A 55953-nucleotide genomic window follows, 5' to 3' on the forward strand; every position below is an offset into this window, starting at 1 on the left:
CGATGTCGGCGGTCGCCGCCTCGAGCGCGTCAGCCGCCAGTTCCTTGCCCTTGTCGACCAGCTTCTCGCTGCCGCTCAGGACCGCGGAGCCGCCGATATAGGCCGAGCGCGAGCCCATCGAGCCGACACCGCCGACGCGATCTGAATCGCCCATGGCGATCTCGATCTTGGATGGATCGATGCCGAGGAGTTCCGAGGCGAGCTGGGTGAAGCTGGTCTGCAGCCCCTGCCCCATGCCCTGGGTGCCCATCCAGATCACGACCTTGCCGTCTTCCTTCACCTCGTAATGCGCCATCTCGTTCATGACGTTGGCCGAGGTCCATTCGACATAGGAGGCAAGACCGCGGCCATAAAGCTTGCCGCGCTTCTCGGCTTCCGCCTTGCGCGCCGCGAAGCCGTCCCAGTCGGCCGCCTCGAGCGTCTTGGTAAGGAAGAGGTTGAAGTCGCCGGAATCGTACTTCTCGCCCATCGCCGTGGTGTAGGGCATCTGCGAGGGCTTCACGAAGTTGCGCCGACGCAGTTCGGCCGGATCCATGCCGATCTGGCGCGCCGCCGTATCCATCAGCCGCTCGAGGTTGAGGATGCACTCGGGCCGGCCCGCGCCGCGATAGGCGCCGATCGTGGCGGTGTTGGTGATGACGCAGGTGATCCGGAGATCGATCATCGGGATGTCGTAGGTGCCGGTCGTCACCTTCGGGCCGACGAACAACGGGATGACCACGCCGCCGCGCGACGGGTAGGCGCCGATATTGGCGAAGGCCTCCATGCGCAGCGCCAGGATCCTGCCGTCCTTGTCGAAGGCCATGGCTCCCTTGTGGAACTGGTCGCGGCCGGCGGTCGTCGCAGCGAATTCCTCGCTGCGCTCGGCGCGCCAGCGCACCGGACGCTTCAGCACCTTGGCGGCCCAGACGGCCACCGCCTCGTCCGGCTGGATGCCGACCTTCATGCCGAAGCCGCCGCCGATGTCGCGCACGACGACGCGGACCTTGTCCTTGGGCATCTTCAGGATGACGTCGCACAGCGTGTCGCGCGTGACCGACGGGTTCTGGCTGCCGATATGGACGATCAGCCGGTCGTTCTCCCACTCCGCCATCACCGCGCGCGGCTCCATGGCGTTCACGATCAGCCGCTGGTGCACGATGTCGAGCGACACGACGTGGGCAGCGCTCTTGAAGACTTCCTCGGCCTTGGCGTGGTCGCCGAACTTGTTGTAGCCGGCGATGTTTCCGGGGGCACCGCCCCAGACCTGCGGCGCGTCGGGCTTCAGCGCATCCTCGATCTCGGTGACCGACGGAAGCTGCTCGTACTCGATCTCGACCAGCTCGACGGCATCCTGTGCCTGCTCGCGCGTATCGGCCACGATCGCCACCACGGCTTCACCGACATAGCGTACGACCTCGTGCGCCAGCGAGCGGCGTGGGGTCATCTCGGGCTTGCTGCCGTCGGCGGCAGGAAACATGGCCGGGAAGGCGAAATTGCCGACGCCTTCCTTCTCCATGTCGGCCCAGGTGAAGACCGCGACCACGCCCGGCGCCGTCTTGGCGGTCGCCGTGTCGATCTTCAGGATTCTTGCATGGGCATGCGGGGAACGAACGAGGACCACATGGGCCTGGTTCGGCCGCGACAGGTTGTCGGTGAACCCGCCCGTACCGGTCAGGAGCCGGTCGTCCTCGACACGCTTGATGTACTGAGCCTTGCCAAACACCGCCATACGCCACTCCCGCCGCGAAATCCCATCCGGATCGGCCGGACTATAGCGGCGAAGCGGCGTCCCACAAGTCAGCGCGACGCATCGCCCCGTGGATCAGGCGCGCAGGCTGGGCATCTCGGGCAGAGGCACGATGCGGATTCCGGCCGCCTCCAGCCCCTCGCGGACCGCCCTGGCGACCGTCACGGCCGTCGGCCCGTCGCCGTGCACACAAATGGAATCGACCTGGCAGGGGACGCGCTTGCCCGAGGTCGAGTAGATCGCCTGCTCGTCGACCATGCGCCGGACATGCTCGACCGCCTTGGCCGGGTCCTTGATCATCGAATTGGCTTCCTTGCGCGGCGTCAGGAGGCCGGCATCGGTGTAGGTCCGGTCGGCGAACACTTCCTCGGCGACCCTCAGTCCATGCTTGCGGGCGGCCTTGCCCTGCTCGGTGTTGGCCTGGGCGAGGAAAATCAGGTCGCGATTGACCGACCGGGTCGCGCGGGCGATGGCCTCGGACATTTCCGGGCTCTCGGCCGACATGTTGGCCATCATCCCGTGCGGCTTCATGTGGGTGACCTTGGCGCCATGGAGGGCCGCGATCGCCTGCAAGGCGCCGATCTGGTAGGCAATGTTGGCCTCCAGCTCCTTGATCGTGAGGTTGATGACGCGGCGGCCGAAGCCCTGCAGGTCGGCGAAGCCCGGGTGGGCGCCGATCGACACTCCATTTTGAGCGCAGAGCTTTACCGTATCCATCATCACCACGGGATCGCTGGCATGAAAGCCGCAAGCCACATTGGCAGAGGCCACGATCTTCAGGACTTCCTCGTCGTTGCCCATCACCCAGGGGCCAAAGCTCTCGCCTAGGTCCGAATTGATGTTGACGTGTCCTGCATTGGTCGCGGCGGCCATGGGAGACTCCCTCAATCTGAGTCGCTATCCTAGCAGATGTGAGCGTTCGATACCTCTCCTGCGGCGACACCGCCTTCACCGTCGAGTTCGGCAACGAGATTTCCCCCGAGATCAACGGCCGGGTCATGGCACTCCATGCCGCGATCGGCCTGGCCCGCGAGGCCGGCGAGATCTACGGCGTGATCGAGACCGTTCCCACCATGCGGTCCCTGATGGTGACCTACGATCCGCTCGCGACCTCGCGAGCCGACCTGCAGCCCAAGGTCGACGCGCTGATCGCCCGCGGCCTGCCGGTCGACGCCACGAGCCGCCATGTCACCGTTCCCTGCTGCTACGACGATCCGGAGTTCGCGCCCGATCTCGGCGATGTCGCCGAGCGCACGAAGAAGACGCCGGAACAGGTGATCGCCGCTCACATCGCCTCGCCTTTCAAGGTCTATGTGCTGGGCTTCATGCCGGGCCTCGCCTATGTCGCGGGCCTCGATCAATCCCTGTTTCTGCCCCGCCGCAGCCAGCCGCGTGTCCGGGTGCCGCGCTCCTCCGTCGCCATCGCCATGGACATGACGACGATCTACCCGTTCGAAAGTCCCGGTGGCTGGCACCTGATCGGCCGCACGCCGCTGTGGATGTTCGACAAGCGCCGCGAGCAGCCGGTCTTCCTGTCGCCGGGCGATTCGCTTTCCTTCGAGCGCATCGACCGCAAGAGCTTCGACCATATCGCGCATGAGGTCGAGGCCGGCACGTTCGACTGGGCGAGCCTGGTGAAGAGCAAATGAGCGCGGGTCTGAAAGTCGTCCGCGCGGGTCTGTTCGACACGCTGCAGGATCTCGGCCGCACCGGCTTCATGGCGCTCGGCATGCCGACCGCCGGCGCAATGGACCGGATCGGCCTTGGCCTCGCCAACGCGCTGGTCGGCAATCCCGTCAACACCGCCGGACTCGAGATCGGTGTCATGGGTCCCGACCTTCTGGTCGAAGCCGACAGCGTGAGGATTGCGCTGGTGGGGCCCCTTTCACCTGCATTGATCGAAGGACCGGACGCGGCGCCCAAGCCCCTGGACTCCGACCGCAGCCATCTCCTGAAGCACGGGCAGATCCTGCGAGTCGGCATGATCGAGGGATCGAGCACGGCCTATCTCACCGTGGCCGGCGGCTTCGCCTTGCCCGCCTTCATGGGCAGCCTCTCGACCTATTCGAGAGCCGGCATCGGCGGCTTCGACGGCCGCAAGCTCGCGGCCGGCGACCTGCTGCCGCTCGCCAAGGCAGGCGCGCCGGCCGGCAACGAGCGCCGGCTGGCGCAGCCGTTCGATTATGGCAACGGCCCTCTGCGCGTGGTCTGGGGGCCACAGGAGGACTATTTCAGCGAGGAAGGCCGTCGCACCTTCGTCGAGTCCGAGTATCGCGTCTCCAAGGAAGCCGATCGCATGGGCATCCGTTTCGAGGGCCCGACGATCGCTCACGCCAAGAGCGTCGACGCGGGCGGCGCCGACATCATCTCCGACGGCATCGCCCCCGGCGCCATCCAGGTGCCGGGCGCCGGCCTGCCGATCGTGCTGATGGCCGACCGGCAGACGGTCGGCGGCTATCCCAAGATCGCCACGGTCGCCTCGGTCGACCTTCCGCGCCTCGGGCGCCTGCTGCCCGGCCAGACTGTGCGCTTCGCAGCGATCACCGTCGCGGAAGCCGAGACCCTGCGCCGCGACCAGGAAGCAAGGCTCCAGCGTGCCATCGCCGGCTTCGTCGTGGCGCGCCCGCCGGGCGGTATCGACCTGGCCCGGCTCTACGAAGAGAACCTGATCGACGGCGTCGTTTTCGATCAGCCGTGGAACGTCACCTCGAAGCCTTCATCAGCCGAGGGCGGTACGAAGTAGCTGGTAAAGAGGTCGAACTCCGCGTCGCTGGTGTTGAAGGCGTGTGTACCGGCAGCGTTGCGGGCGCGCAGCCGGGCCTTGCAGACGTCGTCGGGCACGTCGAGAAAGTGAAGCCGGTGATCCGCACCGGCGCGCTCGAACAGGCTGCGCATCCATTGACGACTGGCCGGTGTATTCGCAGGAAAGTCGAGCACGACCGATATGCCGGCCTCCAGCAGCGCGACGATGTGGTCGCCCATCACCTCGCTCAGGCGGCGGGAGTTGCGCACATAGTCCTCGATCGTTTTCTGCTCGTCCTTGTAGAGACAGGCGAGCCACGCATCTTCGCTGATCCGAATCGTGGCCGGACGCGCCGTCAGATTGGCGGCGAGCGTCGACTTTCCGGCGGCGATCTTGCCGCAGATCATGTGGAGTGTCGCCGCTCCCGGCCTTGCCGTTTCGTCCATCGGTCGGCTCCCTCGCGAAGACCCCTTTACTCTAGCCGGTCCGGGTCTTCGTTGGTACGAACCTCGAGGGCTGGAAACGTTCCGACAAAACGATCGGGGGATGCGTCGAGATGAGCTGGCAACCGGAAATGGACGAGTTGCGCCGCCGTCAGGAAATGACGAAGCGCATGGGTGGCGCCGACAAGGTGAAGCGCCAGCACGATGGCGGACGGCTCACCGTCCGCGAGCGCATCGACCGGTTGCTCGATGAGGGTTCTTTCCGCGAGATCGGCAGCGTCGCGGGCAAGGCGGAGTATGACGGCCGCAACGACCTGGTCGATCTCACGCCGGCCAACGTCGTCATGGGCCGCGGCAAGATCGACGGACGCCATGTCGCCGTCACCGGCGACGACTTCACGGTGCGCGGCGGCTCGGCCGACGCCACGATCAAGGAGAAGTCCAACTTCGTCGAACGCTACGCCAACCAGTACCGCATTCCGGTCATTCGTATGATCGAAGGCTCCGGCGGCGGGGGATCGGTGAAGACGATCGAGACGACGGGCCGCGCCAACGTGCCGGGCGTCGCCGGCTGGGAATGGGCCGTGCGCAACATGGGTGCCGTGCCGACCGTGGGCTTGGGGCTCGGCTCCGTCGCGGGCCTGGGCGCGGCGCGCCTCGCCGCCACCCACTATTCGGTGATGGTGAAGGAAATCTCGGCGATGTTCGTCGCCGGGCCGCCCGTGGTGAATCGCCTCAGCCCCAAGCAGTACGACAAGCAGGAGCTGGGCGGCTGGGAGATCCAGCTGCGGGCCGGCGCGATCGACGAGGCGGTCGACAGCGAGGAAGAGGCCTTTGCTGCGGCGCGCCGCTTCCTCTCGTACTTGCCGTCCTCGGTCCATGACGCGCCGCCGCGCGGTCCCGTGACCGACGATCCGGCCCGGCGCGAGGAGACGCTGTTCGACGCCATCCCGCGCGAAATCCGCAAGGTCTATCGCATCCGGCCGATCGTCGAGAAGGTCGTCGACCAGGGCAGCTTTTTCGAGATGGGCCGGCTTTACGGCCGTTCGGTCGTGACGGGCTTCGCCCGCGTCGATGGCTGGCCGGTGGCGGTGATGGCGAGCGACCCGATGTTCTATGGCGGCGGCTGGACGTCCGATACCTGCCAGAAGGTGACGCGCTTCCTCGACCTCGCCGAGACCTTCCACCTGCCCGTTGTCTACTTCTGCGACTGTCCCGGCTTCCTGATCGGCCTGGAGGCCGAGAAGAGCGGCGTCATCCGCCAGGGCGTGCGCGCAATGTCGTCGATGTTCCAGACAACCGTGCCGTGGTGCACCTTCATCATCCGCAACGCTTTCGGCGTGGCGGGCGCGGCGCACCAGAACGGCTCGCGGATGAACTGGCGCTATGCCTGGCCCTCGGGCCGCTGGGGATCGCTGCCCCTGGAGGGCGGGATCGAGGCCGCCTATCGCGCCGATATCGACGCCGCCGACGATCCCAAGGCCAAGATGTCGGAGATCGAGGACCGTCTGAACAAGCTGCGGTCGCCCTTCCGCAGTGCCGAGAGTTTCTGGATCGAGGAGATCATTGATCCGCGCGATACGCGCAAAATCCTCTGCGAGTTCGTCGACCTCGCCGCCCCGGTGCGCGGCAGTGGCCCGGCGACCCTGTGGATGCGGCCCTAGGCTCCAGCAGGCCGTTGAAAAGCCGAAGTCGGGGTAGGTAAACGAAACAAACGAAATAAACGAAATAAATGAAGCGAACGTCGCACCCCCAGTATCCCGTGCCGGATTGACCGTTAACGCAACAATGTTGCTCAACGGCACTTCTGAAAGGCCTATTTCAACAACCTGCTAGCTGCGCCAGCCGTAACCCTTGAGCTTCGGCAGGAGTCCGCACGAAGGTTCGAAGGGCGGATTGCTGAGATAGTCCTGGTCGGACACGACATAGGACTGGCCGGGCGCGCGGCTGACGACCGCGCTCAACGCCGGATAGGACCAGTCCTGGAAGAACAGCTTGTTCGGCCAGTCATGCAGTGGCAGCGTCTCGGCCCGCACCACGCCCTTGCTACCGTCCACGACAACGCGCAGACGCTCGATATAGCCGCTCCACAGGCGGGTCAGCACGATGTCGGGAATGGCCCCCGCCACGGTCAGCGCGCCCAGCAGGAGCACCATGCGGCGGGCCACGTCCGGCTGGCGCATGACGGCAAAGACCCGCGGCGGATCGCGCAGCGCCACATGCAGCCACATTCCGACGAGCAGGGCCGCCAGCAGCATGCCGGCAGCCTGACGGGCGACATAGTGCGCCGGCGGATACAGGATCGACGGCCCGTGCACGAGCCGCCACCAAGGCGACAGGGACAGCAGCAGCGCAATGAAGCCCAACACGACCAGCGGCCCCCTGCCCTGCAGCCAGGCCGGCCGTCGCACGCCCGCGATGGCACAGATCACGAAGCCCGCCAGCGGAATGGAGAACTGCATGTTCTGCCAGAAATCGACACTGGTGGAGCGGACCTTCATGAAATGCGGATGGTCCCAGTAGTCGACGATGGTGACGGCCGATACGACCGCCGCGCCGACGAAGGCGAGCGCCGCCAGCGCGCCGAGGAGTCTCGTCACCCGGTCGTCGGTGCGCCTCGTCGACCACAGGATCGCGCCGGCGACGAGCGGCCCGAGATAGATCATGGCCTCGTAGGATCTGAGGCAGAGCAGGCCGAAGGCCAACAGCATGGCCGCGTCCCACCGGCTGCGGCCGTCGGTCGTAAGCGCGATCGCCATGACAGCCGTGATGCAGGCGAAGGCGACGTTGTATTCGCCGATGATGAAGAACGAGGTCGGAAGATACACGGCCGCGACGATCGCGAGCACCGCCGCCAACAGCACCGGATCGCGCCGGACGCGCATCAGGGCGAGGTGATAGAACGCTGTGGGCAGCGCGAACAGAGCCGCCGACTGCGCCATGCCCAGCATTTGGGTGTCGCGTATGCCCCATCGAGCGAGCAGGAGGACAGGCGCCTGCGTCACCCAATCGACATGGGCGCGGGCCGCGTAGAAATCGTGGAAATGTCCGTGATCCAGCAGGTTGACCAGGAACGAGGCCCCGTCCCAGAACAGACCGCGGCAGGCCAGAGTGTTGTGCACAGCCAGTGCCCAGAGGACGATGGCGACGCCCCGGGCGACCGCAACCGGTGACATGGCCGGCACCTTCAGTCGCGCCACATGTAGTGGCCGAGAGGATAGGGTTCGGCCGGCGGAAATGGCTGCCAGGAATTGAAGTCTCGCGGCGGCGCGATGATGCCGTCGGTCCGCTTCGACCGAAGGGCGAGGCTCTGGCTGGGCAGGATCCAGGACTCGACCAGCGTCTCGAGGGGGCGCCGGGCGAGCGGCGTCGACTCGAAGGGAACCACGCCGGTGTTGTTGCGCACGATCGACCGCACCGTCTCGAGGTAGCTTCGCCACTCGAGCGTCAGGTAGATGTTGGACGGCATCACCGCGATCACCATCAGACAGCCGAAGGCCAGCATCCGGCGCGAGACCTCGGGGCGCCGCAAGGCCGCCAGCGCGGCGAACCGGGTACCGAAGGACGATGTATAGAGCCACATCAGGATGATGACGGTGGCGACCACGAGACCGGCGATGCTGCGCGCCGTGTACTGCGACTTGGCGTGCGGGCGAACAAGCGAGTCCGTCAGCACGAGCAACGGCGACAAGGCCAGCAGCAGAAGGAAGATACCGGCGAAGATGTAGGGCCTGCGGCCGGAGAGATCCTGCGGCCGCAACGCCGCCCAGCCGAAGATGACCAGGGCGGCGCCCATCGCCAGGTCGAACTGAACATTCTGCCAGGCGTCGAGGGCCGTCGCCGCAGTCCGGCTGAGGTGATCCTGCGAAAACGGATGGATCAGCGAATCGGCCGCCACCCAAAGGCCGCCCAGGAAGGCCAGGCTGGCAATCAGATAGAGGATGGTGGCAACGATCGGCCGGACCGGAATTCGGTAGACCGTCCAGAGGATCATCGCGGCCAGCAACGGCCCGAGATAGAGCATTACCTCATAGGCCCTGATCCCGAGCAACCCGACCGCGACCAGGAAGGCCCCGTCGGCCACGGTCAGTTCCCGCGCCGTTACGAGCCGGACGGCCACGGCGATGCCTATGGCGTAAGCCGTATTGTACTCGCCGACGATAAAGAACGAGGTCGTCATGAAGACGACCCCGATGACCGCTAGCAGAGCAGCCAGCAGGACGGGGTCGTCCTTAACCCTCAACAAGGCGAGATGGTAGAGCGCCGTCGGGACCGCGAAGAGCCCCAGCGACAAGAGCTGCGCCATTAGGTGGAGGTCGGTGACCCCCAGGAAGACCGCGGTGATGATCGGGACCTGCCCCACGATCATCGCGTAGAGTCGCGGATTGTAGAAGTCGAAGAACCATTCGCGGCGGGCGATCTGCACAAGAAAGGCCGACCCGTCGACGAAAAGCCCCCGGCACTCCCAGCTGTGCCAGAGCACCAGGGTCCAGAGCAGGCCGACCGTGGCCCTGTAGGCGACTGCAGTTGTTGGCATTTCTCCGCGAGGGGGCCTACAGGACCCGTGCGGCAGGTGCAAGCGGTGACGGCTTGCAGCGTCGAAGGGGCGCTGTTAGCAAGACGCGGCAAACGGGGATGGTGGATGCTCAGTTGGGAGAAAATCGACGCGATTCCGGGCTGGTTCATGTTCCAGTCGTATTGCGTCTGGCGCGCCCTGCTCGACCAGCAGGCCCGGATTTCCGGTGACCTGTTCGAGATCGGCGTCTGGCGGGGCCGATCGGCCTCGGTCCTCGCCTCCTACCAGAAGGGCAACGAGAAGCTCTATCTGTGCGATCTTCGGCTCGATGAGGCCGCGGTGCAGCGCTCGATCGAGTCAGTCGGCGCGAAGGCCACGAACATCGTGCCCCTGTCCGGCCCGTCCGCCGACCTGCCGGCGAAGCTCGATCTGCAGGCGATGCATCAGTCGGTGCGTTGGTTTCACATCGACGGAGAACATACCGGGACGGCCGTCTATCGCGAGCTGGAGTTCGCCAACCGCATCGTCAACACCGAGGGGATCGTCGTGATCGACGATTTCTTCTCGCCGCGCTACCCGGCCAACACGACCGAGGTCATCCGCTACATCGAGAAGAACCCGTTCCATTTCCGGCTGCTCGCCGTCGGCTTCAACAAGGGCTACCTCTGCCGGCCCGAGAGCCTGCCGCGCTACATGGATTTCATGGCATCCGGCATGTCGCGGGCGCTACAGGGCTACGGCGCCAAGACCACGATCTTCAAAACGACCGGTCCCTGGGATACCGACGCGGTCGGCATCACTGACTACGTCGACGATGCCGGTTCCGTCGCGGGGCCCGACAATGAGCCGCAGCGCTGGCACATGATGCGGACGCGCCATGTCTGGGGCCCGATGCGGCATCTCCAGAACGGCTGGCGGATGCTGCGCGGACGCTGAGAAGATGGCAATTGGCTGCGGCCGTCAGGCCGCAGGCCTGGCGATCTTCAACTGCTCGTCGAGATCATCGGCAATGAAGTTGCGCACGACCTCGTCGAGATCCTTGTCGGTTTCGAAGCCCAGCTGGCGCGCGCGTGCCGAATCGATGCCCTGAGGCCAGCCGTCGCAGATCTTCTGGATCGCCGGATCGTGCTGCCAGACGACCTTGCCGACCTTGCGGTTGCCGGCGTGGCGGCCGACCGCCTGCTCCAGGTTCCTGGCCGTCACTTTGATGCCGTTCAGCAGGAGCGTACGGCCCGGGCCGAAGGCGTCTGGCGGCATATCATGCAGGCGCATGAACGCGTCCACCGTCTTGCGCGGGCTGAGGACCACCATGACCGTCTCCGGTGTCACAGGGCAGACCACGTCGACGCCCGTCAGCGGCTCGCGCAGCACCGAACTCGCCCAGGTCGAGGCCGCCTTGTTGGGCAGGCCGGTGCGCACGCAGATCGTCGGCAACCTGACCGCGGTACCCCGCAGATAGCCCTTGCGGGTGTAGTCGCGGACCAGGAACTCGCCGATCGACTTCTGCGCACCGTAGGAAGTCTGCGGTGTCAGCGGGGTGTCGTCGGTCACAGCCGGGGGGAGGTCGCCGCCGAAGGCGGCCAGCGAACTGGTGAACACCACGCGCGGATTGGTGCCGAGCGCCCGGCAGGCCTCCAGGACGTTGCGCGTGCCGTCGAGATTGACCCGGTACCCCAGGTCGAAATCGGCCTCGGCGCCGGCGCTGACCACGGCGGCAAAATGGAACACCGTCGACGCGCCCTGGACGATCGACTGCACGGTCGCAAAATTCGAGATGTCGCCCGCCACCGTCTTGATGCGGGGATCGTCCAGGCCCGGCCCCTCGGCCCTGGCAACGTCGAACAGCAGCAGTTCGTTCACCTTCTTCGGCTGTCCGGAGGCTGATGCGATCTCGCCTTGCTGCAGTATGCGCCGTGCGAGTTTCTTGCCGAGGAACCCCGCGCCGCCGGTGATGACCACCTTCATGTCGTTTCCGCCCGATTTCGTTGTATGTGGACGAAAGTGTGCACAGAACGCCGCCTGCAGTCTATGTTTGCGCGACATGGCGGGCCCCAGCGACATCTACGCGTTCAAGGACGCTCTCATAGTTCTGGGAACAGCGGCCGTCGTGGCGCCCGTCGTCCACCGTCTCAAGATCAGCCCGGTTCTCGGCTTCCTGGTGGTCGGCGCCGCGTTGGGACCGCACGGTCTTGGCCGCCTGGCCGACTATTCCCGCGCCATCGACTGGCTGACCGTCACGGGTGAAAGGCAGATCGCCTTCATCGCCGATCTCGGCATCGTCTTCCTGCTCTTCTTCATCGGCCTCGAGCTCTCGATGCGCCGCATGATCACCATGCGCCGCTTGGTCTTCGGATTGGGCGGCCTGCAGGTCGTCCTGTCGGCACTGGCGATCAGCCTGGCGGCTTTCTGGCTCGGCCAGCCGGCCGCCGCCGCGCTCATCATCGGTACCTGTCTGGCCTTGTCCTCGACCGCGATCGTCATGGAACTGCTCTCCGGCCAGCGTCGCATGATGTCGACCACCGGCCGCACCAGCTTCGCCATCCTGCTCGCGCAGGATCTGGCCGTTGTCCCGCTCCTGTTCCTGATCAGCGCACTCGGAGGCCATTCCGAGGGTTCGGTCGTTCAGGGCGTCATCGTCGCGGTCGTCGAGGCGCTGCTGGCAGTCGCCGTGATCGCTCTTGTCGGCAGGGTGGTCCTCAAGCCGCTTTTCCGACTGGCCGCCAGCACCGACAATCCCGAATTCTTCATGGCCGCGACCCTGCTGATCGCCGTCGGCTCAGGTGTGATCGCGGCATTCGCAGGACTCTCCATGGCGCTCGGAGCCTTCATTGCCGGACTCCTGCTGGCCGAGACGGAATACCGGCGTGCCGTCGAGGCGATGATCGATCCCTTCCGGGGACTCCTGCTCGGCGTCTTTTTCTTCTCTGTCGGAATGCACATCGACCTGAGCTTCATCTGGCGCGAACCCGTCCTCGTGATCGGCGGGTTCGTGGCGATGATGGTTCTCAAGACCACTTTGCTCGTCCCCCTCTGCCGCCTGTTCGGCGTATCGTGGGCTGCCAGTGTCGAAACCGGCCTGCTGCTCGCCCCGGGCGGCGAGTTCGCCTTCATCGGTATCGGGCTCGCCGCCCAGTTCGGCCTCGTCGAGTCGGGCGTCGCTGCCGGTGTCCTGGCAGTGGTCTCCCTCACCATGGGCACGCTGCCCTTCGTGTCGCTGTTCGCGCGCCGCGCGGCGCAGCGAGTGGCCAGGCAGGCGACGGGCGATGCTCCCGCGACACAGCTCCCACCATCGGATCACGCCAAGCGGGTGATCGTCGTTGGGCACGGGCGGGTCGGCCAGCTCGTGTGCGACCTGCTCGACAAGCACGAGATTTCCTACATCGCGGCGGACCGTGATGCGGCCCGCGTCGAGCGCTGGCGCAAACTCGGCCGCCCCGTCTATTTCGGCGACGCCTCCAACGCGCTTTTCCTGCAGCGTTGCGGCATCGACGAGGCGACGGGCGTGATCGTCACCATCGACACGGCGGCGGTCGACGACGTGGTACGCGCCGTGCGCGCGCGACGGTCCGACGTGATGATCGTGGCCCGCGCCCACGATGCCCAACATGCCCGCCATCTCTACACGCTGGCCGTCACCGACACCGTGCCGGAGACCATAGAGGCGAGCCTCCAGCTGGCCGAATCGGCCCTGGTGGGTCTCGGCGTGCCGATGGGCCTGGTCATCGCGTCGATCCACGAACGACGCGAGCTGGTGAGAAACGAACTGCAGGCGGCCGCCGGCGGGACGGCGTCGATGACCGAGCAGATCCGCCGCGCCCGTCGCGACAAGGTGGGCAAGCCATGAAGGTCGTGAGCTGGAATCTGCTACGCCTCACCGGCGCGGCGGTCGAGGACGTGGCCACTCTGATCAACGTCCAGAAGCCCGACATACTCCTCATGCAGGAGGCGACCCAGCATATCGAGGCGCTGCCGAGCCTCGTCGGCGGACATTTCTATCGTCTGTCGTGGCTGGGGCGAATACACGGCCTGGCCGTCTGGAGTCCCAGCCATTTTCCGCGGCCCGTGGCCTTGTCGCTGCCGGCGTCGCGACTTCCCGGACGGCTGCCGCGACGTCGCGCGCAGATCATCCAGATGGGCGAAATCACCTTCGCCAACGTCCACCTCTCGCACGGCCAGCTGCTCAACCGCCGCCAGCTCGCCCGAATCGGCGCCGCGTTGCAGGGCAAGCCATCCGCCATCATCGGCGACTACAATGCCGTCGGCCCGGTCTTCCTGCCTGGGTTTGCCGACGTCGGCCCGCGCGAACCCACTCACCTGTCAGGCAATGTCATGCCGGTACGGCTCGATCGTTGTCTTGCCCACCGGCTCGTCTGCACGACGGCCGATGCGCTCGATTTCGGCCCCTCCGACCATCGTCCGATCCGGCTCGAACTCCGCCTTGCCGAAAGCACCGAGACTGCGGAGAAGACCCTGCGCATCCGCAAGGACCGGCTGAAGCGTTTCTACAGATAGGGCTGCAGCAGCCGCGCCGCGCTGTTGCGCAGGCGGATCGGCAACGGGTCACCGTCGATCTCGGCCAGGGTCAGGCGGCGCTGCGGCTTCTTCGATTCCACGATCTGCCGTGCAAAGGCCGCGTCATGCAGCTCGACGTTAAGCTCGAAGTTCAAGCGGAAGCTGCGCGTGTCCCAGTTGGCGCTGCCGATGAACGACCAGGAATCGTCGATCGTCATGAGCTTGGAATGGTCGAACGGCGCCGGCATCATCCAGATGTTACATCCGGCCTCGATCAGCGGCCTGAGCGGCACCCGCCGCGCCCAGTCGAGGATCGCGTGGTTGGAGTTCTCCGGCAGCAGAATGTCGACCGTGATGCCGCGCATGGCCGCCAGACCCAGCGCCATGGTGAGCGGCTCGCCCGGCAGGAAGTAGGGCGTTACCACCCGGATCGACTCACGCGCGCAGGAGATGGCGTGCAGGGTCACGAACTCGATCTGCTCCATATCCTCGTCTGGACCGGAGGGCACCACACGCGCCAGCACCGTCCCGACCGGCTCGAGCCTCGGGAACCAGTCGTCGTCTAGTTGCCCACCCGTGGTGAACTGCCAGTCGTCGGCAAAGGCGTCGGTGAGTTGCTCGACGACCGGGCCTTCGATGCGGAAATGCGTGTCACGCACGGGATGGGCCGGGTTACCGGCCACAACGTTCTCCGCTCCGATGTTCAGTCCACCGGTGAAAGCCACGCGACCGTCGATGACCAGCAGCTTGCGGTGGTTGCGCAGGTTCACGAAGGGCGTGCGCCAGGGGAAATAGGAGTGCAGGAAGCGCGCGACCGGGACGCCGGCCTTGCGCAGCCGGTTGTAGGTGCCCGACCAGAAGTAGCCGCCGCCGACCCCGTCGATCAGGACGCGCACCTTGACGCCGCGCTGCTGGGCCTGGATGAGCGCGTCATGGAATTTCTCGCCGGCCGAATCGGCACGGAAGATGTAGCTGCAGAGGCCGACGCTCGTCTGCGCCCTGCCGATTTCTTCGAGCATCCGAGGGTAGGCCTCGTCGCCGCTGTGCAGCATCTCGACCAGATTGCCGGGCTTCGACGGAAGGCCCGTCACCCGCCCGACCGCATACTCGAGCGGCGTCAGCGAATCCCGTGTCACCGTTGCCGCGGGACCGTCCGCGGCAGGCAGCAGGTGCTGACGTCTCAACCTCTGGGCACGCCGCTTCACGCGGTTGATGCCGATGATGGCGTAGAGCAGGCCACCCAGGAACGGCGAGAGCCACGCGATGCCGATCCACGACACGGCCGCGCCGACGCTGCGCTTGTAGAGCAGCACATGGACTGTGACGGCGACGGCAAGGGCGACATGCGCCACGGCAGCGGTTGCGCCCACCACTGCCGCCAGATTGTCATCGAGTGTCACGTTGCCTGTTCCCCGCCCACGGCTGGTCGAGAACAGGTTCTAGCGACGCCCCGCGCAGAACGCCATGCGCAAGCGGTGCCCGAGCGTCAGGCGACCGCCTTGATGGTCTTCGCCGTGATATCGACGATCTCGTCGATCTGGGCCTTCTCGATCACCAGCGGCGGCGACATGGCAATGGCGTCGCCCGACTGACGGACCATCAGGCCGAGGTCGAAGGCCTTGACGAAGGCCTTGTAGCCGCGCGTGCCGACCGCCCCTTCCGGCGCCAGGTCGATGCCGCAGCCCATGCCCAGAGTGCGGATGTCGGTGACGTTCGGCAGGCCCTTCAGCGAGTGGATACCCTCTTCCCAGTAGGGCGACAGCTCGGCGGCGCGGGCGAACAACTCCTCGTCGCGGTAGATGTCGAGCACGGCCGACGCCGCGGCGCAGGCCAGCGGATGGGCCGAGTAGGTGTAGCCGTGGAACAGGTCGATGGCGTTTTCCGGCCCGTTCATCAGCCCGTCGAACACGTGCTTGCGCACGAACACGCCGCCCATCGGCACGGTGGCGTTGGAGATGCCCTTGGCGACCGTCATCAGATCGGGAATCACCCCGAACTTGTCGGCCGCGAAAGAGGCGCCGAGGCGGCCGAAGCCGGTGATGACCTCGTCGAAGATCAGCAGGATGCCGTGCTTGTCGCAAATCTCGCGTAGGCGCTTCAGGTAGCCCTTGGGCGGCGGCAGAAAGCCGGTCGAGCCGGCACAGGGCTCCACGATGACGGCGGCAATGTTCGAGGCGTCGTGCAGGCCGACGATGCCTTCCAGAGCGTCAGCGAGATGGGCGCCATTCTCCGGCTCGCCCTTGGAGAAGGCGTTCTCCGGCAGATGGGTGTGCGGCAGGTGATCGACACCCGGCAGCATGGCGCCGAACCATTTGCGGTTGTTGACCATGCCGCCGACCGAAATGCCGCCGAAGCCGACGCCGTGATAGCCGCGCTCGCGGCCGACGAAACGCGTACGCGTGCCTTGGCCGTTGGCGCGGTGATAGGCGAGCGCGATCTTGAGCGCGCTGTCGACCGCCTCGGAGCCGGAGTTGCAATAGAAGGCGTGATTGAGGTCGCCCGGCAGGAGGGCGGCGTGGCGCGCCGCCAGTTCGAAGGCCTTGGGATGGCCCATCTGGAATGACGGCGCATAGTCCATCTCATCCAGCTGCTTCGCGATCGCCGCCTTGATCTCCTCGCGGCCGTGACCGGCATTGACGCACCACAGGCCGGCGGTGCCGTCGATGATCTTGCGGCCTTCCGGCGTCCAGTAGTGAACACCCTTCGCCTTTGCCAGCATGCGCGGGTTCTTCTTGAACTGCCGGTTCGCGGTGAACGGCATGAAGAACGCTTCGAGATTGTTGGCGGCAGGCGCAGTGTTCGGCGGCGTCATCGGCAGACCTTCGGGTAAGATGAACTCTGAGTTACGCTATCACTTGTTCACGTCGACAACCACGCGGCCCCGTATCTCTCCTTTGAGGATTTTTGGGGCCAGCCCCATCAGATCGCCCAGCCCCGCCTCGCTCACAGTGCTGTCGAGCTTGTCGAGCGGCAGGTCGCTGCCGAGACGACGCCACGCTTCCTCGCGCGGGGCCTTCGGCAGCATCACCGAGTCGATGCCGTAGACGGACACGCCGCGCAGGATGAAGGGCAGGATCGACCCCGGGAAGGAAGGACCGGCCGCGAGACCGCAGACCGCCGCCGCGCCGCCGTACTTCACCTGCGCCAGGGCCCTGGCAAACATCACACCGGACACCGTGTCCACGACGCCGGCGAAACGCTCCCCGAGCAGCGGACGGTCCGGTGCCTCTGTCAGCTCCTTGCGGTCCATGATCGTCGTGGCGCCGAGCGACTTCAGGTAATCACCCTCCTGGGGCCGGCCGGTCGCGGCGACCACCGTGTACCCAAGCCTGGCCAGGATCGCGACGGCGACCGAACCGACGCCGCCGGCGGCTCCCGTGACCAGAATTTCGCCCTTGCGGGGGTCGATGCCGTGTTTTTCCAGCGCCATGACACAAAGCATGGAGGTGTAGCCCGCCGTGCCGATCGCCATGGCGTGACGGGCCGACAGGGACTCCGGCAGCTTGACGAGCCAGTCACCTTTGACCCGCGCCTTGGTGGCGTAGCCGCCCCAATGCAGTTCGCCGACGCGGTAGCCGTTCAGCACGACCTTGTCGCCCGCCTTGAACGCGGCGTTCTCCGATTTCTCGACAGTGCCCGCGAAATCGATGCCGCCGACATGCGGCCAAGTCTTGACCAGGCCACCACCGGTCGTCAGCACGAGACCGTCCTTGTAATTCAGAGTCGAGTAGTCGATCGCAACGATCACGTCGCCCGCCGGGAGCCTGTCCTCAGGCAGGGTTTCGATGGCGCCGCTGACCTTGCGGTCGCTACCTTGGGTCAGGACAAGTGCGCGGAACGTCATGAGGGCTCCTAAACGAATGGACGAAGCTCTCTAGCAAGGCCGCCGCCCCTTAAACAGCCTTCGCGAAGGTCGCGTTTCGCCGTCCGTACCTTCCAATTCGGCCGATACGCACAATCAACAGGGACAAAAACGCATCTGCCCGTGCCGACAGGCATGGCTGATCTGCAACTGGCGGCCGAAGGCGCCAGCACCGCCATGTTGACAACGCCGCCGATGTTGGACGAACCCGGCCCGCCAGGAGAAGCACTGCGGCGATCAGGATCCAGGAGGCGAAGCGGCCCAAGATTCACTCAAGCTGACGAACGATTCACGCCCTTCTCCGATCAGCGGATTCGCCCAGAGCGTGTTCAGCAGTCATCGATGCCGGCGAGTTGCCGTGGACCGAGCCAATACGGTTACGTGTATGGTCGTGTGCGCCGCTACCTCCGCGACTATGCAAAAAAGCAACGCCGCCGAATTTTTCACGCCTGATAAAGTATTTTGTCGATTTGCTTACGGGGAGACTGAGGGCGCTTCGTGCGTACTCATTTTATGTTCGGAACTTATTGCCTCCCCGTCTTGTCGACCGTGCCGCGCTCAGGCACTTGGCTCCTCCGGTACCTCTTCTCCTTCGTTTGTCATCTCGAACAGGGCGGCCGGCTCGACGATTTGTTGACCGGAGAGGTCATCGGCAACCCACGGGGACCGGCCTTCGACTTCACTCGCTTCAGGGGTGGACCGCTGTTTCGCGTCACCGGGGCCCTGCGCGCCAAGCATATGTTCATCGGTCATACCGTATGTCCGGGGTTCCAGGATTTGCTGCCAGCCGGACACTGGTGGCGGCAGACGTCTTTTCATGTGCCGGGGTACGATTGCCTCCATGAAGAGACGAGCTACCGCCACACGCCCGTGGATCTCGCACGCTACGACTATGCTCCCGTCAAAGTACCTGCGATGGAGCGCGCGGCCCGCAAGGGCTTGGGAGGACGGATCGCCTTCGTCTATCGCAACCCGGTCGATCAGGCTTTTTCGTATTTCCGCTACTGCCAGGCGCATGTGAATCCGGCGTACCACCTGTTTCGCGGTCGCCCGGTCACCGAAATGTCCTTCAGGGAGTACCTGTTCGGCGCAGCGCTGATTTCCTATGCGCGCCAATTCATCACCTACCAGATACAGGCGGCCCGGTATCCTGACCTGGTGAAGATGATTCCCTACGAGAACCTGATCGATCGGCCGGTCGAGACGGCAATCCATCTGCTCGATCATTACTCGGACCACAGGCGCGAATGGCCGATGCTGCCCGCCGCCGTAAGGCTGGTGCGGAAGGATCACATGCGCGCCATCGAGGGTAAGCTCGGCAGCTCGCTCGACGGTACGCGCAACGGGCAGGACAGTCACATGAGAGCGTCAGAGGATACGGAGCGCGATCGTCTGGCGGACCCTTCGATCCGCGACGAGGCGATCGCGCGCTTGAGCGAAATGGGCGTGGATTGCAGCCTTTTTGCCTGGCCCGCGCAACGGGCTGTTACGCTGCGGCGGGCCTATCCTGGACACGTTCGCGATGGCAGGCGAGCGGCCGGTTGAGTTCGTTGCTCCGGCCAAGCTTTTCCACACTGGTCTTGGGGCCATCCGGCGCTTGCTAACCGGTGGGGTCACCCCCAATTCTGCTTGGCATGTCCTCCCATTTCAGCCTGCTGCCGCATCGCAGCGTCATTTCCGTTGCCGGTGCCGACCGCGTCGAGTTCCTGCAAGGCCTGATCTCGAACGATACGAGAAAAGTCGCGCCCGGCTGCGCCATCTGGGCGGCGCTTCTCACGCCGCAGGGGCGTTTCCTGAACGACATGTTCGTGGTCGATGCCGGAAGGGAAACGTTCTTCCTGGAAACCGAGCGTGAGCGGGCACCGGCGCTCGCGAAGAAACTCAAGATGTACACGCTGCGATCCAAGGTCACCGTCGAGGATCTGGGGGCGTCGCTGGAAGTCGCGGCAGTGTTCGGGGACGGAGCCTCGAAGGCGCTGGGCATGGGAACCGCCTCCTTCATCGATCCGCGCCTTGAGGCACTGGGCGCCCGTGTGATCGCCCCGACCGGACAGGCCGCCGCGCTTCTCGAGGCGCGCGGCTTCGATCAGGCACCGCTCTCCGCCTATGACGCCCTGCGACTGCCGCTCGGCGTGCCGGACGGCAGCCGGGATCTGCATGTCGAGAAAGCACTGCTGCTGGAAAACGGCTTCGACGAGCTGAACGGCGTCGACTGGAAGAAGGGCTGCTACATGGGCCAGGAGCTGACGGCCCGCACCAAGTACCGTGCTCTGATCAAGAAGAGGCTCTTTCCCGTGAGGGTCGAGGGCGCGCTGCCAGAGCCCGGCACGCCGGTCCATCTCGACGGCGAGGAAGTGGGTGAGCTACGCTCCGGCACGGGCGATCGCGCGCTGGCGATGCTGCGGCTCGATGCTGCGCGCGGCAACGGATCCGTGCTCACGGCCGGTGACGCGCGCATCGTGCCGGAAACGCCTCCCTGGATGCGCCTTCCCGATCCGGCGGCCCCTAGCGGCTAGAGGCCACGGGCTTTAAGGTCCCTCCGCGCCGCCTGCGCGAGGAGAAGACCGTGAAGCTCATCAATCCCAATCCGTTCACCACACGGCCGGAAATCGTCGGCACGTTCGGCGTCGTGACCTCCACGCACTGGATCGCGACGGCGGTCGGCATGGGCATCCTCGAGCGGGGCGGCAATGCCTTCGACGCGGCCGTCGCCACCGCCTTCACCCTGCAGGTGGTCGAACCGCATCTCTGCGGTCCCGGCGGCGACGCCCCGCTGATCCTCCACGACGTGCGCCGCGGCAAGACCGAGGTCGTGTGCGGCCAGGGTCCGATGCCGGCCGGCGCGACCATCGCCCACTACAAAGGGCTCGGGCTCGACCTGATTCCGGGAACCGGCCTGCTGCCTGCCTGCATCCCGGGCACATTCGACGCCTATATGCTTATCCTGCGCGATTACGGCACGATGCGCCTGGCTGACGTTCTCTCGCCTGCCATCGGGTACTGGCTGAACGGCCACGCCATCGTCGAGCGGGCAACCGCGACCATCTCCACGGTCGCCGAGCAGTTCCGCACCCACTGGAAGACCTCCGCCGCGGTGTTCCTGCCGGGCGGTGACGTGCCGAAGCCCATGTCGCTCTTCCGCAACGTCACCCTGGGCAACACCTATGCGCGCATCCTGAAGGAGGCCGAGGCCGGCGGCGGCGGTCGCGAAGCGGAAATCGAGCGCGCGCGGAAGGCCTGGAACCAAGGCTTCGTCGCGGAGGCGGTCGACGAGTTCTGCCGCACCCAGGAGGTGATGGACGTCTCGGGCTCGGCCAACAAGGGCGTGCTGACCGGCCAGGACATGGCCAAGTGGCAGGCCACGGTCGAGGCCCCCCTGACCTATGACTACGGTCGGTACACAGTTTGCAAGGCGCATACCTGGACGCAGGGCCCGGTGGTCCTGCAGCAGCTCGCCCTGCTCAAGGGCTTCGACCTCGACGGCATGGATCCGACCAGCCCCGACTTCATCCACCTGCAGGTCGAATGCCTGAAGCTGGCCTATGCAGATCGCGAGGCCTTCTATGGCGATCCGGCGTTCGTCGACGTGCCGATGGAGACATTGCTGTCGGACGCCTACAACGCCGAGCGCCGCGCGCTCGTCGACCCGGCCCATGCCTCGATGGAACAGCGTCCCGGCAAGGTCGACGGCTTCGGCGGTGTCGTGAAGCTGCGCCGCGCCGACGGCGTCCGGCTGGGCGTGGCCTCGAGCGGCGCCGGCGAGCCCACGGTCGGCCGCGTCGGCCAGACCAACGGCGACACGGTCCATTTCGACATCATCGACAAGGACGGCAACATGATCTCGGCCACGCCCTCGGGCGGCTGGCTGCAGAGCTCGCCGGTCATTCCCGAGCTGGGCTTTCCGCTCGGCACCCGCGGCCAGATGTTCTGGCTGGAGGAAGGCCTTCCGGGCTCGCTGGCGCCGGGCAAACGGCCGCGCAGCACGCTCACCCCCACCCTCGCCCACCGCGACGGCAAGCCGTACATGGTCTGGGGTTCGCCGGGCGGCGACCAGCAGGACCAGTGGGTCACGCAGCATTTCCTTCGCCACGTGCATTGCGAGATGAACCTGCAGGAGGCGATCGATGCGCCGGCCTGGCACAGCGAGCACTTTCCGTCCTCCTTCTGGCCGCGCACCGCGCGACCGGGCGTGCTGGTGGTCGAAGGCCGTATCTCGAAGGACACGGTGGCCGAGCTGAAGAAGCGCGGCCACGAGGTCGAGGTGAACGACGAGTGGTCCGAGGGCCGTCTCACGGCCGCGACGCGCGACGATCCGTGGCGCAAAGCCGCCGCCAATCCGCGCGGCATGCAGGGCTACGCGGCGGGCCGATGAACGATCCCTCGACGAACCTGGCGCTCGCGCGTCGATGAGTGAAGCGCTGCTGGAACTGCGCGGACTGACGGTGGAATTCGCCACCGACGATGGCGTCGTCCATGCCGTCGATAGACTAGACTTGGCGCTGGGCCGTGGCCGGACGCTCGGCCTCGTGGGCGAATCGGGCTGCGGCAAGAGCGTGACGTCGCTCGCAATCATGGGCCTGCTGCCGCCGGAGAATGCGAAGGTAGGCGGCGAGATCGTGTTCGAGGGCCGCGATCTCCTGACCCTGGATGCGCACCTGATCCGCGACATGCGCGGCGCACGGCTCGCCATGATCTTCCAGGAGCCGATGACCTCGCTCAATCCCTCCTACACGATCGGCGACCAGATCATCGAGGCGATCCAGCGGCATCAGGGACTGGACAAGGCGGCGGCGCGAGCTCGCGCCATCGAGGTGCTGAAGCTGGTGCGCATTCCCTCGCCCGAGAAGCGCATCGACGACTATCCGCACAAGCTGTCCGGCGGCATGCGCCAGCGCGCCATGATCGCCATGGCGCTGTCCTGCGGTCCGCAGCTCCTGATTGCCGACGAGCCGACGACGGCGCTCGACGTCACCATCCAGGCCCAGATCCTGGACCTGATGCGCGGCCTGCGCCGCGACACCGGTACCGCCATCATCCTGATCACTCACGATCTCGGCGTCGTGGCGGAAATGGCCGACGACGTGGCCGTGATGTATGCGGGCCAGATCGTCGAGCGCGCCGCCGTGCGCGACCTGTTCGCGCGACCGGAGCATCCCTATACGGTCGGCCTGCTGGGCTCGATCCCGCGTCTCGACGAGAAGCGCGAGCGGCTGCCCTCGATCGAAGGCCGCGTGCCCGACATGACCCGGCCGCCTCCGGGCTGCCGCTTCGCCGCACGCTGCCCCTTCGTCGAGCCGGCGTGCATCGCCGCACCGCCACCTCTTGTGGAGGTCGCGCCGGGCCACCTCTCGCGCTGCCGCCGCGCCCCGCTCTCGCAGGTCCTGGCATGAGCGGAGCTCTGCTCGAGGTTCGGGGGCTTCAGAAACACTTCCCCGTGAAAAGCGGTGCCTTCGGCCTCGTCTCCGGCCACGTCCGCGCGGTCGACGGCGTCGACTTCCATGTCGCTCCCGGCGAAACGCTGGCGATCGTGGGCGAATCGGGCTGCGGCAAGTCGACGGTCGGCCGGCTGGTGCTGCGTCTGCTCGAACCGACGGGCGGCAGCGTGCGCTTCGAAGGCGAGGATCTGCTCAGCCTGTCGCAGGCGCGGATGCGCGCCCAGCGCCGGCACATGCAGGTGATCTTCCAGGATCCCTACGCCTCCCTCAATCCGCGCATGACCGTGGGCGCCATGTTGGGCGAGCCGTTGATGCTGCACGGGCTCGCCGCTTCAGAGTCGGCGCGACGCACGCGCGTCGGCGAGCTGCTGGAACTGGTCGGTCTGCGACCCGAGCATGCACGTCGCTACCCGCACGAATTCTCCGGCGGCCAGCGCCAGCGGCTGGCGATCGCACGTGCTCTCGCCGTCGAGCCGAAGCTGATCGTGGCCGACGAGCCGGTTTCGGCGCTCGACGTCTCGATCCAGGCGCAGGTCGTCAATTTGATGCGATCGCTTCAGGCGCGCTTTGGCCTGGCCTATGTCTTCATCAGCCACGATCTCGCGGTCGTGAAGCATATCGCCGACCGCATCGCCGTAATGTATCTCGGCCAGATCGTGGAGACCGCGACGACCGACGAGCTCTTCCGCAACCCGCGCCATCCCTACACACGCGCATTGCTGTCGGCCGTACCCCTGCCGGACCCGACGGTGGTTCGCGCACGCGCATTGCTGGACGGTGACATTCCGAGCGCGATGAACCCGCCGCCGGGCTGCCGCTTCCATACGCGTTGCCTCTACGCACGCCCGTCCTGCAAGGTCGAGATGCCGGCGCTGGCCGACGACGGCGCGGAGCATGCCACGGCCTGTCCGTGGTGGCCGGAACTGCCGCCTGCGCCCGCGATCGCCGAGGGCACGGGCCAAGACCAAGACCGAATGCGACTGGCCCGCCTGCAGGCGGCGTTTGTCGCTTCTCACACGGAGGCAACATGAAGAAGACGTTTCATCGCCTAACTCTGGCCGCCACGTTCATGGGCCTCGCTTTGTCCGGCGCGGCCGCCCAAAGCAACCTGCGCGTCGGACTCGCCGAGGATCCTGACGTGCTCGACCCGACCTTGGCCCGCACCTATGTCGGCCGCATCGTCTTCTCCTCCATCTGCGACAAGCTGTTCGACATCGACGAGAAGCTCGCCGTCGTGCCGCAGCTCGCGCTCGGCCACGAGACCTCGGCCGATGGCAAGACGGTCACGATCAAGCTGCGGCCGGGCGTCAAGTTCCATGACGGCGAATCGTTCGATGCGGCGGCGGCCAAGTACAGCCTCGAACGCCACCTCAACATGAAGGGCTCGTTCCGCCGGCCCGAGCTCGCTTCCATCGAGTCGATCGAAGTCGTCGATCCCGCCACCGTCAAACTGAACCTGAAGGAGCCGTTCTCGCCGCTGCTGGCGCAGCTTACCGATCGCGCCGGCATGATGGTCTCGCCCAAGGCCGCCGAGGCCGCCGGCGACAAGTTCGGCCTCAAGCCGGTCTGCGCCGGCCCCTACAAGTTCGTCGAGCGGGTCCAGCAGGACCGCATCGTGGTCGAGAAGTTCGCCGACTACTGGAACAAGGACCAGATCTTCATCGACAAGATCACCTACCTGCCGATCACTGACTCGACCGTGCGTCTCGCCAACCTGCGCTCGGGCAGCCTCGAGATGATCGAGCGCGTGCTGGCGACCGACATCAAGACGGTGCGCGACAACCCCAAGCTCAAGCTCGTGACGGCGGTCGAGCTCGGCTACCAGGGCCTGACCATCAACCTGTCCAACGGACCGAAGGCCGATACGCCGCTGGCCAAGGACGCCCGCGTCCGCCAGGCCTTCGAACTGTCGATCGACCGCGACGCGCTGAACCAGGTCGTCTTCAACGGCGAGTTCGTCGTCGGCAACCAATGGATCAACCCGACCAACCCCTACTATCAGCAGGCTTTCCCGGTGCCGAAGCGCGACGTCGCGAAGGCCAAGGCGCTGCTGAAGGAGGCGGGCGTCAGCGGTCGCATGTCGCTCGACCTGATGGTGCCGAACAACCCCGAGACAAGGCAGGTTGCCGAGGTGCTGCAGTCGATGGTCGCGGAGACCGGCTTCGATCTCAAGATCCGCGTCACCGAGTTCGCGACCTCGCTGAAGCAGTCCGAGACCGGCGATTATCAACTCTATCTCATCGGATGGTCGGGCCGCAGCGACCCCGACGGCAATTCCTACATCTTTCACGTCTGCGGCCAGCCGCAGAACAATTCCGGCTATTGTGACAAGGAGGTCGACGCCTGGCACAACGAGGCGCGCATCAAGAGCGACCCTGCGGAGCGCAAGAAGATCTACGAGAAGATCACCGCGAAGTACCTGCCCGAGGGCTCGATCAAGTATCTGTACCATCGTCGCGTCCTGGTCGCGCTGTCCGACAAGGTCGACGGCTACAAGCAGTTGCCCGACGGCCTGATCCGCGTCGTCGGCGTCAAGCTGAAGTAAGACCTTGCTGACCTTCCTCTCCCAGCGGCTGCTGCAGATCATTCCGACGCTGATCCTGGTGTCGATGCTGATCTTCGGTCTGCAGCAGCTCCTGCCGGGTGACCCGGCGCTGATCATGGCGGGGGAGGAGCGCGATCCCAAGGTGCTCGAGGAAATCCGCGAGCAGTACCGGCTGAACGAGCCGATTCCCGTCCAGTATTTCTACTGGATCAAGGGCGTGCTCTCCGGGAACCTGGGCGAGTCGATGCGGCTCAAGAGCTCGGTGTCCTCGCTGGTCGCCGAGAAGCTGCCGGTCACCCTGCAGCTCGCCGCCATGGCGCTGATCGTGGCGCTGGGCATCGGCATCCCGGCCGGCATCATCTCGGCAGTGAAGAAGGACACCGCCTGGGATTATGGAGCCAACATCTTCGCGCTGTGGGGGCTCAGCACGCCCAATTTCTGGCTGGGCATCCTGATGATCTTCCTGTTCTCGGTGACGCTCGGCTGGTTACCGGCCTCGGGCTATGTCCGGCTGGGCGAGGACTGGCGCGCCAGCCTCGCCACGACGGTGATGCCGGCCTTCGTCCTGGGCAACGCCATCGCAGCCGTCCTGATGCGTCATACGCGCAGCGCCATGCTGCAGGCGATGGGCGCCGATTATGTGCGAACGGCCCGCGCCAAGGGCCTCTACGAGAGGCGCGTCGTGCTGAAGCATGCACTGCGCAATGCCATGACACCGGTCATCACCCTGGGCGCCCTCGAGTTCGGTACGCTCCTGTCGGGCGCCGTGCTGACCGAGCAGATCTTCACGATCCCGGGCTTCGGCAAGCTGATCGTCGATTCGGTCTTCAATCGCGACTACGCGGTCGTGCAGGGCGTCGTGCTGGTGACAGCCACGACCTACATCGTGCTGAACCTGGTCGCCGACGTGGCCTACGTGCTCGTCAATCCGCGTCTCCGGGGCTGACCGTCATGACTGCCGCCGCCGCTCCCATCGTTGCCGCCGCAGACGCCCGCGAGGAGAACCCATGGGCCCGCGCCTGGCGCCGGCTCAAGCGGCGCAAGGGCGCGATGTTCGGTTTGGTCGTCGTGGTGCTGTTCGTCCTGATCGCGATCCTGGCGCCGCTGATCTCGCCCTATGATCCGATCGCCACCAGCTTCACTCAGGTTCGCAAGCCGCCCTCCTGGGCCCATTGGCTGGGTACCGACGAAGTCGGCCGCGACGTACTCACCCGTATCATCTGGGGCGCCCGCGCCTCGCTCAGCGCCGGGCTCGTGTCGGTGGGCATCGCGCTGGGCATCGGAGTGCCGCTCGGCCTGCTGGCGGGCTATGCCGGCGGCTGGGTCGATGCCGTCCTGTCGCGCATCGTCGACGCGATGCTGGCGATTCCGTTTCTAATCCTGGCGATCGCGCTGGCAGCCTTCCTGGGACCGAGCCTCACCAACGCGATGATCGCAATCGGGGTCACCGCCACGCCTGTCTTCATCCGTCTGACCCGCGGCCAGACGATCGCCGCTAGGGTCGAGGACTATGTCGAGGCGGCGCGCGCCGTCGGCAATCCGCACTGGCGCATCGCGTTGCGCCATGTCCTGCCCAACATCGTGCCACCGCTGCTGGTGCAGGCCTCGCTCGCCATAGCCGGCGCGATCATCGCCGAGGCGGCGCTCTCGTTCCTGGGCCTCGGTCAGCAGCCGCCGTCGCCCTCCTGGGGAAGCATGCTGAACTCCGCCCAGCGCTTCATCGCCCAGGCGCCTTGGATGGCTTTCTGGCCGGGCTTCGCGATCTTCTTCGCCGTCCTGTCGTTCAATCTGCTGGGCGACGGCCTGCGCGACGCACTCGATCCCCGGCATAAATAGCTGGGCGCTGTGCGCCCTTCCGGGTGAACGATCCCTATACGAAGGTATATCGACACCAGACGAAGAGGCATCGCCGGACAACCTTCGTAGTCTTGGCCGCTTGATGCCGTCTCGGCGATGCTGGCGGCACCCGAGGCACAGGCCCCGGCTTCGCTGGTTCGAGAATGCCCACACTCCTCTCCCAAGCTCTTCGCGCTTCAAGTGCGCCACTTTTCTTCGGCTTGCGCCTCTGGGCTGCCGTCTGCCTCGCGCTGTTCGTCGCATTCTGGCTTGAACTCGACAACGCGTCGTGGGCCGGGACGACGGCGGCCCTGGTCTGCCAACCGCGGCTGGGCGCCTCCATGCGGAACGGCTGGTTCCGCGTGGTCGGCACCGTGGTCGGCGCCGCGGCCATCGTCCTGCTCTCGGCTGCCTTCCCGCAGGATCGAGCCGCCTTCCTGATCGGGCTGGCGCTCCTGTGCGGCGCATCTGCCTTCGTGGCCGCGCAGCTCGGCAATGCTTCAGCGCTTTCGGCTTCGCTGGTCGGAGCGACGGCGGCCATCGTAGCGGGCGCCGAACTCGGGGCCGTCGGCGGGCCAAATGGCCAAGCGTTCATGCTGGCGGTCGGCAGAGCGACCGAAATCTGCATCGGCGTCGTCGCGGCCGGCATCGTGCTGGCTTCGACTCATGTCGGCGTGGCATCGCATCGACTGCTGGAGCAGATCTCCGGCATCGCCGACGAGATCCGGTCTCACGTGTCGAACACGCTGGCAAATGCCGGGGGTGTGCTTCCCGATTCGCAGATGGTGCGGCGCGATCTCGCCCGCAGGGTCATAGGCCTGAACGCGCAGATCGACGAGGCCATCGGCGAGTCGTGGCAGGTCCGCTACAACGCGCCCCTGCTGCGGCGAGCGCTGGAAGGTCTGCTTCAGGCACTCATGAGCTGGCGCATTCTTGCTCTGCGCCTCTCCGCCCTGCCGAGCGAGGTCGCAGGCCAGCAGGCGGGGCGGGTCCTCCAGCTGGCGCCCCCGTTCGCACCGGCGGGCGCTCAGCCTGCGGCTGTCGCGGCCGCGAGCCCAGATCGAAGCGTGTATGCCGCTACCGCTCGAGCGCTGCTTCGTGAGCCGGCGGCCACCCCGTCCATGAGGCTTCTCGCGGACGAAACAGCCAAGATCACGGCGGGCTTCTGCCGGATGCTCGATGGTCTTTCCCTGCTGCGGGACGGACGGGTACCGCTTATCTCGACGCGAACCCGTCGACGGGCTCCATCGGACATGCTGCCGGGGCTGATTGCAGCCCTCCGCTCCTTTTCCGTGGTCCTGATCGCGGCGGCCCTCTGGATTGCCACGGCATGGCCGAACGGATCGACGGCGATCGTCTGGGCGGCGCTGGCAACGGTCATCTTCGCGGCCGCCGGCGACGAATCCTTCACACGCGTGTCGGGCTGGGCGCTGGGAACGGGAATGGCCGCGGGGTTCGCGGCGGTAACGGCGTTCGCCATTCTCCCGAACGTCCACAGCTTTGTTGGACTGAGCCTCGTCCTCGGACTCTATCTGGTTCCTGCGGGCGCGCTCAGTTACCTGCCGCTGAAGCCGGCCATGTTTGGAGCAATGGCGACTCTCTTCGTGCCGCTGCTCAACCCGGAAAACCAGATGTCCTACAATACGCTGCAATTCTACAACGCGGCGATGGCCGTCGTGGTGGGCTGCTGCATCGGCGCGACGTCCTACCTGATCCTCCCTCCCGTTTCGCCGGCCATCCGGATGCGCAGGCTTCTCCGCCTCACCCTCCGGGACTTTCGGTCGCTGTGCCGGCTCGACGCGGACGCGTCGCGCGACGACTGGGAATCGCTGATGTACGGCAGACTGGCCGCCATCCCTGATTCGGCGACACCGCAGCAACGCTCGGAGATTCTGGCCGCACTCTCGCTTGGCCTCACCCTGATCCGGCTGCGGCGCACACTTCGCTCCGTCCCGTTGAAATCCGAACTTGGCGCCGCCTTGGCACCGCTCGCTCGTGGGGATGTCGCCATTGCGCGCGATGGTCTCCGGAGGATCGACGTGGCCCTTGCGAGACGGGCCTCAGCGCTCGGACGCGCGCCCGCCGATCGCACGCGCGGATTGCTGCAGGTGATGGACGACGGTCTGGCGCAGCATGCCACCTACTTTAGCGGGGAATCTCTCCAATGACTTTCAGCGAAGTGAACATCTTCGGAGTCTACGTCGCGCCGATATCGGTGATGATGCTCATGGCATGGCTGGCGACGCTGCTGTTGCGCTGGTTGTTGACGGCCGGCGGACTATTGCGCCACGTCTGGCATCCTTCCTTGTTCGCCTTTTCGCTTTTTCTCATCGTCCTGTCGCTCATGGTCCTGAGCGCGCCTGTGGTGCGGGGGGCATGATGCCGACACGTTTCACACAGATCGTTCGCATCGGTGCGACCCTCGTTGTTGTGGCAGTGGCGGCAGCACTGTCCTGGGCGATGTGGAGGGAATACATGGGGACGCCCTGGACGCGCGATGGCGTGGTGCGCAGCTACGTCGTGACGATGGCTCCACAGGTAGCCGGGCAGATCGTCAACGTTGCAGCCCGTGACAACCAGTTCGTGCACAAGGGCGATGTGCTCGTCACCATCGATCCGACGAACTATCGGATCGCCGTGGAACTGGCCGAGGCTGCGGTGAAGCAGGCCGAGGTAAATGCGCAGAATGCGAATACCCAGTCGGATCGGCGCGCGAGGTTGAGCGCAGAGGCCGTTTCGAAAGAAGAGCAGCAGACTTTCGCAACCCGTGCCCTGGCCAACCAGGCCCAGTACCAGCAGGCAATCGCGAATCTCCAGCAGGCGAAGATCAATCTCGAACGGACACAGATCCGATCGCCCGTGGACGGGTGGGTCACCAATCTGCTCGTTCAGCTCGGCGACTATGCCACGACCGGTGTCAATGTCGTGTCGGTCGTCGATGCCAACTCCTTCTGGGTCGACGCCTATTTCGAGGAGCCGCAACTTGCGCGCATTCGAGAGGGTGCCCCGGTACGCATGCAATTGATGGGCTACGACAAGCTCATGCTCGGTGAGGTGGAGAGCATCGCACGAGGTATCAATGTCGCAAATGCGAAGCCGGACCAACTTGGCCTTGCGATCGTCAACCCGATCTTCACGTGGGTTCGTCTAGCCCAGCGGGTGCCGGTACGCATCCGCATATCGCACGTCCCGCAAGGAGTTCTGCTCGTCGCAGGTCTGACGGCAACGGTCGAAGTAGGGTCGACGCCGCCAGGCCGCGACCAGAGCGGCGGATCGAAGTGAGATCGCTATGTAAGGCGCGTCCTGCCTCGGCAACCGGAGGCGTCTAGTTGGGCCGCGATGTATCCACGAGGCTGAAGGCCGGCACGCCGCTGGTCAGCGTCGTGACCCTCTCCTCGACGAGGAGCTGGGATACGGCGAGGAAATGCACGAGTTCGCCGTCTCCGAGCCGCTCGGCCTCCTCGATCATTTCCCGCACCCCATGCCACACCCGAAACAACACCGCCGCCCGCTGCTTCTCCGAAAGCGGCGCACGTCCGCGCCGCCGCCGACTACTCGGTTCGACGATGATCTCGAATGCATCCGTCATATTTACCCGCCTCGCATCCCACGTTCGGGACGTCGCTCCCCTGCTCCCGGCGAATCACCGGTCGGTACAGCCTACCCGAAAAATCCGGGCTGGCGAGAGCGATCGGGCGTGATGTCCTTCCGACCTTCGTTGGGGGCGACCGCTCAGCGGCGGTCGCCGCCCACCGGCAGGCCCGACGTGTCGATCTGCGGCTCGTTGCGCAGGACGACCTGGTCAGGCGCCTCGGCTTCCGGCAACGGCTTGCTCGGATCAACCGGCCGAACCATCGCCACAACGCGCTTCGGTCCCTTTCCGGCGTCGTCGGCATCCAAGCGCCGCCAGCCGTGCTTTTCCCAGTATTTTACGTCCTGCGGCAGAGCCTGGGTGTAGAGCGTGCTGGCGCCTCGGCTTTCCGCAAGCTCGCGGCAGCGCTCGATGAGGAGTTGGCCGATGCCATTGCCACGGAAGCGCTGCATCACCGCCAGCCGCTCGGGCATTGCGAAGGACTTGAACCAGCGCAGCCGAACGGCGCCCACCGGCTCTTCGCCGAGGCAGGCGAGGATGTGCGTGGCCCCGAAATCGTGACCGTCGAATTCCTCCGAGTAGGGAATGTCCTGTTCGCCGATGAAGCAGGCGGCGCGTACGGCAAAGGCCTGCAACGAATCTTCCATCTTCATGGCAAGCTTGATGGCCACGGCCTGGCCGCCGACCGAAATCGTCTTGTCGCTCATCTGTGTCACTCCCTTCAGCTCGCGCGCCGCTCGGTCCAACCCGCGTGGGGATTGGAGGCTCCCCGCTCCATCGACTCCTCCAGGATACCCGGCGCGTCCAGCTGGTCCTCCGGACGATTCAGCACCATCGGATCCGTGGTCACGCTCGGAGCATCCTCTCCGACATCGAGGTCGCAGGCGAACGCACCGTATTCGTGGTCGGAGAAGTGGAACACCTTGTCGTCGACCTTGCGGAAGCCGTCCTTCTCGAAGATCGGCCACAGGCGCCGCTGACCGTGCAGGTAGGCCTTGGGATAGCCCTTCTTGCGACAGAACTCCTTGGCCCAGTGGACGAACGGCAGAAACAGGCCGTACGACCGGTATCGCTTCAGGATGATGGCCCGCTCGAGCTTGGCGAAGCCCGAAAACCAGCGCACACGAATGGACGCGGCCGGCTCGCCGTCGACATACAGGATGAGATGACTGGCCGTGTAGTCGTTGCCGTCATACTCCTCCCAGTAGGGGCACTGCTGCTCGCCCATGAACACGGCGGCGCGCAGCATGAAGCACTGCATCATCTCGTCGGACGTCGATGCAAGCTTGATGGTGATCTCGGGCCGGTTGCCCAGGTCTCCGGTCGGTTGTTCGGTCATCTCAGTTCCCCTCGGTCAAAACGCCATTGTCATTGCGGAAGCATCGGCCTCCCTCCGAAATTATCGGAAGATTCTGTGAAATCTGATCAAGCACATCGGTCACGATCGGGGGCGTCATGCCCTTTGCGCCGCGGCGGATGGCGGTTGCCGAAACCTGGTCGCGGCGCAGGATGCACCAGGGATAGATCCAGCCGCATTCGTCGGCGATCTGGCGCACCAGCATGCCGCCGAAATCGGTGCCATGGATGACGTGCAGCCGAACACCGGGGTGGCGCCGCCTGATCTCGGCGATCACGCCCTGAAAGCCCTTGGCGTAGTAGATGTCGGAATAGACAGCGACCTCGACCTTGTCGGCCATACCGGCCTCCGCCAGCGCCAGCTCGATCAGCGCGACGCGCGTTTCCGGCGGCAGGAAGACGTTTCCCGTCGGAAAGTAGTCGACGTTGGAATCTGCCTTGTCGGTCTTCTCGTAGATCTGGAAACCATCCTTCAACCGGCCGACGCGAATCTCTCCCTTGCGGAACGCATCGACGTGCAGCTTCGGAATCAGCACGGGATGGATGATGACCTTGTCCAGGCCACGCTGCTCGATGGCTGTCCGGAGCAAGGCGAGATGGCTGTTGTGGAAGGGATTGTACGTGCCGAAGAACAGCCCGATGCCGCCCTTCGGCGCCGCCACCGAGCGGATGTCCGACAGCAGGCCGACGACGAACAAGGCGCCGCCCAGGCCGAACCCGAGGAACAGGAAGGCCTCGCGGGCCCCCGGTGCACCCGCCGTGCCCAGGCCGGCCAGGGTGACGTTGATCAGGATTCCGACCAGAGTGTTGCGATTCGCGTCGCCGACGCCTCGCGCGACGAGGTAGCCGCCGAGATACTGCGTGCCCTGTGACGCCAGGGTCGTGACAAGCGCCGCACCGACAACGCCGCCCACGGACGCCATCCCGAGCTGGTTGAGCGCACCCCCCCATAACATCAGCCAGAACATCACCAGGTTGAACGCCAACTGTGGGATGAACCGCCCAAGCCGGCCGGCCGTTACGAAGCCGAACTGGTTGTTGGCCCATAATTCAGCTTTGTTACTGAGCTTGGCGTAGCTCGGCAGGAATACCCCGACGAAGATTGACACGCTGACCAGCAGGGGGTTAGCCCAACTGCCGTGCGCAAACGCATAGCTCAAGTACGTTAAAAGTCCGCCAAAAGCGGCCATGCGAGTCGATGGACTGCGCAGATAACGGCTGATTTGGCCGGCGCGAACGCTTACCGGCGTTGATTTTCCGTCAGAGCCGATAGCGGCCACGGGCAGCACTCCTGTCTCGTTGCGAGCGACAATCCCGATACATACAACCGAAAAATCGACCCGCGAATACGCGAACTGGGGGTCCCGAAGGGTCCGTAGGGGTCCGAGGAGCGGCCTACCCCCCTAAAAGTAAGACAAAAACGACATTTCACTGAGAATGGTGTACGGTAAAGCACCGCGCTCGCGTCAGATATGCATGAGCGCAACTCTAATTGTATCGATTGTCGCCATGGTTGCCCTCCCTCCGCGCAAGAACAAGGTGCCGAATATCCTCGGCGACTGGGACGATGTGCGATTCTTCCTCGCAGTTGCGAAAACCGGAAGTTTCAGCGCGGCGGCGACCCAGTTGAACACCAAGCAGACGACCGTCGGGCGCCGGATCCAGGCGCTCGAGCGTCGCCTGGGCGCCAAGTTGTTCGACCGTCATCGTCACGGCATGGAAGTCACGCCCGCCGCCCGCGGCGTGCTTTCACAGGCCGAATCGATGATGTCCAACGCCACGGCGATCGAGCGGCATCTTGCCGGGCTCGACCGGGAGATGGCCGGAATAGTGCGCATCGCCGCGACTGAAGGCATTGCCGCCCACTGGCTGGTGCCGCGCCTCGGCGTGTTGCGCCGCAGCCATCCCGACATCATCGTGCAGGTGATCGCCGGCGACCAGGTCCTGGACCTCGCCACCCGCCAGGCCGACCTCGCCATCCGCTTCTTCCGCCCTACGTCGAACCAGCTGGTCGCGGCGCGCGTCGGCCAGGTCAACATGTCGATCTTCGCCGCCCCGTCCTACATCGAGCAGTATGGCCTGCCGCAGACACTGGACGACATGCGCGATCACCATATCGTCGACCACACCACGCTGCACAGCCTGCCGGCCATGAAGCCGTGGAGCGAGGTGGTCGAGCGCAGCACCTCTGTTGTCCTGCGCACCAACTCCTCCTATGCCGCCATGGAAGCGGTACAGACCGGATACGGTATCTCGGTGTTTCCCGACTACATCGCCAAGTCGTCAAACTTGGTCGCGGCACCGATCGATCTCAGGATCGTCCGCGACATCTGGCTGGTCAGCCACGAAGAGACCAACAAGGGCGCGCGCATCCGCACCGTGATCGACTATGTGCGCGACCAGTTCCGCCAGGACGAGCGCGAGTGGTTTTCCACGACGCCGCGCAGCAGCAGGTCGATGGCGGCCGCCTAGAGGGCGGCCTTCAATCTCGCGCAGATCGCCTCAATCTCGACCTTGTCGCCGGGCGTGTAGGTCCAATTGAGCCGGACCTTGTCGCCGGGATAGCGCGGCAGGATGTGGACATGGAGATGGGGCACGCTCTGCCCGGCTCCCACACCGTTGGACTGCAACAGGTTGACGCCGCTTGGTCCGAGTGCGGTCATTGCCGCCTTCGCCACGCGCTGCGCCGTCTTTGCGACGACAGCCAATATCTCAGGTGGAATGACGTCGATGGTGGGCCAGTGGCCCTTGGCAACGGCCAGAGCATGGCCGGGATTGACCGGATTGATGTCCATGAAGGCGATGGTCGCCTCGTCCTCGAACAGCTTGAAGCAGGGGATCTGCCCCGCCACGATCTTGCAAAAGATGCAGCTTTCGTCGGTCGGATGGCTCATCACGGTCTCTCCAGGGCAACGCCGATTTCGCGCAGCCGCTGAAAGGGCTGCATGCCGGGCGCCAACGTGAGATCAAGCCCCAGCCGGCCGAGCCTGGCAATGCCGTCGCGGCCAAACCGGTCGCGCAGTGACTGAGCGACCCAGCCTTCGCTCTGGTGATGACGTGCCACCGCCAAACGCCCCTCTACTGCCAGGAAGTCCCTGTGCGCCTCGAGCGCCTCCATGAGCCGGTCGACGCCTGCACCGCTGCGCGACGACGCGGCCAGCACCTTCACCGGCCAGTCGCTGCCGCCGCCCGCGGTGGCGAGGGACAGCGCGCCCGACACGTCTGCGCGCGCCCGTTCGGCCGCGGCACCCATGTCCGCCTTGGTGACCACGACCAAGTGCGGAATCTCGACGATGCCCGCTTTCATGAACTGCAGCGAATCGCCCGAGCCGGGCTGGACGCAGAACAACACCGTATCGGCCACGCCCGCCACGTCGGTCTCGGACTGTCCCACGCCGACCGTCTCGATCAGCACGCGATCGAACAGCGCCCGCATGACGACCATGGCCGCCAGCGTCTGGTCGGCCAGCCCGCCCAGGCGATCGCGGGCGGCCATCGAGCGTACGAAGCTGCCCTCGTCAGACCCGTCATGGGCGATGCGTACGCGGTCGCCCAAGAGAGCGCCGCCGCTGGTGCGCGACGAGGGGTCGACGGCGATCACGCCGACGGTCTTGCCCGACCGCCGCCACGCCGCAACCACGGCTGCGCAAAGCGAGGATTTGCCGACGCCCGGCGGGCCGGTGACGCCCACGACATGGGCCCGCGGTTCGCGCCAGGCCGCGTCGAGCAGCGCCTGCGAGGTCGCGCTTTCCGGATCACGCTCCAGGCCGGCAAGAGCGGCGGCCAGCGCCCGCTTGCCGTCCGTGCGGAGCGCCGCCAGCGTCATTCGGTCTTGAGCGGGCCGCCCAGCGCCGCCTGCGCCGCCGCCAGCCGCGCGATCGGCACGCGGTAGGGCGAACAGGAGACATAGTCGAGGCCGGCCTTGTGGCAGAAGAACACCGAGGCCGGATCGCCGCCATGCTCGCCGCAGATGCCGAGCTTCAGGCTGTTGCGCACCTTGCGGCCGCGCTCCGTCGCGATCTCGATCAGCTCGCCCACGCCCTCGATGTCGAGCGAGGCGAACGGATCGTGCTCGAAAATCCCGCGCTGCTGGTACTTCTCCAGGAACGAAGCAGAATCGTCGCGGCTCAGGCCGAACGTGGTCTGCGTCAGGTCGTTGGTGCCGAAGGAGAAAAACTCGGCCGACTCGGCGATGTCGCCGGCCCGCAGCGCGGCACGCGGCAACTCGATCATGGTGCCGACCAGATACTCGAGCTTCTGGCCCGACGAGCTGCTCACTTCCTCGGCGACCTGGTCGATCACGACCTTCATCAGGTCGAGCTCCTTCTTGGTCGCGACCAGCGGGATCATGATTTCCGGGATGACGGTCTTGCCCGCCTTCTTCTGGACTTCCGCCACGGCCTCGAAGATGGCGCGGGCCTGCATCTCGTAGATCTCGGGATAGGAAATGCCGAGACGCACGCCGCGATGCCCGAGCATGGGATTGAACTCATGCAGCTTGTTGGCGCGCTCCTCGATCTCCTTCACGTCGACACCGAGGTCCTTGGCCACGACCTCCATCTCCGCGGCCGTCTTCGGCAGGAATTCGTGCAGCGGCGGGTCGAGCAGGCGGATCGTGACGGGCAGGCCCGCCATGATCTCGAACAGCTCGACGAAATCCTGGCGCTGCATCGGCTGGATCTTCGCCAAGGCCGCGCGCCGGCTCTTCTCGTCGTCGGCCAGGATCATCTCGCGTACCGCCACGATGCGATCGCCTTCGAAGAACATATGCTCGGTGCGGCAGAGGCCGATGCCCTCGGCGCCGAACTTGCGCGCCTGGGCGGCGTCGGTCGGCGTCTCGGCGTTGGTACGAATGCCGAGCTTGCGGAACTCGTCGGCCCATTCCATGAGCTGGGAGAAGTCGCCGCTGAGCTCCGGCTGCACGGTCGGCACGACGCCGAGAATGATCTCGCCGGTGCTGCCGTCGAGCGTGATTGTGTCGCCTGTCTTCACCACCGTGCCGCGCACGCTGAGGGTGCCGGCCTTGCCGTCGATGCGCACGTCGCCGGCGCCCGCGACACAGGGCTTGCCCATGCCGCGCGCGACCACGGCGGCGTGGCTGGTCATGCCGCCGGTCGAGGTCAGGATGCCCTCCGCGGCATGCATGCCGTGGATGTCTTCCGGGCTGGTCTCGCGACGCACCAGGATCACCTTCTCTCCCGTGCGCGCCTGCTTCTCGGCATCGTCGGCACTGAACACGACCTTGCCCGAGGCCGCACCCGGCGACGCCGGCAGCCCCTTGGCGATCACCTTGCGGGGCGCCTTGGGATCGAGCGTCGGATGCAGGAGCTGATCGAGCGACGCCGGCACGATGCGCGACACGGCCTCGCGCTTGTCGATCAATCCCTCGTGGACCATGTCGACGGCGATCTTGAGGGCCGCCTTCGCGGTGCGCTTGCCGTTACGCGTTTGCAGCATATAGAGCTTGCCGCGCTGAACGGTGAACTCGATGTCCTGCATGTCGTGATAGTGCTGCTCGAGCCGCTGGCGCACGCTGTCGAGCTGCTTGAACACTTCCGGCATGACCTCTTCCATGGCCGGCGCATCGGACTTCTGGGCGAGCTTGCCCTGCACAGTGAGGTGCTGCGGCGTGCGGATGCCCGCGACCACGTCCTCGCCCTGTGCGTTCACGAGATACTCGCCGTAGAACAGGTTGGTGCCGGTCGAAGGATCGCGCGTGAAGGCGACGCCGGTGGCGCAATCCTCGCCCATGTTGCCGAAGACCATGGCCTGCACGTTGACCGCGGTGCCCCAGCTTTCGGGGATCGCATGCAGGCGACGGTAGGTGATCGCCCGTTGGTTCATCCACGAGTCGAACACCGCGCCGACGGCCCCCCACAGCTGCTCGCGCGGCTCCTGGGGGAACGGCCTGCCAGTACGCTTCTCAACCAGCTTCTTGTATTCGGCCACGATCGCCCGCCAGTCGGCGGCCTTGAGGTCGGTGTCCATGGAGACGCCGAGATCCTCTTTCTTGATCTCCAGCGCTTCCTCGAAATAGTGATGGCCGACGTCGAGCACGACGTTGGAGTACATCTGGATGAAGCGGCGGTAGCTGTCCCAGGCGAAGCGCTCGTCGCCCGACGAGTTGGCGAGCCCCAGGACGGTCTTGTCGTTGAGGCCGAGGTTCAGCACCGTGTCCATCATGCCGGGCATCGAGGCACGCGCGCCGGAGCGGACCGAAACCAGGAGCGGATTGGCCGGATCGCCGAACTTCGTGCCGACGACCCTCTCCACCTCGGCGAGCGCCTTCTCCACCTCGTCCTTGAGTTCGGGCGGGTAGGTCTTCTTGTTGTCGTAGAAGTGGGTGCAGAGCTCGGTGGTGATGGTGAAGCCCGGTGGCACCGGGAGCCCGAGGCTCGACATCTCGGCCAGGTTGGCGCCCTTGCCGCCCAGCAAATTGCGCATGTCGGCACGGCCCTCGGCCTTGCCGTCCCCGAAACTGTAGACCCACTTGGCCATTCTTAGCCCTCGATCTTCGAAAAATCGGCCACCGCATCCATGGTGGCGCGAATCTGGTTGAGCAGTTTCAGCCTGTTCAGGCGAACGTCCGGCCTGTCAGTCACGTTGACCGTGACCTTGTCAAACAGGGCGTCGATCGGCCCGCGCAGGCCCGCGAAGGCCGCCATGGCGCCCGCGAAATCCTCGGCGGCGAGCGCCGGCTTCACCGCATGCGCCACCTGGTCCAAGGCGGAAGCAACGGCTTTCTCCTCGGCTTGTTCTAGAAGAGCGGACTCGGGCACGCCGGCGATCTTCGCCGCCAGCCCCTTGTCTTTCTTCTCCTCGGCCCGAACGATGTTGGCGGCACGGCCATAGGCAGTCAGCAGGTTCCGGCCGGCCTCGCTGCCGAGGAAATCCTGCAACGCCTCGACCCTCGCCAGCAGCCGGACGAGATCGTCTTCACCGCCCAGCGAGACGACGGCATCCACCACATCGTGGCGGACCCCCTTCTCGCGCATCTGCACCTTGAGGCGTTCGGCAAAGAAGGCCAGCAGGTCATCGGCCTTGAGGAACGGCCTGAGCGGCAGCCGAAGCTTGTTTTCGACCACGATCCGGATGATTCCCAGCGCCGCGCGGCGCAGCGCGAAGGGATCGCGCGAGCCCGTAGGCTTCTCGCCGATCGACCAGAACGAGGTGAGCGCATCGAGCTTGTCGGCCAGCGCGACGGCGATCGACACCGGCGCCGTGGGGCAGCGGTCGTTGGGCCCGGCCGGCGCGTAATGATCGCCGATGGCGTCGGCAACCGATTCCGGCAGCTTTTCGTGCAGCGCGTAGTAGCGACCCATCACGCCCTGCAGCTCGGGGAACTCGCCCACCATGCCGCTCACGAGATCGGTCTTGCACAGCCGCGCGGCCTGCTCGACGGCCGCGGCATCGGCGCCGGGAACTGATTTCGCGATCTCGGCGGCCAGCGCGACGATGCGCTCGACCCTCGCGGCCTGGGTGCCGAGCTTGGCATGGAACACCACCTGCTTCAGCGACGGCAGGCGGCTTTCCAACGTCGTCTTGCGGTCCTGTTCCCAGAAGAACTTGGCGTCGGCGAGACGGCCGCGCAGCACGCGCTCGTTGCCGGCGACGATCGTCTGGCCGCCGTCGCGCGCCACGTTGTTCGCCACCACGACGAACCGGTTGGCCAGCGTGCCGTCGGCCTTGGCCGTCGTGAAGAAGCGCAGATGCACCTTCATCGAGACGATCAGCACTTCCGGCGGCACGTCCATGAACTGGGCGTCGATGGCGCCCAGCATCGGCACCGGCCATTCGGTCAGGCCGGCCACTTCCTCAAGCAGGCCCTCGTCCTCGTTCAGCGTGATCTGCGCATCCGCGCAAAGCTTGCGCGCGCCCTCGAGGATGATCGCCTTGCGTTCGGCGGCGTCCAGGATGACGTGCGCCTCGCGCAGTTTGGCCGCGTAGTCGACGAAGCACGTGACCTCGAACGTGCCCTTGGACAGGAAGCGATGGCCGCGCGTCATGGCGCCAAAGGCGATCGGCGCCATCTGGCCGCCCGGTGAAACCTCGCCTTTCAGTACCTTGCCGTCGAACAATGCGACGATGGACTGAAGCGGGCGCACCCAGTGCATGGTGCCGCTGCCCCACTTCATGGATTTGGGCCACGGCAACGCTTTCAGGGCGGCATCGATCACCGCCGGGAGGGTCTCGGCCGTGGGCCCGCCCTTCTTCGTGATCACGGCGAACCAGAACTCGCCCTTGCCGGTGTCGCGCTTCTCGGCCTGGTCGAGCGAGGCGAGGCCCGCGCCCTTCAGGAAGCCCTGCACGGCCTGGTCGGGCGCGCCGACGCGCGGCCCGCGCTTTTCCTCGCTGACATCATCCCGGACGGCCGGGATGCCCTCGACCACCAGCGCGAGACGCCGCGGCGTCGTGAAGGCCCGGGCCTTTTCGAAGCCGATGCCCGCGCCCTTCAGCCCGTCACAGATCAATCGCTTCAGATCTTCCGCCGCACGCGTCTGCATGCGCGCAGGAATTTCCTCGGAGAGCAGTTCAAGAAGCAACTCGGCCATCTCAGGCAGCCCCTTCGACTACGCTCAGGGCAGGCTTCGTTTGCGTCGCCAGCCACGCTTCGCAGCAGGCCTTGGCGAGTTCGCGCACGCGCAGGATATAGCTCTGTCGCTCCGCCACGCTGATCACACCGCGGGCATCGAGCAGGTTGAAGGCGTGCGATGCCTTGATGCATTGCTCGTAGGCCGGCAGCGGCAGTTTCTTCTCGATCAGCCGGCCGCTTTCCTTTTCGGCGTCTGCGAAGTGGCGGAACAGCATCTCGGTGTCGGCATGCTCGAAATTGTAGGCCGACTGCTCCCGCTCGTTCTGCAGAAACACATCGCCATAGGTCAGCGGCACGTCCGAGTCGGCGCGATTGTACGGCAACTCGTAGACCGACTTCTTGTCGAACAGGTACATGGCCAGCCGCTCGAGGCCGTAGGTGATCTCGCCGGCGACGAGCTCGACCTCGATGCCGCCCACCTGCTGGAAGTAGGTGAACTGCGTGATCTCCATGCCGTCGCACCAGACTTCCCAGCCCAGCCCCCAGGCGCCCAGGGTCGGGCTCTCCCAGTCGTCCTCGACGAAGCGGATGTCGTGCAGCGTCGTGTCGATGCCGATCGCCTGCAGCGAACCCAGGTAGCGTTCGAGAATGTCGGGCGGCGACGGCTTCAGGATCGCCTGGAACTGATAATAGTGCTGCAGCCGCATCGGGTTCTCGCCGTAGCGACCGTCACCGGGGCGACGCGACGGCTGCACATAGGCCGCGTACCAGGGCTTCGGCCCGAGCGCCCGCAGGGTCGTCGCGGTGTGGAAGGTACCGGCGCCCATCTCCATGTCGAAGGGCTGGAGAATCAGGCAGCCCTGGGCCGCCCAATAGTCCTGCAGGGTCAGAATCAGTTCCTGAAAGCACGTCGGCTTCCCGCGTGCTGCTGAGGGGTTCGACACCGGTATTCCCCGAAGCTCTAAAGGCCTTGTATTTCCGCAACTTATGGCCGTTTTTGCGGTGCGGCAAAATAGGTTCCGGCCCCCAGCGGGTCAAGGCTGGTGGCGCGCTGCGGCCTTATAGCCGTGGACGACCGCACTGGCCGCATTTTTCGGCAGTGGTCGAAATATAAGCACCGCAACCGGTGCACTGGACGGTATCCTCGATGACGACGGGTTTGCGCGCCGGTGCGGCGGGCGGCTCAGGCCGCGCGGGGGCAGGCGGCGGGGACGGCGGACGCTGCGGCAGGTCGTTGCCGGTGAAACGGTCGAAAAGACCCTTCCAATGCCGGAAAGTCCTGTACACGCCGTACAAGGCAAGGCCGAACAGCGCAATCTTGAGCAGGAAACCCATGCGGCCTTTTGCGGTTCCTGCAGAACACGGTCAAGCGGGCTATAGGTAGGCGATGAGTGAAACGGAGGAACGGCCGCTCGACCTGTTCGTGGTCGGGGGCGGCATCAACGGGGCGGGAATCGCCTGCGACGCGGCGGGTCGGGCGCTGAAGGTCGGCCTCTGCGAGATGAACGATTTCGCCAGCGCCACCTCCTCGAAGGCGACCAAGCTCATCCACGGCGGCCTGCGCTATCTGGAAACCTACGAGTTCCGCCTGGTCCGCGAGGCGCTGCAGGAGCGCGAGGTCCTGCTGGCCAAGGCGCCGCACCTCTCCTGGCCGCTGCGCTTCGTGCTGCCCTACGAGCCGCACCTGAGGCCGCGGTGGATGCTGCGGCTCGGACTCTGGCTCTACGATCATCTCGACTGGCACATGACCCTGCCCAAGTCGATCCAGGTCGACCTGCCCAAGTCGAAGTTCGGGACCGGCCTGAAGCCCATCTTCGAGAAGGGCTTCGTCTATTCCGACGCCTGGGTGGACGATGCGCGGCTGGTGATCTCCAACCTGAAGTCGGCGCGCGAGATGGGGGCCGCGATCTATGCCCGCCACCGCTGCGTCTCGGCCCGCCGCAGCGACGACGGCAAGCTCTGGAACATCCACCTGGAGGGCCCCAGCGGCGCGCCCGTGCATCTCAAGGCGCGCGCCCTCGTGAACGCCGCAGGCCCCTGGGTGAAGCACTTTCTCGACGAACAGACCGAAATCAAGACGCCCAAGCGCGTGCGCCTCGTGAAGGGCAGCCACATCATCGTGCCGAAGCTCTATGACGGCGACCACGCCTTCATCCTTCAGAACAGCGACAATCGCATCGTGTTCGTGATCCCCTACGAGCGTGCCTTCTCGCTGATCGGGACAACCGACATCGCCGTCGAGGAGGGTGAGCACCCGGTCTGCTCGCCCGAGGAAACCGCCTATCTCTGCGATCTCGCCAGCCGCTACATGGCCAAGCCGGTTCGACCCGAAGACGTGGTCTGGACCTATTCCGGCGTCCGACCGCTGTTCGACGACGGTGACGACAACCCTTCGAAGGTGACGCGCGACTATCATCTCGAGGTCGATGGCTCCCCGCAGGGCAAGGCCCCCATCCTCTCGGTGTTCGGGGGCAAGATCACCACCTATCGCCGCCTGGCGGAACACGCGCTGCGCGACCTCCAGCCCTATTTCCCGCGGATGGGCGGTCCGTGGACCGATGGCCGCGCCGTCTACGACGGCGAGATGGCCGACGCGCCGACCTTCGAAGAGGCCTTCGACAAGTTCGTGGAGGGCGCGGTCGCCAACAAGCCCGGCCTGCCGAAGGATCTGGTGCGTATCCTGGCCCGGCGCCATGGCTCGGGCCTCGAGGATCTGCTCGAGAACGTAAAGACCGTGGCCGATCTCGGCCGCCATTTCGGCGGGTCGCTCTACGAGGTCGAGGTGCGCCATCTGGTGCGCGACGAATGGGCCGTCGATCCCGAGGATGTTCTGTGGCGGCGGACCAAAGAGGGGCTGCACATGACAGCGGAGGAACGCGAGGCATTCGCGCGCTGGCTGGCAGAGCAGCGGTTGAACTTTACATAACTTAACCTTCGCTGCGGGCACGCCAGGCGTCCTCGCTCCGTACGTCAGGAACCACCCCTTCTTCGGCGAGGTTCCCGATGTCGATCCGCTCCCTGTTTCTGCCCACCGCTTTCGTCCTCGCGGCAGGCTTTGCCTTCACCGCGCCAGCGTCCGCCTTCGATCTCCTGGAGGGCGACGATCCGATCGAACTCGCCCAGGCCACCCCGCCCGCACCGCCGCCGCCCGGCCCGCGCGGCGAGCGGGGCCGCGGGGCTGAACGCGCCGAGCGCAGCTTCTCGCCCAGGTCTATGTGTGTCGACATGGTCGCCCGCCGTATCGGCGACCGTGCCTACCTCAAGGCCCGGCTCGAGCTGAAGCCCGAGCAGATGACGGCCTGGACCGCCTTCGAGAAGGTGGCCGACGAGGCCAGCGCCAAGTCGATGGCGCGCTGCCAGACCCTGCCGACCGAGATGAAGGAGCGCCCGACCTATCTCGAGCGTCTCACGATGGAAGAGGACGTCATGAAGGCCCGCATCGCCACGATCGAGGCGGTTAAGCCCCCGCTGACGGCGCTGGTCGCCGTGCTGACGCCCGAGCAGAAGGCCATCCTCGACCGTCCGCGAATGGGCTTCGGCCATCACGCGGGCGCGGCGATGGGCCGCCCCGGCCCGCGCTGATCCCTACCAGTCGCTGTGGCGGACGATCTTCATCAGGTCGTCCGCCATGGTGAGGGCGGTGAGGACGCCGGTCTTGGGATTGTCCGGCATGGCGCGGCCCAGCCGCTCGAGCTTCAGCTCGCCTGAATCGGAGACGACCTCCAGCTTGCTGGCGTTGGTGCCCGGCGGCAGCGTCGGATCCGCCACCAGCTCGATTTCCGTCTTCTCCAGACCGGCGCCACAGAGCGCCACCGTCACCGCCAGATTGGCGTTTTTCGGGTAGAGCCGGCCGGCATCGGCGGGCGTGCCGCGGAAGATCACGGTCGGCTCCTTGATCGACGGCAGGTCGAACTCCGTCTCGGCGGGCGTGCCGGTCCAGGCATGCGGCGGCTTGATCGAGATATATTTCACCCGCTCAAGCTTTCCGAGCCGCATGGCGAGCAGCCCGTCGAGGCCGGCGATGGCGCCCGCCGGGAGGCGCAGGCGCGCCCCGCCCTTTTCCGCCGCCTTCAGATGCTTCTTCCACAGCGCCGGGTCGCCGTAGGCGCCGGTGGCGATCACCATGAAGTCGATGCCCTTCTTCAGGATGGTTTCGCCCCAGTCGCGTACCGCCTGCTGGCTCGCCGCCTCGACCACGACGTCCGGCTTGAGCTTCAGCAGGGATTTCAAGTCGTCGACGACCGCGACCTTCTTGCCGAGCTTCTTCTGGGTGGCCGCGACCCTGCCTTTCCGCACCAGGACACCGACGATATCGATGGGCGGCTTCTTCTCGCGAAACACGTCGAACAGCATCTGGCTGATGGCGCCGTAGCCGATCAGCGCAATTTTCAGCCGTTTTTCCTTCGCCATCTATCCCTCGCGCACCCGAATTCGGCTGCGACTATAGCGGGCGGGCTCGGCCCTTGCGACCCACCGGGGTGGCGGCTATAACCCCGGCCTCGCCGCGGGCCGGAGTCCGCAAATCCTGACGGAGCGTAGCTCAGCCTGGTAGAGCACTAGCTTCGGGAGCTAGGGGCCGGAGGTTCGAATCCTCTCGCTCCGACCAATCGGCGAGACCGATGCCAATGGCACGGTTACGAAAGAACGGCGGACCCAAGGGTCCGCCGTTTTCGTTTCGGCGTGCCGCTACATCTTCGGCAAGATGGCGATGTCCGTGACGACGCCGCCGAGACCCTCGATCTTGGCCACGGGCGTGGCCTTGCCGGTCGCCAGATCGATCGACCAGAGCTGGTCTCCGGTCATGGCCCAGCCTTCGTTCTTCGTGCCGTCAGACCAGATGTCGAAAGCGACGACGTCGACCTTCGGGCCGAGCGCGCCAACCGTATTGAGGATGCCGTCGTTCGGCGGCGCCTGCTTGACCAGCGCGCCCGTCGTGGTGTCGACGTTGAGGAGCGTGGTTTCCTTCGTGCCCTTGACCGAGTTGGTATAGGCGCCGGCCATGACCTTGGGCGCCTTGCCCTTGTTGGCATCGCCGTCGGCATATTTCAGGCTGCCGTCCTTGATGACCTTGCCGTCGTCGACATTGACCCGCAGGCTGGTGCCGTCGCTGCCGATGACGCGCAGCCGGTCGGCGACCGGGTTGAAGTCCACCGTCGCCGATGTGCCGGGCGGCAGCATCGTCTCCAGCTTCGACTTCTTCGTGGCCTTGCCATCCATGGCGATGGTGTAGAGCGTGCCGTCCGCCGCCAGCGCGTAGAGCATACCGTCGGCCGGCCGCACATCGATGCCGACCAGGGCGCCTTCGACGCCGGCAACCTTCATCTTCTTCGTCGCCTTCTTGGTCGCGGTGTCGACGATGGCGATGGTGTCATTGCCGACCAGAGCGGCGACGTCGGCGGCCTGCGCGGTGCCGGCCAGCGTCACCAGGGCCGTCGAAGCGGCCAGGAATGCCTTCACTGTCATTGGGTTTCTCCATCCGTTGCCGACCCATGAGCGGGTCATGCAGCGGATACCGGCCGACCGGTTCGATTGGATGCAGGGGCGAAAAATAATTCGACATCGAGTGTGCGATGCATCCAATTGCCGTTTTCCCAAGTACTCTCAGGGTAGAAAAACAACGGTGCCGACAGCTCTCGATCGGCGCTGAAACGACCGGGCGAGGAAGGGTACTCCCTGATGGCGGCAGTTCTGTCACCCGATCATTCTGCGCTCGAAGCGGAAGTTTCCGCCGCGATCGTGCGATGCGCGGCCGGCGAATCGTCTGCGCTGCGCGTCATTTACGATCTCGAGGCTGCCCGCATGGTCGGCGTGGCGATCCGCATCCTGCGCCGCCGGGAGCTTGCCGAAGAGGCGACGCACGACGCTTTCATGCGCATCTGGCGCAGCGCGCGCAGCTACGATCCCTCGCGCGGCTCCGCCCGCGCCTGGATCTACACGATCGTGCGGAACCAGGCGTTGACGATCCTGCGCGACGAACGGCGCTTCGGCCCCGATGAGCCAGGGGACAACGAATTGCCGGAACCTGGTTCGGCGCTGTCGCGCCTGCCCGAGTCCAGCGCCCTGCGGCACTGCCTGGAACAGCTCGATACCGGCCGCCGCAATGCGATCGTTTTGGCCTATGTGCATGGCTTCAGTCACGGCGAGCTGGCGGGGCGCCTCGGCATGCCGCTTGGCACCATCAAGAGCTGGATACGCCGCGGCCTCGTCTCCCTGCAGGAGTGCATGGGATGACGCCCGACCGCGACGATCGCCCCTACGCCGCCGAATTCGTCCTGGGTCTGCTGGACGCAGAGGCACGCGCAGCCGCGGAGCACCGCCTCGCAACCGACCCCGCCTTCGCGCGGGAGGTGGCCGCCTGGCAGAAGCACTTTGCCGCCTTCGACGACACCGCCGAGCCGGTCGTGCCGAGCGATGATCTGTGGCGCCGGATCGAGGCGGGCATGGCGGCCGCGGCTCCTGCGGCCGCGCCGGTCTCGCCGCCCGGTCTGCTTCACCGGCTCTGGAGCAGCCTCGGCGCTCTCCGGATTGCCGCCCTGTCTGCCACGACGGCCGCCTTTGCCTTGGCGATCGTGACCGCGGTCACCGTGCGTCACGCGCAGGAGGTGGCGGCCCGCAAGCCGGTCTATGTCGCGATCCTGATCGACGATGCGACGCGGCAGGCCGGTGCGGTCGTGAACGCCTTCGCCGACGGACGCGTCGAGATGATCCCCCTCGTCGACATGGCCGTGCCGACGGGCCGCAGCCTGCAGGTCTGGACCCTCTGGAATCGCGAGATCGGACCGCGATCGGTCGGCCTGCTCGACCGCGCCCGCGCGACCTCCCTCGATCTCGAGCGCCTGCCGACCACCGCGGCCGACCAGCTCTTCGAGATCACACTGGAGCCTTCCGGCGGCTCGCCGACAGGTCGCCCGACCGGCCCGATCCTCTACAAGGGCACAACCGCGCGCACGCTGTAGCCGGCCTCAGCCGACCAGTGGGAAGTGACAGGCGACCTCGCGGCCAGCCGCGATCCGGCGCAGCGGTGGCACCTCGTCCGTGCAACGCGGCTGCGCGTGCGGGCAGCGCGTGCGGAAGCGGCAACCCGAGGGTGGATCGAGCGGCGAGGGCGGGTCGCCGGGCTTCAGTTTGGTATCGCCCAGAGGCACGTCCGGATCCGGCACCGGGATCGCCGCCATCAACGCCGCCGTGTAGGGATGCGCCGGCGTGGCAAACAGCGAGTCCGAATCGGCCACTTCGCAAAGCCGGCCGAGATACATGACCGCCACCCGGTCCGACACCGACTTCACCACCGCCAGATCGTGGGCGATGAACAGGAGCGTCAGGCCGAACCGCGCCTTCATGTCCTCCAGCAGATTGACGATTTGCGCCCGGATCGAGACGTCGAGCGCCGAGACCGGTTCGTCGCACACGATCAGGCTGGGCTCGAGCACGAGCGCGCGCGCGATGGCGATGCGCTGGCACTGGCCGCCGGAGAATTCGTGCGGCCTTCTGTTCCAGACCAGGTCGGGATCGAGCCCGACCGCCTCCATCACGGCGCGGACGCGGCGGGTGCGTTCGGCGGCATCTGACACGCCCGACACGATCAGCGGCTCGGCGATGATCTCGGCGACCCTGCGGCGCGGATTGAGCGAAGCAATCGGGTCCTGGAAGATCATCTGAAGGCGCGGCCGCACCGCCCGCAGCGCCTGGCCACGCATCTTCGTGAGGTCCTGGCCGTCGAACACCACGGCGCCGGCCTTGGGCGGCGGCAGCTGCAGCAGAGCGCGCGCCAGCGAGGATTTTCCCGAGCCGGACTCGCCGACCAGTCCCAGGGTCTCGCCCTGCTTCACCGAGAGCGTGACGTCGCTCACGGCATGGACGTGGCGGCCGCCTCCCACCGGGTATTCGACCACGAGATTCTCAATGAAGAGGAGATCGCTCATGCGGCCTCTCCCGGCTCCACGCCGCGCGGATAGAAGCAGGCATAGCCGCGCGCGCCATCCATCGTCAGTGCCGGCTGCTCGGCGTCGCATTGCTCCGTGCGATAGAGGCAGCGCGGTCCGAAGGCACACCCGCCGCTGCGCCGCGCCAGGTCCGGCGGCCGGCCGGGAATGGCGCTGAGCCGCGTGTGCGTCGGATCGGTGAGCCGCGGCAGCGAGCGTAGCAGCGCCTCCGTGTAGGGCATGCGCGGCGAACGGAAGATGTCGCGCGTCGCGGCCGTTTCCACGGCGCGGCCGGCATACATCACCATGATGTCGTCGCTGCGGCCGGCGGCTACGCCTAGATCGTGGGTGATCAGGATCATTGCCATGCCGCGCTGGCGCTGCTCGCCCTGCAGCAGGTCGAGGATCTGGCGCTGCACGGTCACGTCGAGCGCCGTTGTCGGCTCGTCGGCGATCAGGAGCTTGGGCGCGCAGGCAATCGCGATGGCGATGGCCACGCGCTGGCGCATACCACCTGACATTTCGTGCGGATATTGCCGCGCACGGCGGTCCGGCTCGGGGATGCCGACCTCGTTCAGCAGTTCGATGGCACGGCGCGCGGCCGCCTTCGCGTCCAGCCCGCGGTTCAGCCGCAGCCCCTCCCCGATCTGGCGGCCGATCTTCATCACCGGATTGAGCGAGGTCATCGGATCCTGGAACACGATGCCGATCTCGGTGCCCAGCACCTTGCGAAAATCCCGCGGCGACAGGCCGCGAAGATCGCGTCCCTCGAACAGGACCTGGCCGGCCACGCCGGCGCCCGAACCTGCCCCGACCAGCCCGATCAGCGAACGCACCAGCACCGACTTGCCCGATCCGGATTCGCCCACGATGCCGAGCGTCCGCCCCTCGTGCAGGTCGAACGACACGCCATCGACGGCGCGCAGGGGACCGCGCACGGTGGAGAAGCTCACCTGGGCGTTGCGCACCGACAGGAGCGGCGCCTGCGTCACCGGCTGGACACTCACAGCGCCGACCTACGCGGATCGACCATGTTACGCACCATGTCCCCCAGGAAATTGAGCGACAGGACCGTGGCGAACATCACCGCCGCCGGGATCAGCGCGGTATGCGGCGCCACGTCGAGCGCCTCGCGCCCGTCGGCGATCATGCCGCCCCAGCTCGGCTGCGGCGCCGGGATGCCGAGCCCCAGGAAGGAGAGCGCGCCTTCGGCCACGATGATCACGCTGATCGCCACCAGCCAGAAGGCGAACATCGGCGGCAGGAGGTTGGGCAGGATCTCGCGCGTCAGGATGCGCCAGTCGCTGGCGCCGACGGTGCGGGCGGCCAGCACAAAGTCGCGGTTGGCCCAGGCCAGCGTATTGGCCCGCGACACCCGCGCCGCTGCCGGGATCGACAGGATGCCCAGCGCCAGGGTGACGTTGAACAGGCTCTGCCCGAGATAGGCGGTGAAGGTGAGCGCCAGCACGAGCGACGGGAAAGCCAGCAGGATATCGATGAAGCCGACCGCCAGCAGGTCGACCTTGCCGCGGAAATAGCCGGCGCTCATGCCGATTGCGCCGCCGATCAGGAACCCCAGGAACGGCGCGCAGATGCCGACGATCAGGGAAGTGCGGGCGCCGTAGATCACGCGCGAGAGCATGTCGCGTCCGAGATTGTCGGTGCCCAGCAGGAATTCGGCAGAGGGCGGCTTGCGACGCAGGATGAGTTCCTGCGCCGACGGATCGGGCAGCCCGATCCAGTCGGCCGTTATCGCGAGGAAGACCACCAGCAGCATCCAGCCCATCGGCAGGGCGAGCGCCCAGTGCCAGCGGCGGCGCGGCCGGGTCGCGGCGACGACGGCGCCCTTAGCTGCGGAAGCGGACATGACGAACCCTCGGGTCGAGCACGGCGTAGAGCATGTCGACCAGGAAGTTGATGACCACGAAGCCCACCGCGATGAAGGCCACGGTGCCCTGCACGAGGATCAGGTCGCGGTTGAAGATACCGCCCAGCAGCAGCCTGCCGACGCCGGGCAGGGCGAAGATCTGCTCCACGATCACCGCGCCGCCGATCAGCCCGCCGATATTGAGGCCGAGGATGGTGATCAGAGTGAACGACGAGGGACGCAACGCATGCTGCAGCAGGACCCGCCATTGCGGCAGGCCCTTGGCCCGCGCCAGCAGGATGAAATCCTCCTTGAGCGTGGTCAGCAGGTCCGAGCGCAGGACGCGCATCAGCACGGTCCACTCGATCAGGCCTAGGGTCAGCGACGGCAGGATCATCGATTCGAGATTGTCCCACAGGCCCTCCGACATCGGCGTGAAGCCGGTCGCCGGCAAGAGGTCGAAGGAGACCGAGAAGAGGTAGATGAGGACGATGCCCAGCATGAAATTGGGCATCGCCAGGAAGCCGAAGGCGGCCGAGGCCGAAATGCGATCGAAAAGGCCGCCGGGCCGCCGCACCGAAAGCAAGGCCACCGGTATCGCGATCCCCAGGGCGATGACCTGCGCCATCACCATGAGCTGAAGCGACACCGGCAGACGGTCGAGGATCGCCTGCACCACGGGCTCGCCGCTGCGGTAGGAGCGGCCGAGGTCGCCCGACAGAGCCGAGCCGAGCCAGTCGAAGTAGCGAACCAGCATCGGTCGATCGAGGCCGAGATCGGCACGCAGCCCCGCAATGTCCTCGGGCGTCGCGAGACTCCCCAGGATCACGATCGCCACGTCACCCGGCAGGATGTTCACGATCACGTAGGTCAGCAGGGTGACGCAGAACAGCACCACCGCCAGCCGCACCACCTGGCGCATGAGCCACGACATCGGAAACGCCTACGCTACCCGACTCGACACCATCCCTACTTGGTGAGCCACGCGCCCTCGACCTGTACGGCGCCGCCGCGCAGCCCCGGAATGCCATGCACGTTGGCGCGGGTGATGGCGAAGTCGATGTTGCTGCCGGACCACAGCCAGACCGCGTCGTCGTTCAGGATCTTGATGAGGTCGCAGTAGGCTGCCTTGCGCTTGTTCTCGTCGAGGCTGGTGCGACCGACCAGCAGCAGCCGGTCGACTTCGGCATTGTTGTAGCCGGAGAAGTTGATCGGGCTCTTGGAGTGGAAATTGGCGAACATCTGCGGATCGACGTCGGCCAGGTCGATGATGCGCCAGCCGGTGACCTGGAAGTCGCGCGTGAGCGCCTCCTTCACCAGCTGCGTCTGGTCGACCGGCTTGATCTCGACGTCGATGCCGGCCTTCTTCATATCGGCCTGGAAGACCTGTGCGCCCTCGCGGCCGCGCGGTGAGGCGGTGACCGTCATCGTCAGCTTCACGGGCTTGCCGTAGTCCGCGATCAGCTTGCGCGCCGCTGCCGGATCGTACTTCAGCGCCCCGCTATCCTTGCACTCTATACCCGAGCTCGGCCCATACGGATCGTCGTAGACGGGACGAAGACCCTGGGTCAGCACGGCGGCGTTGGCCTTGCGGTTCAGGGCCATCGAGACGGCCTGGCGCACGCGCTTGTCGTTCAGCGGCTCGCGCTGGGTGTTCAGCGGAATGACGAGCGCGCCGCTGCCCACCCAGGTCAGCACACGCAGGTTCTTGTCCTTCTTGGCCTTGACGATGTTCTCGGCGCGATCCTCCCAGATCACCTGGACGTCGCCCTTCACCAGGCTGGCGTAGCGGGCATCGGAATCGGGAAGCGGCCGCACGGTCACGCGATCGAGATAGGGCCTGTCCTTGTCCCAGTAGTCGGGGTTGCGCTCGGCAACCAGCCGGTCGGCGGCGCGCCATTCCTTGAACACGAACGGGCCGGTGCCGACGGGATTGCGGTTGTAGTCGGCGCCCTTCTCCTGGGCAGCCTTCACCGAGATGATCAGCGTCGTGACCGTGGGCTGCGCCAGCGTTCGCGGCAGGGCGGCATTGGGCCCGCGCATCTTGAACACGGCGGTCAGATCGTCCGGCGCCTCGACCTTGTCGATGGCGAGATAGGCGCGGCCGGCGAAGCGGTTCGCCGGATCGAGCAGGCGGTTGAAATGGTCGGCCACGGCCTGGGCGGTGAACGGCGTACCGTCGTGCCATTTCACATTCGGTCGGATCTTGGCCGTCCAGACGCTGCCATCCTCGTTGGGCGTCATCGACAAAGCGAGCGCCGGCAGCAGGTTGCCCTTGTCGTCGAGCCGCATCAGCGTCTCGTAGAACAGCGAAGCCGCCGTCACCGTCGAATTGGAATAGACGCCGGCGCGGACCGGATCGAAGCCTTCGAAGTCGCTCTCGACGCCGATCGTCAGGGCGCCGCCGCGCACCGGTGTCGCGGCCGGCGCCTGGGCGAAGACCGGAGCCGCCAGACCGACGGCGAGCGCCGCCACCAGACCAAATCTGCGTGAAAACAGTGCCATTCAGGCCCTCCCATGGATCGCGCCGTTAACCGGCATCAACTCTATGGGCGGCAAGATAACGCGACGTTCAGCGCAAGCCTAGAGGATTGCGGAGCGCCTGAAGTCTCGCAGGCTACATGCAGTACGCCTGGGCCGCGACGACCGCGTTCAGGCCCTGCATTTCCTGCGGTGACAGGTTCGACGGGTTGAGCAGGTTGCCGCTCACACTCACCGACTGGTTCGACTTGCGCAGGCCGAGGATCGCGTTGGCGCGCTGGTCGGCGGGGATGCGCCCGATGATGCACTGGCACATCTTCTCGGAGGCCGTGACCATGCACTCCTTCAGAAGGTCGTCGGCGCGGGAGGCGGACGACAGGCCCACGGTCAGGACGAGAGCAGTAAATCCGGCGGCGATGATACGCATGCAAATCTCCATGGCTGATGCATCTTACACCGTCTCTCAGCTCACCAGCCAGTTCCTCAAAAGACCGAACAGGCCGGTCAGGAATAGGATCGTGAGGGCGACGTTTCGGTAAAGCCGCTCGCTGGCGAGACCGTGGAACATCCGCCCGCCGGCCCAGGCGCCCACGACCATGACCGGGAACAGCACGACCGCGCGGACCAGCGCATCGACTCCCGCCACGCCGGTCGCCAGCACGATCACGATCAGCAGGAACTGCGTCAGGAAATAGTAGGTGACGATGTTGGCGCGGTTGACCTGCGGCGGATCGTTGCCCGACAGGAGATAAAGCAGCACCGGCGGCCCGCCGACGCTGGTCGTCGCCATCATCGCGCCCGAGACGGCGCCGACAATCAAGGTAGCCACGGTCGACCGCCGGCCGGTGTATTTCCAGCCGGTCCACATCAGCAGCACGAAGGCCACGATCACGGCCGACACCGCCGTTACGATCGTGTTCTTGTCGACACTCGCCAGCAGCCAGACGCCTGCGGGCATGGCCAGGCACGCCGCGAGGCTCATCGGCGTCAGCAGTTTCCAGTCGGCATGGCGGCGGACCTGCGGGAAGAGCTGCAGCGACACAACCAGTTCGATGGCGACGACGGTCACCACCATTTCGGCCGAGCCGAACAGGATGGCGAAGATCGGCGCCATCAGCATCGCCGAGCCGAAGCCCGCGAAGCCGCGCATCAGGCCGGCGATCAGCGTCACGCCCAGCGCGGTCCACAGACCGGTCTCGGCGAACAGGGATTGGATGTAGGGGATCATGGAGCGACGGACTCGAGAAGGAAGAAGACGTTCGACGAAGATGATCCGCGGCCCTCGTCGGGCGGCGGATCAGCCAATAACTCGAAACGTCGTAAGTCGCATCATGATGGTCGGAGTGTCGACGAAGGCGAGAGAACCGTCAACATTGCGCCTCAGCGCGTCTCCTCCCCCGTTTGACGGCAGGGCGATCGCACGTGAGCTGAAGCGCCGTTGCAGTTCACTTTTCAAGAAAGCGAAAGGTCCCTCACTGCGGTCGGGATGACACCATTTGTCCGATTGGCGCACTGCGCAAATCTAGACAAATTGTCATCCCGACCGCAGTGAGGGACTTTTACCTCATATGCGATTGCCTGCGTTTGGCGGGGAGGAAAAGTAGGTGTCGCTCAGCGCTTTTCCTGCCCCTCGCCCGTCTTGTCGCGCAGGCGGCGCATGCCGCGCAGCCAGCGGTCGCGGTCGAGCTTGCGCACCATGTATTCCTTCACTTCGGGGTGCGGCAGGATCAGGAAGCGCTCCTCGTCCATCGCCTCGATCACCGTCTGGGCCACCGCGTCGGTGTTGATCACGCCGTCGACCGAAGCCGCGGTCGCACCGGCCATGCGCAGCATGTTGGTGTCGACCGCCTGAGGGCAGAGCACGGAAACGCGGATGCCGCGGTCGCCGTACTGGATGGACAGATGCTCGGCCAGCGCCACGCCCGCCTGCTTGGTGACGCCGTAGGGCGCCGAGCCCATCGAGGCCAGCAGGCCGGCCGCGCTCGCTGTGTTGAGCAGATAGCCCTCGCCGCGCTTCAGCATCTGCGGCACCAGCGCCCGTGCGGCATAGACATGCGCCATGACGTGGATCGCCCAGGAATCGGCCCAGTCCTTGTCGGTCGCATCCTCGTGGCCGCCGCGGCCGATGCCGGCGTTGGAGAAGAAGATGTCGATCTCGCCGTACTTCTTCTCCGTCTCGGCGATAAGCCGCTTCACCTCGGCTTCCTGCCCGATGTCGCCCGCCACCGCGAGGGCGCCGATGTCCCTGGCCACCTTGTCGAGTCGGCCGGCATCCATGTCAGCCACGACCAGCCCCTTGGCGCCTTCCTTCGCAAAGCGCCGCGCGATGGCCTCGCCGATGCCGCCCGCCGCGCCGGTGACGACGCAGACCTTGCCCTTGACCTTCATGTCAGCCCCACGATTGTTCGATCAGGTCGATGTACTGCGCCTTGGTCGGCTGGCGCGGCGTCGAGAGGTGGCAATGGTCGCCCATCGCGCCGTCGGCGATCTTCTCGATCGTGTCCTGCGCCAGCCCCGCCGCGCCCAGACCCTTCGGGATGCCCAGCCGCTCGTTGAGCGCCGACACCGCATTGGCCACGCC

General features: G+C 66.0%; 52 protein-coding genes and 1 tRNA gene (2 of these 53 only partly in view). 23 read left to right on the forward strand and 30 right to left on the reverse strand.

The window, feature by feature from the left end:
* Positions 1–1711, reverse strand: partial view of a xanthine dehydrogenase family protein molybdopterin-binding subunit gene (locus tag ACQY78_RS08775; protein ID WP_428684701.1) — the 5' portion only. The gene continues 587 nt to the left of window position 1, outside the view; the window shows 1711 of its 2298 coding nt (coding positions 1–1711); the start codon lies at positions 1709–1711; the stop codon falls past the left edge of the window.
* 93 nt (positions 1712–1804) lie between these two features.
* On the reverse strand, positions 1805–2602 hold the full coding sequence (locus ACQY78_RS08780) for a LamB/YcsF family protein (RefSeq protein ID WP_428684703.1): 798 nt from the start codon (positions 2600–2602) through the stop codon (positions 1805–1807).
* Positions 2603–2640: 38 nt separating this feature from the next.
* On the opposite strand from ACQY78_RS08780, the gene pxpB reads away from it, so the two are divergent.
* Both pxpB and ACQY78_RS08790 read left to right on the forward strand, forming a co-directional pair.
* The gene (gene pxpB / locus ACQY78_RS08785; RefSeq protein ID WP_428684705.1) at positions 2641–3378 is read left to right on the forward strand and encodes a 5-oxoprolinase subunit PxpB; all 738 of its coding nucleotides are present in this window, start codon (positions 2641–2643) and stop codon (positions 3376–3378) included.
* Positions 3375–4472 (forward strand): biotin-dependent carboxyltransferase family protein, encoded by a 1098-nt coding sequence (locus ACQY78_RS08790; protein WP_428684707.1) that lies wholly within the window; start codon positions 3375–3377, stop codon positions 4470–4472. The genes pxpB and ACQY78_RS08790 overlap by 4 nt, the downstream gene beginning before the upstream one ends.
* Here ACQY78_RS08790 and ACQY78_RS08795 read toward each other — a convergent pair.
* Positions 4418–4879 (reverse strand): AAA family ATPase, encoded by a 462-nt coding sequence (locus ACQY78_RS08795; RefSeq protein ID WP_428684709.1) that lies wholly within the window; start codon positions 4877–4879, stop codon positions 4418–4420. The genes ACQY78_RS08790 and ACQY78_RS08795 overlap by 55 nt on opposite strands.
* Positions 4880–5028: 149 nt before the next feature.
* Here ACQY78_RS08795 and ACQY78_RS08800 point away from each other — a divergent pair, with 149 nt between their 5' ends.
* The gene (locus tag ACQY78_RS08800) at positions 5029–6579 is read left to right on the forward strand and encodes an acyl-CoA carboxylase subunit beta (RefSeq protein ID WP_428684711.1); all 1551 of its coding nucleotides are present in this window, start codon (positions 5029–5031) and stop codon (positions 6577–6579) included.
* 168 nt (positions 6580–6747) lie between these two features.
* On the opposite strand, the gene ACQY78_RS08805 is transcribed toward ACQY78_RS08800, so the two are convergent.
* Positions 6748–8091, reverse strand: coding sequence for a hypothetical protein (locus ACQY78_RS08805; RefSeq protein ID WP_428684713.1), 1344 nt, complete (start codon positions 8089–8091; stop codon positions 6748–6750).
* An 11-nt stretch (positions 8092–8102) separates the two neighbouring features.
* A complete protein-coding gene (locus ACQY78_RS08810; RefSeq protein ID WP_428684715.1) occupies positions 8103–9452 on the reverse strand; it encodes a hypothetical protein in 1350 nt (449 codons plus the stop codon).
* A gap of 105 nt (positions 9453–9557) precedes the next feature.
* Between ACQY78_RS08810 and ACQY78_RS08815 the strand changes: the two genes are divergently transcribed.
* Positions 9558–10367, forward strand: a complete 810-nt coding sequence (locus tag ACQY78_RS08815) for a class I SAM-dependent methyltransferase (RefSeq protein ID WP_428684717.1) — start codon at positions 9558–9560, stop codon at positions 10365–10367.
* 24 nt (positions 10368–10391) lie between these two features.
* Here ACQY78_RS08815 and denD read toward each other — a convergent pair whose 3' ends face one another.
* The gene (denD, locus tag ACQY78_RS08820; RefSeq protein WP_428684719.1) at positions 10392–11396 is read right to left on the reverse strand and encodes a D-erythronate dehydrogenase; all 1005 of its coding nucleotides are present in this window, start codon (positions 11394–11396) and stop codon (positions 10392–10394) included.
* Between the two features lie 76 nt (positions 11397–11472).
* On the opposite strand from denD, the gene ACQY78_RS08825 reads away from it, so the two are divergent.
* Both ACQY78_RS08825 and ACQY78_RS08830 read left to right on the forward strand, forming a co-directional pair.
* Positions 11473–13275, forward strand: a complete 1803-nt coding sequence (locus tag ACQY78_RS08825) for a cation:proton antiporter (RefSeq protein ID WP_428684721.1) — start codon at positions 11473–11475, stop codon at positions 13273–13275.
* The gene (locus ACQY78_RS08830; protein ID WP_428684723.1) at positions 13272–13943 is read left to right on the forward strand and encodes an endonuclease/exonuclease/phosphatase family protein; all 672 of its coding nucleotides are present in this window, start codon (positions 13272–13274) and stop codon (positions 13941–13943) included. Before ACQY78_RS08825 ends, ACQY78_RS08830 begins: the two co-directional genes overlap by 4 nt.
* On the opposite strand, the gene ACQY78_RS08835 is transcribed toward ACQY78_RS08830, so the two are convergent.
* The 3 genes from ACQY78_RS08835 to ACQY78_RS08845 form a co-directional block, all read right to left on the reverse strand.
* Positions 13934–15343, reverse strand: a complete 1410-nt coding sequence (locus ACQY78_RS08835) for a phospholipase D-like domain-containing protein (RefSeq protein WP_428684725.1) — start codon at positions 15341–15343, stop codon at positions 13934–13936. The two genes, ACQY78_RS08830 and ACQY78_RS08835, sit on opposite strands and share 10 nt — an antisense overlap.
* An 86-nt stretch (positions 15344–15429) precedes the next feature.
* The gene (locus ACQY78_RS08840) at positions 15430–16755 is read right to left on the reverse strand and encodes an aspartate aminotransferase family protein (protein ID WP_428684727.1); all 1326 of its coding nucleotides are present in this window, start codon (positions 16753–16755) and stop codon (positions 15430–15432) included.
* Between the two features lie 39 nt (positions 16756–16794).
* On the reverse strand, positions 16795–17787 hold the full coding sequence (locus ACQY78_RS08845; RefSeq protein ID WP_428684729.1) for an MDR family oxidoreductase: 993 nt from the start codon (positions 17785–17787) through the stop codon (positions 16795–16797).
* A gap of 516 nt (positions 17788–18303) precedes the next feature.
* Here ACQY78_RS08845 and ACQY78_RS08850 point away from each other — a divergent pair.
* The 11 genes from ACQY78_RS08850 (at position 18304) to ACQY78_RS08900 (ending at position 30903) form a co-directional block, all read left to right on the forward strand.
* Positions 18304–19350: a hypothetical protein gene (locus ACQY78_RS08850; RefSeq protein ID WP_428684731.1), complete on the forward strand. Its 1047-nt coding sequence runs from the start codon at positions 18304–18306 to the stop codon at positions 19348–19350.
* Between the two features lie 89 nt (positions 19351–19439).
* Positions 19440–20321 carry a YgfZ/GcvT domain-containing protein gene (locus tag ACQY78_RS08855; RefSeq protein ID WP_428684733.1) on the forward strand — a complete coding sequence of 294 codons (882 nt, stop codon included), beginning with the start codon at positions 19440–19442 and terminating at the stop codon, positions 20319–20321.
* A 50-nt stretch (positions 20322–20371) separates the two neighbouring features.
* Positions 20372–22177, forward strand: a complete 1806-nt coding sequence (locus tag ACQY78_RS08860) for a gamma-glutamyltransferase family protein (RefSeq protein WP_428684735.1) — start codon at positions 20372–20374, stop codon at positions 22175–22177.
* Positions 22178–22211: 34 nt separating this feature from the next.
* Positions 22212–23195, forward strand: a complete 984-nt coding sequence (locus ACQY78_RS08865) for an ABC transporter ATP-binding protein (RefSeq protein WP_428684737.1) — start codon at positions 22212–22214, stop codon at positions 23193–23195.
* On the forward strand, positions 23192–24271 hold the full coding sequence (locus ACQY78_RS08870) for an ABC transporter ATP-binding protein (RefSeq protein ID WP_428684739.1): 1080 nt from the start codon (positions 23192–23194) through the stop codon (positions 24269–24271). Before ACQY78_RS08865 ends, ACQY78_RS08870 begins: the two co-directional genes overlap by 4 nt.
* Positions 24268–25785: an ABC transporter substrate-binding protein gene (locus ACQY78_RS08875; protein WP_428684741.1), complete on the forward strand. Its 1518-nt coding sequence runs from the start codon at positions 24268–24270 to the stop codon at positions 25783–25785. Before ACQY78_RS08870 ends, ACQY78_RS08875 begins: the two co-directional genes overlap by 4 nt.
* A gap of 4 nt (positions 25786–25789) precedes the next feature.
* Positions 25790–26731, forward strand: coding sequence for an ABC transporter permease (locus ACQY78_RS08880; RefSeq protein ID WP_428684743.1), 942 nt, complete (start codon positions 25790–25792; stop codon positions 26729–26731).
* Between the two features lie 5 nt (positions 26732–26736).
* Complete coding sequence (locus ACQY78_RS08885; RefSeq protein ID WP_428684745.1) at positions 26737–27621, forward strand: ABC transporter permease; 885 nt, start codon at positions 26737–26739, stop codon at positions 27619–27621.
* A gap of 164 nt (positions 27622–27785) precedes the next feature.
* Positions 27786–29789, forward strand: coding sequence for an FUSC family protein (locus ACQY78_RS08890; protein ID WP_428684747.1), 2004 nt, complete (start codon positions 27786–27788; stop codon positions 29787–29789).
* A complete protein-coding gene (locus tag ACQY78_RS08895) occupies positions 29786–30001 on the forward strand; it encodes a DUF1656 domain-containing protein (RefSeq protein ID WP_428684749.1) in 216 nt (71 codons plus the stop codon). The genes ACQY78_RS08890 and ACQY78_RS08895 overlap by 4 nt, the downstream gene beginning before the upstream one ends.
* On the forward strand, positions 29998–30903 hold the full coding sequence (locus ACQY78_RS08900; protein WP_428684751.1) for an efflux RND transporter periplasmic adaptor subunit: 906 nt from the start codon (positions 29998–30000) through the stop codon (positions 30901–30903). Before ACQY78_RS08895 ends, ACQY78_RS08900 begins: the two co-directional genes overlap by 4 nt.
* Positions 30904–30946: 43 nt before the next feature.
* Here ACQY78_RS08900 and ACQY78_RS08905 read toward each other — a convergent pair whose 3' ends face one another.
* The 4 genes from ACQY78_RS08905 to ACQY78_RS08920 form a co-directional block, all read right to left on the reverse strand.
* Complete coding sequence (locus tag ACQY78_RS08905) at positions 30947–31210, reverse strand: hypothetical protein (RefSeq protein ID WP_428684753.1); 264 nt, start codon at positions 31208–31210, stop codon at positions 30947–30949.
* A gap of 143 nt (positions 31211–31353) precedes the next feature.
* Positions 31354–31920 (reverse strand): GNAT family N-acetyltransferase, encoded by a 567-nt coding sequence (locus ACQY78_RS08910; RefSeq protein WP_428684755.1) that lies wholly within the window; start codon positions 31918–31920, stop codon positions 31354–31356.
* A 14-nt stretch (positions 31921–31934) separates the two neighbouring features.
* Positions 31935–32552: a GNAT family N-acetyltransferase gene (locus ACQY78_RS08915; RefSeq protein WP_428684757.1), complete on the reverse strand. Its 618-nt coding sequence runs from the start codon at positions 32550–32552 to the stop codon at positions 31935–31937.
* Between the two features lies 1 nt (position 32553).
* Complete coding sequence (locus ACQY78_RS08920) at positions 32554–33849, reverse strand: hypothetical protein (protein WP_428684759.1); 1296 nt, start codon at positions 33847–33849, stop codon at positions 32554–32556.
* Positions 33850–34078: 229 nt separating this feature from the next.
* Between ACQY78_RS08920 and ACQY78_RS08925 the strand changes: the two genes are divergently transcribed.
* Positions 34079–35041, forward strand: coding sequence for a LysR family transcriptional regulator (locus ACQY78_RS08925; protein ID WP_428684761.1), 963 nt, complete (start codon positions 34079–34081; stop codon positions 35039–35041).
* Here ACQY78_RS08925 and ACQY78_RS08930 read toward each other — a convergent pair.
* From ACQY78_RS08930 to ACQY78_RS08955, 6 genes are all read right to left on the reverse strand, one after another.
* Positions 35038–35463, reverse strand: a complete 426-nt coding sequence (locus ACQY78_RS08930) for an HIT family protein (protein ID WP_428684763.1) — start codon at positions 35461–35463, stop codon at positions 35038–35040. The two genes, ACQY78_RS08925 and ACQY78_RS08930, sit on opposite strands and share 4 nt — an antisense overlap.
* Positions 35463–36395, reverse strand: a complete 933-nt coding sequence (locus ACQY78_RS08935; RefSeq protein WP_428684765.1) for an ArgK/MeaB family GTPase — start codon at positions 36393–36395, stop codon at positions 35463–35465. The genes ACQY78_RS08930 and ACQY78_RS08935 overlap by 1 nt, the downstream gene beginning before the upstream one ends.
* Positions 36392–39067 carry a pyruvate, phosphate dikinase gene (ppdK, locus tag ACQY78_RS08940; RefSeq protein ID WP_428684767.1) on the reverse strand — a complete coding sequence of 892 codons (2676 nt, stop codon included), beginning with the start codon at positions 39065–39067 and terminating at the stop codon, positions 36392–36394. The genes ACQY78_RS08935 and ppdK overlap by 4 nt, the downstream gene beginning before the upstream one ends.
* A gap of 2 nt (positions 39068–39069) precedes the next feature.
* Entirely contained in the window at positions 39070–41121 is a 2052-nt protein-coding gene (gene glyS, locus ACQY78_RS08945) for a glycine--tRNA ligase subunit beta (RefSeq protein ID WP_428684769.1), read from the reverse strand.
* 1 nt (position 41122) lies between these two features.
* Positions 41123–42052, reverse strand: coding sequence for a glycine--tRNA ligase subunit alpha (locus ACQY78_RS08950; protein WP_428686343.1), 930 nt, complete (start codon positions 42050–42052; stop codon positions 41123–41125).
* 109 nt (positions 42053–42161) lie between these two features.
* Positions 42162–42437, reverse strand: a complete 276-nt coding sequence (locus tag ACQY78_RS08955; protein WP_428684771.1) for a hypothetical protein — start codon at positions 42435–42437, stop codon at positions 42162–42164.
* A gap of 52 nt (positions 42438–42489) precedes the next feature.
* Between ACQY78_RS08955 and glpD the strand changes: the two genes are divergently transcribed.
* Complete coding sequence (glpD, locus tag ACQY78_RS08960) at positions 42490–44028, forward strand: glycerol-3-phosphate dehydrogenase (RefSeq protein WP_428684773.1); 1539 nt, start codon at positions 42490–42492, stop codon at positions 44026–44028.
* Positions 44029–44105: 77 nt separating this feature from the next.
* Positions 44106–44684, forward strand: coding sequence for a Spy/CpxP family protein refolding chaperone (locus ACQY78_RS08965; RefSeq protein ID WP_428684775.1), 579 nt, complete (start codon positions 44106–44108; stop codon positions 44682–44684).
* 3 nt (positions 44685–44687) lie between these two features.
* Here ACQY78_RS08965 and ACQY78_RS08970 read toward each other — a convergent pair whose 3' ends face one another.
* A complete protein-coding gene (locus ACQY78_RS08970; protein WP_428684776.1) occupies positions 44688–45512 on the reverse strand; it encodes an aspartate dehydrogenase in 825 nt (274 codons plus the stop codon).
* Between the two features lie 119 nt (positions 45513–45631).
* On the opposite strand from ACQY78_RS08970, the gene ACQY78_RS08975 reads away from it, so the two are divergent.
* Positions 45632–45708, forward strand: a tRNA-Pro gene (locus tag ACQY78_RS08975).
* A gap of 80 nt (positions 45709–45788) precedes the next feature.
* Here the strand turns inward: ACQY78_RS08975 and ACQY78_RS08980 are convergent.
* The gene (locus ACQY78_RS08980) at positions 45789–46565 is read right to left on the reverse strand and encodes a DUF4394 domain-containing protein (protein ID WP_428684778.1); all 777 of its coding nucleotides are present in this window, start codon (positions 46563–46565) and stop codon (positions 45789–45791) included.
* Positions 46566–46778: 213 nt separating this feature from the next.
* Between ACQY78_RS08980 and ACQY78_RS08985 the strand changes: the two genes are divergently transcribed.
* Together ACQY78_RS08985 and ACQY78_RS08990 are read left to right on the forward strand one after the other, a co-directional pair.
* Positions 46779–47333: a sigma-70 family RNA polymerase sigma factor gene (locus tag ACQY78_RS08985; protein WP_428684780.1), complete on the forward strand. Its 555-nt coding sequence runs from the start codon at positions 46779–46781 to the stop codon at positions 47331–47333.
* A complete protein-coding gene (locus ACQY78_RS08990; protein WP_428684782.1) occupies positions 47330–48058 on the forward strand; it encodes an anti-sigma factor in 729 nt (242 codons plus the stop codon). The genes ACQY78_RS08985 and ACQY78_RS08990 overlap by 4 nt, the downstream gene beginning before the upstream one ends.
* A gap of 6 nt (positions 48059–48064) precedes the next feature.
* Here ACQY78_RS08990 and ACQY78_RS08995 read toward each other — a convergent pair whose 3' ends face one another.
* The 9 genes from ACQY78_RS08995 to ACQY78_RS09035 form a co-directional block, all read right to left on the reverse strand.
* A complete protein-coding gene (locus tag ACQY78_RS08995) occupies positions 48065–49024 on the reverse strand; it encodes an ABC transporter ATP-binding protein (RefSeq protein ID WP_428684784.1) in 960 nt (319 codons plus the stop codon).
* Entirely contained in the window at positions 49021–50031 is a 1011-nt protein-coding gene (locus ACQY78_RS09000) for an ABC transporter ATP-binding protein (RefSeq protein WP_428684786.1), read from the reverse strand. The genes ACQY78_RS08995 and ACQY78_RS09000 overlap by 4 nt, the downstream gene beginning before the upstream one ends.
* Positions 50028–50891 carry an ABC transporter permease gene (locus ACQY78_RS09005; protein WP_428684788.1) on the reverse strand — a complete coding sequence of 288 codons (864 nt, stop codon included), beginning with the start codon at positions 50889–50891 and terminating at the stop codon, positions 50028–50030. The genes ACQY78_RS09000 and ACQY78_RS09005 overlap by 4 nt, the downstream gene beginning before the upstream one ends.
* Complete coding sequence (locus tag ACQY78_RS09010) at positions 50872–51825, reverse strand: ABC transporter permease (protein ID WP_428684790.1); 954 nt, start codon at positions 51823–51825, stop codon at positions 50872–50874. The genes ACQY78_RS09005 and ACQY78_RS09010 overlap by 20 nt, the downstream gene beginning before the upstream one ends.
* Before the next feature lie 35 nt (positions 51826–51860).
* Positions 51861–53396: an ABC transporter substrate-binding protein gene (locus ACQY78_RS09015; RefSeq protein ID WP_428684792.1), complete on the reverse strand. Its 1536-nt coding sequence runs from the start codon at positions 53394–53396 to the stop codon at positions 51861–51863.
* Positions 53397–53508: 112 nt separating this feature from the next.
* The gene (locus ACQY78_RS09020) at positions 53509–53799 is read right to left on the reverse strand and encodes a hypothetical protein (protein WP_428684794.1); all 291 of its coding nucleotides are present in this window, start codon (positions 53797–53799) and stop codon (positions 53509–53511) included.
* Between the two features lie 36 nt (positions 53800–53835).
* Positions 53836–54600: a sulfite exporter TauE/SafE family protein gene (locus ACQY78_RS09025; RefSeq protein ID WP_428684796.1), complete on the reverse strand. Its 765-nt coding sequence runs from the start codon at positions 54598–54600 to the stop codon at positions 53836–53838.
* 383 nt (positions 54601–54983) lie between these two features.
* Positions 54984–55760 carry an SDR family oxidoreductase gene (locus ACQY78_RS09030; protein WP_428684798.1) on the reverse strand — a complete coding sequence of 259 codons (777 nt, stop codon included), beginning with the start codon at positions 55758–55760 and terminating at the stop codon, positions 54984–54986.
* Position 55761: 1 nt separating this feature from the next.
* Positions 55762–55953: the final stretch of an iron-containing alcohol dehydrogenase gene (locus tag ACQY78_RS09035; RefSeq protein WP_428684800.1), read on the reverse strand. 957 nt of this gene lie beyond the right edge of the window; the window shows 192 of its 1149 coding nt (coding positions 958–1149); its start codon lies beyond the right edge, outside the window; the stop codon is at positions 55762–55764.

The sequence above is a fragment of the Reyranella sp. genome (assembly GCF_965279625.1).
In the GTDB taxonomy this organism is placed as follows: domain Bacteria; phylum Pseudomonadota; class Alphaproteobacteria; order Reyranellales; family Reyranellaceae; genus Reyranella.

What these genes read in the sequence shown, in the direction of transcription:
- ACQY78_RS08900 (WP_428684751.1), top strand. Translation starts at nt 29,998, where the DNA reads ATGATGCCGACACGTTTCACACAGATCGTTCGCATCGGTGCGACCCTC.
- ACQY78_RS09025 (WP_428684796.1), bottom strand. Translation starts at nt 54,600, where the DNA reads ATGATCCCCTACATCCAATCCCTGTTCGCCGAGACCGGTCTGTGGACC.
- ACQY78_RS09030 (WP_428684798.1), bottom strand. Translation starts at nt 55,760, where the DNA reads ATGAAGGTCAAGGGCAAGGTCTGCGTCGTCACCGGCGCGGCGGGCGGC.
- ACQY78_RS08790 (WP_428684707.1), top strand. Translation starts at nt 3,375, where the DNA reads ATGAGCGCGGGTCTGAAAGTCGTCCGCGCGGGTCTGTTCGACACGCTG.
- ACQY78_RS08845 (WP_428684729.1), bottom strand. Translation starts at nt 17,787, where the DNA reads ATGACGTTCCGCGCACTTGTCCTGACCCAAGGTAGCGACCGCAAGGTC.
- ACQY78_RS08865 (WP_428684737.1), top strand. Translation starts at nt 22,212, where the DNA reads ATGAGTGAAGCGCTGCTGGAACTGCGCGGACTGACGGTGGAATTCGCC.
- ACQY78_RS08830 (WP_428684723.1), top strand. Translation starts at nt 13,272, where the DNA reads ATGAAGGTCGTGAGCTGGAATCTGCTACGCCTCACCGGCGCGGCGGTC.
- ACQY78_RS08990 (WP_428684782.1), top strand. Translation starts at nt 47,330, where the DNA reads ATGACGCCCGACCGCGACGATCGCCCCTACGCCGCCGAATTCGTCCTG.
- ACQY78_RS09005 (WP_428684788.1), bottom strand. Translation starts at nt 50,891, where the DNA reads ATGTCCGCTTCCGCAGCTAAGGGCGCCGTCGTCGCCGCGACCCGGCCG.
- denD (WP_428684719.1), bottom strand. Translation starts at nt 11,396, where the DNA reads ATGAAGGTGGTCATCACCGGCGGCGCGGGGTTCCTCGGCAAGAAACTC.
- ACQY78_RS08985 (WP_428684780.1), top strand. Translation starts at nt 46,779, where the DNA reads ATGGCGGCAGTTCTGTCACCCGATCATTCTGCGCTCGAAGCGGAAGTT.
- ACQY78_RS08870 (WP_428684739.1), top strand. Translation starts at nt 23,192, where the DNA reads ATGAGCGGAGCTCTGCTCGAGGTTCGGGGGCTTCAGAAACACTTCCCC.
- ACQY78_RS08885 (WP_428684745.1), top strand. Translation starts at nt 26,737, where the DNA reads ATGACTGCCGCCGCCGCTCCCATCGTTGCCGCCGCAGACGCCCGCGAG.
- ACQY78_RS08895 (WP_428684749.1), top strand. Translation starts at nt 29,786, where the DNA reads ATGACTTTCAGCGAAGTGAACATCTTCGGAGTCTACGTCGCGCCGATA.
- ACQY78_RS09020 (WP_428684794.1), bottom strand. Translation starts at nt 53,799, where the DNA reads ATGCGTATCATCGCCGCCGGATTTACTGCTCTCGTCCTGACCGTGGGC.
- ACQY78_RS09015 (WP_428684792.1), bottom strand. Translation starts at nt 53,396, where the DNA reads ATGGCACTGTTTTCACGCAGATTTGGTCTGGTGGCGGCGCTCGCCGTC.
- ACQY78_RS08815 (WP_428684717.1), top strand. Translation starts at nt 9,558, where the DNA reads ATGCTCAGTTGGGAGAAAATCGACGCGATTCCGGGCTGGTTCATGTTC.
- ACQY78_RS08930 (WP_428684763.1), bottom strand. Translation starts at nt 35,463, where the DNA reads ATGAGCCATCCGACCGACGAAAGCTGCATCTTTTGCAAGATCGTGGCG.
- ACQY78_RS08800 (WP_428684711.1), top strand. Translation starts at nt 5,029, where the DNA reads ATGAGCTGGCAACCGGAAATGGACGAGTTGCGCCGCCGTCAGGAAATG.
- ACQY78_RS08915 (WP_428684757.1), bottom strand. Translation starts at nt 32,552, where the DNA reads ATGACCGAACAACCGACCGGAGACCTGGGCAACCGGCCCGAGATCACC.
- ACQY78_RS08840 (WP_428684727.1), bottom strand. Translation starts at nt 16,755, where the DNA reads ATGACGCCGCCGAACACTGCGCCTGCCGCCAACAATCTCGAAGCGTTC.
- ACQY78_RS08780 (WP_428684703.1), bottom strand. Translation starts at nt 2,602, where the DNA reads ATGGCCGCCGCGACCAATGCAGGACACGTCAACATCAATTCGGACCTA.
- glyS (WP_428684769.1), bottom strand. Translation starts at nt 41,121, where the DNA reads ATGGCCGAGTTGCTTCTTGAACTGCTCTCCGAGGAAATTCCTGCGCGC.
- ACQY78_RS08970 (WP_428684776.1), bottom strand. Translation starts at nt 45,512, where the DNA reads ATGGCGAAGGAAAAACGGCTGAAAATTGCGCTGATCGGCTACGGCGCC.
- ACQY78_RS08805 (WP_428684713.1), bottom strand. Translation starts at nt 8,091, where the DNA reads ATGTCACCGGTTGCGGTCGCCCGGGGCGTCGCCATCGTCCTCTGGGCA.
- ACQY78_RS08995 (WP_428684784.1), bottom strand. Translation starts at nt 49,024, where the DNA reads ATGAGCGATCTCCTCTTCATTGAGAATCTCGTGGTCGAATACCCGGTG.
- ACQY78_RS08910 (WP_428684755.1), bottom strand. Translation starts at nt 31,920, where the DNA reads ATGAGCGACAAGACGATTTCGGTCGGCGGCCAGGCCGTGGCCATCAAG.
- ACQY78_RS08825 (WP_428684721.1), top strand. Translation starts at nt 11,473, where the DNA reads ATGGCGGGCCCCAGCGACATCTACGCGTTCAAGGACGCTCTCATAGTT.
- ACQY78_RS08905 (WP_428684753.1), bottom strand. Translation starts at nt 31,210, where the DNA reads ATGACGGATGCATTCGAGATCATCGTCGAACCGAGTAGTCGGCGGCGG.
- glpD (WP_428684773.1), top strand. Translation starts at nt 42,490, where the DNA reads ATGAGTGAAACGGAGGAACGGCCGCTCGACCTGTTCGTGGTCGGGGGC.
- ppdK (WP_428684767.1), bottom strand. Translation starts at nt 39,067, where the DNA reads ATGGCCAAGTGGGTCTACAGTTTCGGGGACGGCAAGGCCGAGGGCCGT.
- ACQY78_RS08795 (WP_428684709.1), bottom strand. Translation starts at nt 4,879, where the DNA reads ATGATCTGCGGCAAGATCGCCGCCGGAAAGTCGACGCTCGCCGCCAAT.
- ACQY78_RS08935 (WP_428684765.1), bottom strand. Translation starts at nt 36,395, where the DNA reads ATGACGCTGGCGGCGCTCCGCACGGACGGCAAGCGGGCGCTGGCCGCC.
- ACQY78_RS08965 (WP_428684775.1), top strand. Translation starts at nt 44,106, where the DNA reads ATGTCGATCCGCTCCCTGTTTCTGCCCACCGCTTTCGTCCTCGCGGCA.
- ACQY78_RS08855 (WP_428684733.1), top strand. Translation starts at nt 19,440, where the DNA reads ATGTCCTCCCATTTCAGCCTGCTGCCGCATCGCAGCGTCATTTCCGTT.
- ACQY78_RS08955 (WP_428684771.1), bottom strand. Translation starts at nt 42,437, where the DNA reads ATGGGTTTCCTGCTCAAGATTGCGCTGTTCGGCCTTGCCTTGTACGGC.
- ACQY78_RS08925 (WP_428684761.1), top strand. Translation starts at nt 34,079, where the DNA reads ATGGTTGCCCTCCCTCCGCGCAAGAACAAGGTGCCGAATATCCTCGGC.
- ACQY78_RS08980 (WP_428684778.1), bottom strand. Translation starts at nt 46,565, where the DNA reads ATGACAGTGAAGGCATTCCTGGCCGCTTCGACGGCCCTGGTGACGCTG.
- ACQY78_RS08890 (WP_428684747.1), top strand. Translation starts at nt 27,786, where the DNA reads ATGCCCACACTCCTCTCCCAAGCTCTTCGCGCTTCAAGTGCGCCACTT.
- ACQY78_RS08810 (WP_428684715.1), bottom strand. Translation starts at nt 9,452, where the DNA reads ATGCCAACAACTGCAGTCGCCTACAGGGCCACGGTCGGCCTGCTCTGG.
- ACQY78_RS08875 (WP_428684741.1), top strand. Translation starts at nt 24,268, where the DNA reads ATGAAGAAGACGTTTCATCGCCTAACTCTGGCCGCCACGTTCATGGGC.
- ACQY78_RS09010 (WP_428684790.1), bottom strand. Translation starts at nt 51,825, where the DNA reads ATGTCGTGGCTCATGCGCCAGGTGGTGCGGCTGGCGGTGGTGCTGTTC.